At 61.6% G+C, this 57,671-nt stretch carries 44 protein-coding genes and 6 tRNA genes (1 of these 50 running past the window's edge); 29 read left to right on the top strand and 21 right to left on the bottom strand.

Features of this window, described 5'->3' with window-relative positions:
- Positions 1-4,120, bottom strand: the 5' portion of a protein-coding gene (locus Q0K06_RS04660; RefSeq protein ID WP_294549164.1) for a hypothetical protein. 1,112 nt of this gene lie to the left of the window's left edge; only the first 4,120 of its 5,232 coding nucleotides appear in the window; its start codon is at positions 4,118-4,120; the stop codon falls past the left edge of the window.
- Between the two features lie 267 nt (positions 4,121-4,387).
- On the opposite strand from Q0K06_RS04660, the gene guaA reads away from it, so the two are divergent.
- Positions 4,388-5,929 carry a glutamine-hydrolyzing GMP synthase gene (gene guaA, locus Q0K06_RS04655; RefSeq protein ID WP_294549161.1) on the top strand — a complete coding sequence of 514 codons (1,542 nt, stop codon included), beginning with the start codon at positions 4,388-4,390 and terminating at the stop codon, positions 5,927-5,929.
- A gap of 400 nt (positions 5,930-6,329) precedes the next feature.
- Here the strand turns inward: guaA and Q0K06_RS04650 are convergent, their stop codons facing one another.
- From Q0K06_RS04650 to Q0K06_RS04640, 3 genes are all read right to left on the bottom strand, one after another.
- Complete coding sequence (locus Q0K06_RS04650) at positions 6,330-14,312, bottom strand: S8 family serine peptidase (protein ID WP_294549157.1); 7,983 nt, start codon at positions 14,310-14,312, stop codon at positions 6,330-6,332.
- 11 nt (positions 14,313-14,323) lie between these two features.
- Positions 14,324-15,496: an S-layer homology domain-containing protein gene (locus tag Q0K06_RS04645; RefSeq protein ID WP_294549155.1), complete on the bottom strand. Its 1,173-nt coding sequence runs from the start codon at positions 15,494-15,496 to the stop codon at positions 14,324-14,326.
- Positions 15,497-15,899: 403 nt separating this feature from the next.
- Complete coding sequence (locus Q0K06_RS04640) at positions 15,900-16,970, bottom strand: winged helix-turn-helix domain-containing protein (protein WP_294549153.1); 1,071 nt, start codon at positions 16,968-16,970, stop codon at positions 15,900-15,902.
- Between the two features lie 235 nt (positions 16,971-17,205).
- Between Q0K06_RS04640 and Q0K06_RS04635 the strand changes: the two genes are divergently transcribed.
- Positions 17,206-17,502 (top strand): Rieske 2Fe-2S domain-containing protein, encoded by a 297-nt coding sequence (locus Q0K06_RS04635; RefSeq protein ID WP_365924666.1) that lies wholly within the window; start codon positions 17,206-17,208, stop codon positions 17,500-17,502.
- A 6-nt stretch (positions 17,503-17,508) separates the two neighbouring features.
- Here the strand turns inward: Q0K06_RS04635 and Q0K06_RS04630 are convergent, their stop codons facing one another.
- The gene (locus Q0K06_RS04630; RefSeq protein WP_294549212.1) at positions 17,509-18,186 is read right to left on the bottom strand and encodes a Crp/Fnr family transcriptional regulator; all 678 of its coding nucleotides are present in this window, start codon (positions 18,184-18,186) and stop codon (positions 17,509-17,511) included.
- A 126-nt stretch (positions 18,187-18,312) separates the two neighbouring features.
- On the opposite strand from Q0K06_RS04630, the gene hcp reads away from it, so the two are divergent.
- Positions 18,313-19,953, top strand: coding sequence for a hydroxylamine reductase (hcp, locus tag Q0K06_RS04625; RefSeq protein WP_294549209.1), 1,641 nt, complete (start codon positions 18,313-18,315; stop codon positions 19,951-19,953).
- Between the two features lie 323 nt (positions 19,954-20,276).
- On the opposite strand, the gene Q0K06_RS04620 is transcribed toward hcp, so the two are convergent.
- A complete protein-coding gene (locus Q0K06_RS04620; protein ID WP_294549151.1) occupies positions 20,277-22,094 on the bottom strand; it encodes a family 10 glycosylhydrolase in 1,818 nt (605 codons plus the stop codon).
- Between the two features lie 283 nt (positions 22,095-22,377).
- Here Q0K06_RS04620 and Q0K06_RS04615 point away from each other — a divergent pair, with 283 nt between their 5' ends.
- The 17 genes from Q0K06_RS04615 (at position 22,378) to Q0K06_RS04535 (ending at position 33,807) form a co-directional block, all read left to right on the top strand.
- Positions 22,378-23,130: a DeoR/GlpR family DNA-binding transcription regulator gene (locus tag Q0K06_RS04615; protein WP_294549148.1), complete on the top strand. Its 753-nt coding sequence runs from the start codon at positions 22,378-22,380 to the stop codon at positions 23,128-23,130.
- Positions 23,127-24,035 carry a 1-phosphofructokinase gene (gene pfkB / locus Q0K06_RS04610; protein WP_294549145.1) on the top strand — a complete coding sequence of 303 codons (909 nt, stop codon included), beginning with the start codon at positions 23,127-23,129 and terminating at the stop codon, positions 24,033-24,035. Before Q0K06_RS04615 ends, pfkB begins: the two co-directional genes overlap by 4 nt.
- A gap of 72 nt (positions 24,036-24,107) precedes the next feature.
- On the top strand, positions 24,108-24,566 hold the full coding sequence (locus tag Q0K06_RS04605; RefSeq protein WP_294549143.1) for a PTS sugar transporter subunit IIA: 459 nt from the start codon (positions 24,108-24,110) through the stop codon (positions 24,564-24,566).
- Between the two features lie 41 nt (positions 24,567-24,607).
- Positions 24,608-26,554: a fructose-specific PTS transporter subunit EIIC gene (locus Q0K06_RS04600; protein ID WP_294549141.1), complete on the top strand. Its 1,947-nt coding sequence runs from the start codon at positions 24,608-24,610 to the stop codon at positions 26,552-26,554.
- 25 nt (positions 26,555-26,579) lie between these two features.
- Complete coding sequence (locus tag Q0K06_RS04595) at positions 26,580-26,846, top strand: HPr family phosphocarrier protein (protein WP_294549139.1); 267 nt, start codon at positions 26,580-26,582, stop codon at positions 26,844-26,846.
- Between the two features lie 55 nt (positions 26,847-26,901).
- Positions 26,902-28,608 (top strand): phosphoenolpyruvate--protein phosphotransferase, encoded by a 1,707-nt coding sequence (ptsP, locus tag Q0K06_RS04590; RefSeq protein ID WP_294549137.1) that lies wholly within the window; start codon positions 26,902-26,904, stop codon positions 28,606-28,608.
- 30 nt (positions 28,609-28,638) lie between these two features.
- A complete protein-coding gene (locus Q0K06_RS04585) occupies positions 28,639-28,989 on the top strand; it encodes an arsenate reductase family protein (protein ID WP_294549134.1) in 351 nt (116 codons plus the stop codon).
- 113 nt (positions 28,990-29,102) lie between these two features.
- Positions 29,103-29,660 (top strand): sigma-70 family RNA polymerase sigma factor, encoded by a 558-nt coding sequence (locus Q0K06_RS04580; RefSeq protein ID WP_294549132.1) that lies wholly within the window; start codon positions 29,103-29,105, stop codon positions 29,658-29,660.
- A complete protein-coding gene (locus Q0K06_RS04575; RefSeq protein WP_294549129.1) occupies positions 29,657-31,033 on the top strand; it encodes a hypothetical protein in 1,377 nt (458 codons plus the stop codon). Before Q0K06_RS04580 ends, Q0K06_RS04575 begins: the two co-directional genes overlap by 4 nt.
- Positions 31,034-31,068: 35 nt before the next feature.
- Positions 31,069-31,701, top strand: a complete 633-nt coding sequence (locus Q0K06_RS04570; RefSeq protein WP_294549126.1) for a hypothetical protein — start codon at positions 31,069-31,071, stop codon at positions 31,699-31,701.
- Between the two features lie 148 nt (positions 31,702-31,849).
- Positions 31,850-31,923 (top strand) — tRNA-Gly (locus Q0K06_RS04565).
- Positions 31,924-31,926: 3 nt separating this feature from the next.
- A tRNA-Arg gene (locus tag Q0K06_RS04560) sits at positions 31,927-32,003 on the top strand.
- Between the two features lie 16 nt (positions 32,004-32,019).
- Positions 32,020-32,095 (top strand) — tRNA-His (locus tag Q0K06_RS04555).
- A gap of 65 nt (positions 32,096-32,160) precedes the next feature.
- A tRNA-Gln gene (locus tag Q0K06_RS04550) sits at positions 32,161-32,235 on the top strand.
- Between the two features lie 9 nt (positions 32,236-32,244).
- Positions 32,245-32,320 (top strand) — tRNA-Lys (locus tag Q0K06_RS04545).
- Positions 32,321-32,501: 181 nt separating this feature from the next.
- The gene (locus Q0K06_RS04540; protein WP_294549123.1) at positions 32,502-33,029 is read left to right on the top strand and encodes a GNAT family protein; all 528 of its coding nucleotides are present in this window, start codon (positions 32,502-32,504) and stop codon (positions 33,027-33,029) included.
- Positions 33,030-33,171: 142 nt separating this feature from the next.
- Positions 33,172-33,807 (top strand): DJ-1/PfpI family protein, encoded by a 636-nt coding sequence (locus Q0K06_RS04535; RefSeq protein ID WP_294549119.1) that lies wholly within the window; start codon positions 33,172-33,174, stop codon positions 33,805-33,807.
- 89 nt (positions 33,808-33,896) lie between these two features.
- Here Q0K06_RS04535 and Q0K06_RS04530 read toward each other — a convergent pair whose 3' ends face one another.
- The 3 genes from Q0K06_RS04530 to Q0K06_RS04520 form a co-directional block, all read right to left on the bottom strand.
- On the bottom strand, positions 33,897-34,724 hold the full coding sequence (locus tag Q0K06_RS04530; RefSeq protein ID WP_294549116.1) for an HAD family hydrolase: 828 nt from the start codon (positions 34,722-34,724) through the stop codon (positions 33,897-33,899).
- Between the two features lie 120 nt (positions 34,725-34,844).
- The gene (locus Q0K06_RS04525; RefSeq protein WP_294549114.1) at positions 34,845-35,795 is read right to left on the bottom strand and encodes a transketolase family protein; all 951 of its coding nucleotides are present in this window, start codon (positions 35,793-35,795) and stop codon (positions 34,845-34,847) included.
- Between the two features lies 1 nt (position 35,796).
- Positions 35,797-36,648 (bottom strand): transketolase, encoded by an 852-nt coding sequence (locus tag Q0K06_RS04520; RefSeq protein WP_294549112.1) that lies wholly within the window; start codon positions 36,646-36,648, stop codon positions 35,797-35,799.
- Positions 36,649-36,877: 229 nt separating this feature from the next.
- Between Q0K06_RS04520 and Q0K06_RS04515 the strand changes: the two genes are divergently transcribed.
- The gene (locus Q0K06_RS04515) at positions 36,878-37,156 is read left to right on the top strand and encodes a hypothetical protein (protein ID WP_294549110.1); all 279 of its coding nucleotides are present in this window, start codon (positions 36,878-36,880) and stop codon (positions 37,154-37,156) included.
- A 48-nt stretch (positions 37,157-37,204) separates the two neighbouring features.
- Here Q0K06_RS04515 and argS read toward each other — a convergent pair whose 3' ends face one another.
- From argS to murI, 3 genes are all read right to left on the bottom strand, one after another.
- On the bottom strand, positions 37,205-38,953 hold the full coding sequence (gene argS, locus Q0K06_RS04510; RefSeq protein ID WP_294549109.1) for an arginine--tRNA ligase: 1,749 nt from the start codon (positions 38,951-38,953) through the stop codon (positions 37,205-37,207).
- Between the two features lie 53 nt (positions 38,954-39,006).
- Positions 39,007-39,450, bottom strand: coding sequence for a DUF1934 domain-containing protein (locus tag Q0K06_RS04505; protein ID WP_294549108.1), 444 nt, complete (start codon positions 39,448-39,450; stop codon positions 39,007-39,009).
- An 84-nt stretch (positions 39,451-39,534) separates the two neighbouring features.
- The gene (gene murI, locus Q0K06_RS04500; RefSeq protein WP_294549106.1) at positions 39,535-40,350 is read right to left on the bottom strand and encodes a glutamate racemase; all 816 of its coding nucleotides are present in this window, start codon (positions 40,348-40,350) and stop codon (positions 39,535-39,537) included.
- Between the two features lie 221 nt (positions 40,351-40,571).
- Between murI and Q0K06_RS04495 the strand changes: the two genes are divergently transcribed.
- Positions 40,572-40,988: a hypothetical protein gene (locus tag Q0K06_RS04495; RefSeq protein WP_294516860.1), complete on the top strand. Its 417-nt coding sequence runs from the start codon at positions 40,572-40,574 to the stop codon at positions 40,986-40,988.
- Between the two features lie 83 nt (positions 40,989-41,071).
- On the top strand, positions 41,072-41,560 hold the full coding sequence (locus Q0K06_RS04490; RefSeq protein ID WP_294549104.1) for a phosphatase PAP2 family protein: 489 nt from the start codon (positions 41,072-41,074) through the stop codon (positions 41,558-41,560).
- A 56-nt stretch (positions 41,561-41,616) separates the two neighbouring features.
- On the opposite strand, the gene Q0K06_RS04485 is transcribed toward Q0K06_RS04490, so the two are convergent.
- Positions 41,617-43,425, bottom strand: a complete 1,809-nt coding sequence (locus Q0K06_RS04485) for a stalk domain-containing protein (protein ID WP_294549102.1) — start codon at positions 43,423-43,425, stop codon at positions 41,617-41,619.
- A gap of 122 nt (positions 43,426-43,547) precedes the next feature.
- On the opposite strand from Q0K06_RS04485, the gene Q0K06_RS04480 reads away from it, so the two are divergent.
- The 5 genes from Q0K06_RS04480 (at position 43,548) to Q0K06_RS04460 (ending at position 47,991) form a co-directional block, all read left to right on the top strand.
- Positions 43,548-43,823: a helix-turn-helix transcriptional regulator gene (locus Q0K06_RS04480; RefSeq protein WP_294549099.1), complete on the top strand. Its 276-nt coding sequence runs from the start codon at positions 43,548-43,550 to the stop codon at positions 43,821-43,823.
- Positions 43,824-44,104: 281 nt separating this feature from the next.
- A complete protein-coding gene (selA, locus tag Q0K06_RS04475; protein WP_294549097.1) occupies positions 44,105-45,499 on the top strand; it encodes an L-seryl-tRNA(Sec) selenium transferase in 1,395 nt (464 codons plus the stop codon).
- Entirely contained in the window at positions 45,496-47,385 is a 1,890-nt protein-coding gene (selB, locus tag Q0K06_RS04470) for a selenocysteine-specific translation elongation factor (protein WP_294549094.1), read from the top strand. The genes selA and selB overlap by 4 nt, the downstream gene beginning before the upstream one ends.
- A gap of 25 nt (positions 47,386-47,410) precedes the next feature.
- Positions 47,411-47,506 (top strand) — tRNA-Sec (locus Q0K06_RS04465).
- Positions 47,507-47,625: 119 nt separating this feature from the next.
- Positions 47,626-47,991, top strand: a complete 366-nt coding sequence (locus Q0K06_RS04460) for a hypothetical protein (protein WP_294549092.1) — start codon at positions 47,626-47,628, stop codon at positions 47,989-47,991.
- A gap of 66 nt (positions 47,992-48,057) precedes the next feature.
- Here the strand turns inward: Q0K06_RS04460 and Q0K06_RS04455 are convergent, their stop codons facing one another.
- From Q0K06_RS04455 to Q0K06_RS04425, 7 genes are all read right to left on the bottom strand, one after another.
- Positions 48,058-49,416 (bottom strand): MATE family efflux transporter, encoded by a 1,359-nt coding sequence (locus Q0K06_RS04455; protein ID WP_294549089.1) that lies wholly within the window; start codon positions 49,414-49,416, stop codon positions 48,058-48,060.
- A 112-nt stretch (positions 49,417-49,528) separates the two neighbouring features.
- Positions 49,529-49,942: a hypothetical protein gene (locus Q0K06_RS04450; RefSeq protein ID WP_294549087.1), complete on the bottom strand. Its 414-nt coding sequence runs from the start codon at positions 49,940-49,942 to the stop codon at positions 49,529-49,531.
- Between the two features lie 375 nt (positions 49,943-50,317).
- Positions 50,318-51,652: a glucose-6-phosphate isomerase gene (locus Q0K06_RS04445; protein WP_294549085.1), complete on the bottom strand. Its 1,335-nt coding sequence runs from the start codon at positions 51,650-51,652 to the stop codon at positions 50,318-50,320.
- Between the two features lie 356 nt (positions 51,653-52,008).
- Positions 52,009-53,367: a PFL family protein gene (locus Q0K06_RS04440; protein ID WP_294549083.1), complete on the bottom strand. Its 1,359-nt coding sequence runs from the start codon at positions 53,365-53,367 to the stop codon at positions 52,009-52,011.
- Between the two features lie 10 nt (positions 53,368-53,377).
- On the bottom strand, positions 53,378-53,647 hold the full coding sequence (locus tag Q0K06_RS04435) for an ACT domain-containing protein (protein ID WP_294549206.1): 270 nt from the start codon (positions 53,645-53,647) through the stop codon (positions 53,378-53,380).
- Positions 53,648-53,668: 21 nt separating this feature from the next.
- Complete coding sequence (gene yfbR / locus Q0K06_RS04430; protein ID WP_294549081.1) at positions 53,669-54,247, bottom strand: 5'-deoxynucleotidase; 579 nt, start codon at positions 54,245-54,247, stop codon at positions 53,669-53,671.
- Positions 54,248-54,365: 118 nt separating this feature from the next.
- Positions 54,366-54,611, bottom strand: a complete 246-nt coding sequence (locus Q0K06_RS04425; RefSeq protein WP_294549079.1) for an HPr family phosphocarrier protein — start codon at positions 54,609-54,611, stop codon at positions 54,366-54,368.
- 207 nt (positions 54,612-54,818) lie between these two features.
- On the opposite strand from Q0K06_RS04425, the gene mtaB reads away from it, so the two are divergent.
- Complete coding sequence (gene mtaB, locus Q0K06_RS04420; protein WP_294549077.1) at positions 54,819-56,123, top strand: tRNA (N(6)-L-threonylcarbamoyladenosine(37)-C(2))-methylthiotransferase MtaB; 1,305 nt, start codon at positions 54,819-54,821, stop codon at positions 56,121-56,123.
- Positions 56,124-56,258: 135 nt separating this feature from the next.
- On the opposite strand, the gene Q0K06_RS04415 is transcribed toward mtaB, so the two are convergent.
- Positions 56,259-57,671 (bottom strand): tyrosine-protein phosphatase (locus tag Q0K06_RS04415; protein WP_294549075.1); only part of this gene is annotated, 1,413 nt, incomplete at its 5' end.

The following is a 57,671-nucleotide window of genomic DNA, read 5'->3' as shown; positions in this document are numbered from 1 at the left end:
TCTTGTCGCAGATCCGGTCCAGCTCATCGTTTCTGCCATAGAACATGCTGACATCGTGCATGGGGCTGCCGATGTTCTTTGTATAGGGGTTGGCCAGCTTGCGGAACTGCTCGGTCCGCACCACGCAGGTCAGCTCCGTCTCCTGGGGCTCGCTCTTGGTGAAGTCCTTGGCTGTGCGGTTATAGCGGTAGCTGTACCGCAGATTGAGCGTAAAGCTGCCCATCTGCCGGGCCTGCTCCGTGAGGCGCACCAGCAGGATGACCTCGGTGTGGGTGTCCCCCCGCAGGCCGTTGATGCTGCCCCGGTCGTCCTCAGGGCGGCAGGAGACAATGTCCTCGCCTTCCCCCTCGTACTCGATGGTGTCGGCTGTCTGGTGGTTGCGCTGGTTGGACACGGTCAGGTACACCCGTACCTCGCCGCTGCTGTCATAGTGGGGCGGCGTGGACAGCTCCCAGGTGAGCTGGGGCGGCAGCATCTCATACATGTTGGTCTGCTGCTCGGTGAGCTGGCTCCGAATATCCTCCAGCGCAGGAACATACACGTCAAAGGACAGGCGGGTCGGCGTCTCCCGGATAGCGGCGTTGAGCTGGTCGATACGCTGAATGGTGTCCTTCAGGCACTCAGCCCGGTGCTCAAAGTCCATGCCCTTGTGGTAGTCGCACTCCCGGCGCAGGATGTCGCAGAACTCCTGGAGCCGGGCGTAGTCGGTGGCATCCAGCCAGTTGGCCCAGTCGGGAGACTGAAGCTCGTGGAAGCTGCGTTCCTCCTCCAGGCTGCCCATCACGTGGCGGGCGCACTCCTCCATATACCGCTCCAGCTCCTCTTCCCGCTTGCGGAGCCGGTCGCCCGCACGGACAAGAAGATTGCTGAAGTCGGCCATGTCCTCCCGCATGGTTACCGGCGTCTCCAAGACCCGGCCCAGCTGGCGCAGCAGGCCCTCCCGAAGGTGCTTGGCGTCATACAGTCCCTGCTTGAAGTCCAGCCGGCGGCCCCTCAGCTCCCGCATCAGGCGCAGTACTCCCACCAGGAACTCGGGGTACAGGGCGTCAGCCAGGCTCCGCTCAGAGAGGAAGCGGAACTCCAGCGTGTCGTGTCCGCTTCCGGCGGCCTGCTGAGAGATAAAGGCAGACAGCTCCCGCTGGCCCATGGTGTAGGAACGGAGGAAACAGTTCACCGAATCCCGGAAGCAGCGGTTCTTGGGCCCCAGATTGGGCAGGCAGGACAGATAAGCAAAGCGGGCGGTGTCCAGTTGGTTGGCGTTGTCCACCATGTAGTCGCCCCAGGCGGCAATGGCTCTGGAGGCGCAGAGTTTCTCGTTCTGAAGGGTGAGCTCCTTCTTCCACAGAGGCCCCAGCCGGTTCTCCGGCTCGTACCGGTCCAGCATCTCGTCAATAATTCGGGCTGCGGCAAAGAGCTTGTCGCTGCGGGTCTTGGCCGATCCGCCCCGGGCGCTGGACTGCTGGCGGATCTCCTGCGCCGCCTCTGCGGGCGTGCCCACATAGCGTCCGTCGGAGATGTGGCTCTTGACCACCGCAGCCAGATCCAGGTTCCGGATGCGGGAGAGCACATAGCCGTTGAGCAGGCCGTCGGTGGGGTCCTCGTCGGCGTCCTCGTCATAGCTCAGATCGTTGAATTCATCCTGGTTGTAGGTGCCCACACCCAGCGTGTGGTCCAGAATGCCGTTGGCGATGGGGTCGGCCGGATAGAGGCGCAGCACCTCCTTGGCCAGGCGCTCAGCTTCTGTAAACTCGCCCTGGTGGTAGTAGCAGGTGGCCTCTCCCTTCTTCACCGACAGCTCGGCCTTGGCCAGGCGGTCACCCTCCGGCGTGCTGCGGTACTGGCTGTACAGGTCCCGCCACCTGCGGTAGGTCTCCAGGGCCTCGCTGTACCGCCCCAGGCGGATATAGGTCTGGGCCTTCTGGATCATGTGGTGGGACTTTCGGCTGCCCCTGGTGGCTGCCCGGATGGCCTGCTCCAGCACTGTGCACAGGTGCTCCAGGGCCTCGGTGGTCTTGCCCTTCTGGTAGATCTGGATCTCCAGGTTCAGGGCCTTCTCCTTGGTGAGATAGTCCCGGTAGTGATTGAACAGGTCCACCGCGTCCTGCCACCTGTCGGGCAGTCGGTTGTACAGGCCGATAAGGTCCGCCACGGTGGACTCCAGCTTCTCCTCCCGCTCCAGGGCCAGCTTGTAGTAGTGCAGCGCCTTCTCCAGGCTGCCCCGGATCAGCAGCTGATGGGCCTGGTCGTAGTTGGGACAGGGATCACCCATCTTCCAGGCCGTGGCCTTCCGCAGCGGCTCGGACTCCGCCTTGGGCTCCGGTCTGGGCGCCGGGACGGGAGCACTCTGGCGGGGCTCCTCAGCCTGCTGCCCGCCGTCCCCGTTCTGCCTCTCCTCCGGCGCAGACTGCACGCGCTTGCTCAGCGGCTCCTTGTCCTTTTTTTCGCCGGACTGCTCCGTTTCAGGCTCCAGCGGCTCATAGGGGTAGTCCTCATAGGGATCATGCTCATTCTGCTCGGGCGGCGCGTTCAGGGCCGCAGTAAAGGCCGCCCACTGCTCCAGCCGCTCGGCCGACGGCTTCAGCTGGTGATAGCTGATCTCCGTCTCGTCAAAAGGCCGCTCCCGCATCATCTGCCCCACGACCTGCTTGCCGTCTTTCAGCGTCTCCAGACGGAAGAGCACATCCTGCTCACTGAAGAAAAAAGTCGTATGACAGTACTCCTCCAGCCAGGGGTCCACCAGGGCGTTGTCCTTGAAGGACCACTTGTTGCCCTGGAGATCCACCACCTTGCCCCAGGTTTTCTCCTTCTGGTAGAACAGAATGGTACCCCGCTGGAACTGATCCCGCCCCACCTGGCCCAGGCGCCTGGCCGCCTCCCGCCGGCCGGCCTCGGTCAGGCAGATGTTGGAGGCCGCCAGAGCCCCCAGGTGATTGATGCCCCGCTCGTAGGACACTTCCAGGCCGTTGAAATTTCCCTTGGCCAGCAGCTGCCGCAGGGCCAGATCCTGGTCGGTCACCTGGGTAATGTAGAAAAAGATGTTGTCAGGCTCAACCCGCAGGAAGCCAAACCGTTTTTCCGGGAAGAAATTCTGGATGGTGGTGGTCAGCACCGGCTTTTCCGCAGGCTCTGCCTCTTCCTTCTGCCGCTCCAGCTCTGCCTGGGCCAGCTGCTCCTCCCGGTCCCGCACCTCCTGGCTTAGCTCCTTCCAGGAGGCGGGCAGGGCGTAGAACAGGGCGTCCAGCTGCTCGCCCGGCGTAGAGGAGGCGTCCCCCTCCAGCTCTATATTTTCCCGTTCCGCCGCGACAGCGGCGGCCAGCAGCAGGCGGTGGAGGGTTTCTTCGTCCTCCGTCTGCTCCTTGCCCCGGATGATGGGCGAGAGATTTCGCGCCTTCCGACACCCCTCGCCCAGAACGCGGCAGCCTTCATACTGGAGGCAGCGGCCGCTGAGGGCCGCCTGCACCAGGAGAGGCAGAGCCTCTTCCGGCTTCCTGGCCTGGATTAGGCACTCTGCGGCCAGTTCCGGCCACTCCGCCTCGGTAAAGCAGCGGGCCGCCGTCTCATACTCCTCCGCGCCCATCTCAAGCACGCCCATCAGGGCCGCCAGCAGCGCTTTGGCCGATGCCGTCTCCGCATTCTGCTCAATCCGGTTGGTCCGGGCCTTCAGGTCGTGGAGCTTCTCCCGGAGGGTATGGTTGGTGACCGCATTCTCCAGGCTGTCCAGCACGCCGCTGGCTGTCTCCCGGACGCTTTTGGGCGCCTCCTTCAGAGCCTGGCGCAGCAGCTTGGCCACTGTTCTCACGTCCAGCGGTTTTTCTTTTTGCCTGAGCTCTGCCCGCAGATCCGCCAGCACATGTCCGGCAGGTGCGGTCTGGACAACCGGTGCGGCCTTCTGTTCTCCCCCGCTATTGCCCTCTTCCTCCTCAGGCGGCAGTATGTCAAAGGAGATAATCTGGTTCAGCAGAATTCTGGGTTCACTCTTCTCGCTTTTCAGGTGAATCAGCACTTCATTGATGCGCAGCACGGTGCCTGTGGCTGTCTGAGAACCCTGCTGGCCGTAGCAGAGCTGAACCCGGTCTCCAGTGTGTATTTCACTGAGGATGATATCTTGGAAGGTTGCCATTCGTCTCTTCACCCCGCTCAAAAATACCTGATATACCATTGTAGCACAGTATTTTCCACTTTGACATACTCTCGGTTAATTTTTGTCGTTTTCTTTTGCTGCCCGCCCCGCCCTGTGAGAGATGACGGCAAACTGAACGGGGACAGGCCCCGGTTTGTAGGGCTCGTTGCTTGCGTCCAGGGCGGAAATATGGTATCCTAAGCTATAAAATTCCGTTTTCTCTCCCCTCTGTGGAGCGGCGGAAAATCATAGAAAGAAGGTCGGATGATGTCCCATCAGCTTGTCGTTGTCCTGGACTTCGGCGGTCAGTACAATCAGCTCATCGCGCGCCGCGTGCGCGAGTGCGGCGTCTACTGCGAGGTCAAGCCCTACACTACCCCTCTGGAGCAGATCAAGGCCATGGCGCCCATCGGTATTATCTTTACCGGCGGCCCCAACAGCGTTTACGATGAGAAGGCTCCCCACGTTGACCCCGAAATTTTCAATCTGGGCATCCCCGTGCTGGGCATCTGCTATGGCTGCCAGCTCATGGCACACACCCTGGGCGGCCGCGTAACCGCCGCTCAGAACGACTCCGCCCGGGAGTACGGCAAGACGGAGACCTATTACAATACTGACTGCAAGCTCTTTAAGGGCCTGCCCGCCCAGGGTATCTCCTGGATGAGCCACGGCGACTACATGGCCAAGGTGCCCGAGGGCTTTGACCTGGTGGCCCACTCCGACGCCTGTCCCAACGTGGCGATTGCCGACGAGAAATGGGGCTTCTACGGCGTGCAGTACCACCCCGAAGTCAACCACACGGAGAACGGCGTGGCCATGATCCGCAACTTCCTCTATGAGGTCTGCGGAGCCGCCGGCGACTGGTCCATGGGGGACTACAAGAACACTGCCATCCGGGAGATTCGGGAGAAGGTAGGCGGCGGCAAGGTGCTGCTGGCTCTCAGCGGCGGTGTGGACTCCTCTGTGGTGGCTGCTCTGCTGGCTGAGGCGGTGGGAAATCAGCTCACCTGCGTGTTTGTGGATCACGGACTCATGCGCAAGGACGAGGGCGACGAGGTGGAGCGCGCCTTTGCCCGCTGGGACATCAATTTTGTCCGCGTGGACGCTGAGCGGCGCTTTCTGGACAAGCTGGCCGGCGTAACCGAGCCGGAGCGCAAGCGCAAGATCATCGGCGAGGAGTTCATCCGTGTCTTTGAGGAGGAGGCCAAAAAGATCGGCGCCGTGGACTTCCTGGCTCAGGGCACCATCTACCCCGACGTCATTGAGTCCGGCGCCGGCGACGCCGCCGTCATCAAGTCCCACCACAATGTGGGTGGCCTGCCCGACTATGTGGACTTCAAGGAGATTATCGAGCCTCTGCGTCTCCTGTTCAAGGACGAGGTTCGCCAGCTGGGCCGGGAGCTGGGCCTGCCTGAGTACCTGGTCTCCCGCCAGCCCTTCCCCGGCCCCGGCCTGGCCATCCGCATCATCGGCGACATTACCAAGGAGAAGGCCGATACGCTCCGGGAGGCCGACTTCATCTTCCGTGACGAGATCGCCAAGGCCGGCCTGGACGGCGGCATCAACCAGTACTTTGCCGTCCTGACCAATACCCGCTCTGTGGGTGTCATGGGCGACGGGCGTACCTACGACTATACCCTGGCCCTCCGTGCTGTTACTACCGACGACTTCATGACCGCCGACTGGGCCCGCATCCCCTACGACGTGCTGGACCGGGTGTCCGTACGTATCGTCAACGAGGTCAAAGGCATCAACCGTATCTGCTACGACATCACCTCCAAGCCCCCCGCCACGGTGGAGTGGGAATAAAATACCTCATCATATATCGCCCACAGGACACAATACCCTGTGGCAAACATATTCACGGTACAAAATTTGCTCAATCGGGAGTTGTATGCGGACACTCCCAACGGCAAATGGGTAACATCTCTTACATCCACACCAAGCAGGGTGCACTTTGCCTGTCTGTACTCTGCCTGTCCATGATACGAGACCTCTAGAACAACAGCATTGCGGCCTGCAAGACCGGAACACAGCAGACAGTCAGCCTTCGTTCTGGACACCATTCGTCCGGCTGTGAAGCGGGAGAAAAAGAGGGTCGCTAAAGCAATGCCGGGAGGGCCCGGTCCCATGATGGGACCGGGCCCTCCCGGTTCTTATGCCGCGTGCCGCGGCAGGCGCACATTGGATGCGCCGTCTGGTTTTTGCATCAGTCCGCCGTATCCTCGCCGAGCTCTTCGACGATTACCGGCTCAGAAGGCGTCAGGCTGGAGCTCTCCGCCTCTGCCTTTTCGTCGCCGGAGCTCTCCGTCTCCACCTTTTCGTCAGTGCCCGCCTGGGTCAGCTCATAAGCAGCACTCCACTGCTGCAGCTGCTCTGCCGTGGGGCTCTCGGCGATGGTCAGGCCGGTGATATCCAGGCCGCTGCCCACGCTGCCGATGACCCGGGCCGCGTCTTCATCCTGCTCCTCACGCATCATATAGAGGTCCTCCGCAGTAAAGGCGTACAGCTCGCTTCTGGCGCTGGTGGCGTAGTAGGTGCCCGAGGCGGGATCATAGGCAAACTCGGTGCTGGAGGGAACAATGTTCAGCCCGTCGATAAAGCCCAGGAACGTGCATTCGCCGGTGTTGAAGTTGTCGATCTGGTACAGGTAATTCTCACCCCAGTTGTTGCACAGGGCAATCACCCTGCCGTCGGCAACGGTCACGCCGTACACGCTGCCCTCGGAGACCATGTCCTCCTCATAGGGCATGACAGCGCCAGAGGGCTGGTTGTCCCCGGACGTGCTCAGGTTGGGCACATAGTACTGGAATACGTACAAGCCGCTGGCCAGATAGACCGTCTGAGTTTCGGAATCATAGGCCATATCGCAGAAGGAGGTGACGTAGGCGCCAAGCGCACCCAGGAAGTTCTCCTGTCCGCCGTTCAGCGAGCGGCGGTACAGCATCGCGGAGCCGCCCTCATTGCGGACATAGTAGATAACTTTATTTTCCACATCTACGTCCATGCCAACCACGTTGCCGGGGCTGTTGATGTCCATGACGGTCGTATAGGTACTGGGCGCTTCGGGGTTGAAGATGACCAGGCCCTCGTCGGTGATGGCGTAGGCGTCGGTATCCTCGACGGACTCCACCACCGTGAGCGTGCAGCTGTCCGTGTAGCTTCTGCCCGTGTTGTCGGCGGCGGTGACGGTGATGGTGGCCGTGCCGGCGCCGACGGCGGTGACAACGCCCTCGTCCACCGTGGCAACTTCCGGTTTGTCCGAGCTCCAGCTCAGCGTATGGGCAGCGCCGCTGGGCTGGACCTGAGCGGTCAGGGTCATGCACTGGCCGGAAAGCATCTGAGCGGCATGGGTGTTCAGCAGCACGCCGGTGATATACCCGCTCTCCGGCAGATCAGCCGCGTCGGGGATGGCGCACAGCAGACCCAGATAGGCGTCCGCCACAGTGCTGGCGCCGTTGATGAACAGACCGATCTTGCCCAGGGATGCGGTGGAATCCACCTCCCCGTTCTCGTCCAGCTGGATCATGAACAGGCCGTCATCTGTGGACCCATCCCAGTTCTGCTCGCCGGCCGCCTTCAGATAGAGGCGGTTGGTGGCAAAGTCATAGGTCATCTGGGGTCCGTAGCCGCTGGTCACCTTGCCGTACTGATACGCGCGGACGGAAGCGGCCACCGTTCCGACGCTCTCGCAGTGGGCGGCGTCGCCGCTCACCGTCAGCTTATAGACATTCGCCAGGCTCTCAGCCCCCTCAGACCCGACGGCATATATGGTGCCCTCGCCGTCGATGGCCAGGGTGTTGACCATGGCATCCACCGTGGCCACCTTGGTCAGTTCGCCGGTCTGGAGGTTCACGGTCATCAGGTCGCTGTACTTGGGCGTACCAGAGTAGCCGTTGGTAGAATCATAGAAGGTCTCCACGCTGGAGGTCAGCGCGTACATGGTGCCGGTCTTGTAGTCAAAGGCCATATCCACCACCTTGTCGCCGAGCAGCGGCAGGTTCCAGCTGCCCAGGACGGTGTAGTCCATGGGGGCGCTGGCGGACACCCGGATGAAGGTGCCGTCATACTCATAGGCGTAGAAATAGCCGTCATAGTATTCGCCGGCGCGGATGTTGTAGAGGTCCGCCACACGGGTGCCGACCACGGTCTGCGCGGGGGCGTAGTCGGGAATGGTGACCCAGAAGTCCCGGTACCCGGTGGCCGAATCATAGGCCAGCAGGGCGGTCAGATTGCCGCCGGAGGCCAGGACGGTCACGTCCACAGTATCGCTGTACTGCCTTCTGTCCCTGTCGGTCAGGGTGACGGTGATGGTGGTTTCACCCTCGCGCAGGCAGGTGACCTTGCCGAAATTGTCCACACTGGCCACCGTGGGATCGCTGGACGTCCAGGTCTTGGCCTGAACGGTGGGCCGCGCGGGATTTGTTTCGGCGGTCAGCTGGATGAAGCCGCCCACCAGAGCCGTGCGGGTGTCCCCGCCGGTGAGCCACATGTCCTCCACAGGGATAAAGTTGGTCTCAGGCTCCTTGCCCTCCTCGGGGATGGTAAACATCACGGTCTGTTCCACGCCGCCGGAGCTGGCCACGTCGCCGATGTCGTAGATATTGGCTCTCACCTGATCAAGGCCGTACTCCAGGCCCGTGAGCACCACCAGGTACAGGGGGTTGTTGGTGCCGCCGGCAGAGGGGTTCCAGTAGATGTTGCCGGTGTTGTAGTCGTAGAGCATGGAGCCGTAGAACCAGAACTCCGCCCCGGCGGTGCCCACATTGGTGCACACCATGGTATCGGGGTTGACAATGTACAGGTTGCCGTTCATGCTGGCAGTCAGGATAATGGCGTCCCCGTCCTGGCAGATGACGCACATGGCGGTCATGACAGACTCGGAGGAGGAGGTGGAGGACTCGAACTGGAATTCACCCAGGGAGTCGATCGCGCCGGTATCCATGTCGATGACGCACAGGCCGCCATGGGTCAGGTCGACGCCGTACATCCGGCCGGTGGTGTAGTCAAAGCTGATGTTGCCCACCTCGATGCCGTCGGTGAAGCTGAACTCCTCCGGAGCGCCGATGCCGGTGACCACGCCGTTTTCGTCCAGCGTCACCTCGGAGCGGTAGACCGCGGTGCCCTGATAGATCACGTCGTCAATGGTGCGGCTCTCATACTGAACGGTGTACAGCACGCCGTTGCAGTAGGTGCCGCCCTGCCACATGGCCTTGGTCTCCACGCCGTCCACGGTTACGATGGAGTCACCCAGATGGGTGATGCTTCTGGGGCTGGTATCGCTGTAAGTGATCCACTTGAGCTGGTTGCTGGCGTTGGTCTCATCTGTGACCACATAGCCGTACATATGCTCCTGGGACGGAACCACGGTGATGGAGCAAGTCTGAGTAACCTCATACCACTCTGTAACATACTCCCAGTTTGTGCTCTCATCGCTGTGGGAGCCGTACACCTGCGCTGTGGCCGTGATGCTCGCCGTGCCGGGGACCACCGCAGTAATGCGGCCTCTGCTGTTCACCGTGACCACATCGGGATTGCTGCTCTCCCAGGTGATCTCCTGGGCTTTGGCGTTCCAGGGATTCCAGGCCACGTCGAGATACGCGCTCTTGCCCTCCAGGAGGTAGGTCTCATAGGGGCTGACGGTGAAGTTGGAGGGATCAACGTCCAGCTCGAACAGGTCGGACTCCAGCTCCGTGGGCACAAACAGGGCGGAGGCGCCGGAGTGGCCCATGCTGCCGATGACCTCCGCCGGGCAGTCCGGCTGGCTGGGATCGATCGTCAGCACTTCGCACAGGTGGCTGTAGGCGTAGCCGTTGGAGCTCTGGCTGTGGGCCGCCCAGTAGATCACGTCCTCCTCGTGGTCATAGCACATGGACTGAACCACATTAACCCCTGCGTAGCCCGCCAGGCCGGTGAACTCGGTAATCTCCCGGATGCGCGTGCACGCGCCGGTATTGGGATCAATGGTCCGCAGCACGCCCTCGGTGTCGATGCCGTAGAAGATACCGTCGTCGCTGATGGCCAGCGTGACTATCTCGTCGCCTTCCTCCAGGCCGGTGATGGGCGTCTTCAGGAGATCAATGTAGCCATTCTCATAGAACTTGAGCTCGTACAGGTTGGCAGAGCCGCTGTACTGGCCGGCGGGAGTGGTGTTCCCATCGTAGGTCCAGCCCACGGCGAACAGCCGGTCGGGGCCGTCGGCGTCGTACAGGAGGGCCATGTCGTACAGAGTGTTGAAGCCGGCCTGTCCCTCTGCCTCAGCGGAGCTCTCCAGGAGCATCTGGGACTCCCAGTAGGTGCCGTAGGGAGTGAGCAGCACGATGTCGCCGTCATTGCGCTGAGCGATAATCCGGCCGTTGACATACTCGCCGGAGAAATAGGTGGCGGTGCTGAAGGTCTCGTTGCGGGCATCGCTCAGATCGTCTTTTTCCACGCTGAACCAGCCCTGCTCCACCGAGGAGATGTCGATATTCTCGCTGCCGTACAGGCGGCCGCTGTCAAGGGGCTGCACCTTGGGATTGGTCAGGCCGGTCTCGCTCTCCAGGGAGACTTCCAGCTCGGTCTCGTTGCAGGCATAGTCGCCCACAATGATGGTAAAGTCGGTGCCAAAGCCGGTGATGTTGAACGCCTGCTCATAGGGCTCGCCGGGCGTATAGTCCGCACCAGGCTCGAACTTGCCCATGATCTCGCCCTCGCGGGAGATGAAGATGACGGCTGCGATATTCTGGCTGTCGTACAGATCCAGGGTCAGCGTCACAATGCCGTTGGCCTCGTCCACCTTCAGGGCGCTATCCAGATCTTCAGCGTTCTGGATCTTGGGAGCCTGAGTGTCCAGGGTCGCCTCGAAGGACCAGGTGTCGTCCACCTCGTTGTCGCCGTCATCCAGATAGGCATCCACCGTGTATCTCACGCGGGTGCCGTCAGTCAGCATGTCGCCGTCCTGGTCAAGGCCGGTCCAGACAACCTGCTCGTCGGCGGTGGCGTTATAGATGTAGAAGGGCACCACCATGCCGTAGTTATCGCTATAATAGGTCTTGACATTGTAGTCGGAGTCAAACTGGAAGTACTCCTCGCCGGTCTCCACATCCGTGACGGTGAAGCGCAGCAGCTTTGCGTTGCGCAGCAGGCCGAAGTCGATCTCGTTGAGGGGGTTGACATAGGAGAAGGCGTTGTAGGCGTCGCCGCTGCGCTGGCTGGCCCGGATATAGGGGTTGGTGCCCAGCTGGCTCAGGTAGGTGTATACCGCGCTGTCATACAGGCTGGTCGTGCCGTCCACGCCGTCAAACACAGGGGCGGCGGACCAGTCGCCGTAGAAGCCCAGGATGGGCATGGTCAGGTTCTGCGCGGCGTCGCCCGTGGTGCTCTCCGCATACAGGTAGCCCTCCACGAACATACCGTTGGGGAACTGGGCCAGATACTCCTTGTCGCTGTCCGTCAGGGTGATTTCAGCAAGGAGCATAACGGACTCGCGGGGTTCCACGGTGACAGTGCCCATCGGCTGGCCGCTGATGGTGTCCAGCATGTTCATGTCCACATCGCGATCGGCGCAGTAGCGGACCATGATGTTGACGTCGTCCATGTCAACCTGGCCGTCCCCATTCACGTCCCGGTACAGATACCGCTTGTCCGTCTCGGGGATGGCATCCTCATCGCCCTGGATGGAGAGCATCAGCAGGCGGGCGTCCGCCGTGGTAATGAGGTTGTCATCGTTGAAGTCATACTTGAAGTCGCCCGGGGCCAGCACCTTCGCCTCGGCCTCCAGCCCGTAAGGCCGGTTGCCGATAAGGCCGTTGTCATAGGTCTCGGTGATCAGGGAGGAGTCGAACGTATAGGTCTTGGCCTCGTCAGAGATATTGGTGATTATGAAGTTAAACACATATGTACCGTTGGAGCTGTCGCCCACCTCGGCCTTGGGCCGGCCATAGGCCGCGTCGGGGTTGGACAGGTACGCGCCGGCTTCCGTCGCGCCCACCAGATCCACCAGGCCCGCGCCCTGCTGGCGGGGGGAGTACTCCAGGTCCTCGCTGTACATGATGGGGTTGGCGGTGCTCATCAGCAGGTTGGTGGCCAGCTTCCAGGTAGATTCACCCTTCTCATAGCCCAGCTGACGCAGGTACTGGTTCAGCACAGCCATGGCGCCCGCCACCTGGGGAGAGGCCATGGAGGTACCGCTCATGTAGCCGTAGTTATCGCCGGCATAGTCGGGATCACGGGTGGAGTAGATATTGCCGCCAACGCCGGTGATCTCAGGCTTCAGCTTCAGGTTGGAGGTAGAGCCCCAGGAGGAGAAGTCGCTCATGGCGGTGGCAGTGATGAACTTTTTGGGGCCCTCCGCGCTCACAGTGAGGGTGGTGTTCCCCTGTTCCGCCTGCGCCTTCAGGTAAAGCCCGTCCGACTGGGTGATGGACACGCAGGGGATGTTGGTCGAGCCGGTGTTGATCTGCATGTTGATCACGCCGGTGGTGTTGTTGTACACCACGCAGGCCACAGCGCCCCGCTCCTGGGCATTGGTCTGCTTGTCCGGGAAGGCCACGCCGCCGCCGCGGGACACCACGACCACCTTGCCCTCAACGTCAATCGTGCTGCCGTTTTCGTCCACATAGCTCGCCTCGTCGCCGTAGCCGGAGAGGACCACAAATTCAAGCTCCTTGCCGCTGAGGCTTTCGTACAGGCCGTTGCCGGAACCGGCGCCGGTGTCGTTATAGCCGATGTCCTTTCCGTTCACGGTGAAGTAGTACTGGGTGACCGCGTTGTTGTTGGCGGAGGCCACGCTCAGCGCGGCATAGTAGGTGCTGGGGGTGCCGACCAGGCCCACGTCAGGGTTGCTGGCCAGAGAGTATCCGCCAAAGTTGTTGTTGTAGGCGTTATTGGTGTCATTGCCAGCGGCAATGACCACCTGGACGCCGGCGTCCAGCAGTTTCTTGAGGATTCCGTTCATATTGGCGTCATCGTCGCAGTAGCCGGCTGCAGAACCCAGAGAGAGGTTGGCCACGTCGGCGCCCAGCCGCACGCAGTCCTCCATGGCGGCCATCACGACGTTCCAGTCGGCGCCGTTTCCGGAGAACACCTGCATGACCAGCAGCTGGGCCTCGGGGGCCACGCCCACCACGTCGGTGCTGTCCAGCTTGTTGGCTGCGGCGATGCCGGCCACATGGGTGCCGTGGTCGCTGCCCGCGCCGTCGTGGGACACGTCGGTGTTCTTGAGGGCATAGTTATAGATGTAAGGGACTTTGGTGCTGTAATAGATGTTGCCCGGCACCACGGTAGAGCCTTCGCACGCGTTCAGCTCGCCCTCGTCCCAGATCTTAATGACCTCATCCTTGGTCATGGAGTCCTCGGTGAGCTGATCGTCAGCCAGAGGGCCGAAGCTGGGATTGGTCAGCATCAGGCCGGTGTCGATGATGGCGATCCGCATGCCCTTGCCGGTATAGCCCGTCTCATTGAGCTGATCCGCGCCGATCATCACAGTGGCGTTGCTGGTCTGGGGATAGAGCTGGTCGTCCGTCTCGGGAATATGGAACTTGGGCGAGACATAGATCCGCTTTACGCCGGGAATCTCCGCAATCTTCGCCTTATTCTCATAGGTGGTAGTCACAGACAGGCCGGTGCTGGCCACCGTATAGGTGTAGCCGAATTCCACGGGAGCGCTGTCACCCACCGTCTCAAGGATCTGCGCCTTCAGTTCCTCCAGAGCAGTCTTCTGCTCTTCCTCGTAGGAGCGCACGGCGCTGGTGTCGTCGGCAATCTCGTCGGCGGAGTAGCCCGCGTCCAGCAGGGAGCTCTGCTCCAGCTCGACCACAAAGGTCACCTGGTCGTCTGTTGCAGGCTCGTTTGCGGCTTCAGTGCCGGAAGTGCGCTCTCCGCTCTCCTCCAGGCCATCCTCCGTAACCGTCCCGGTGTCCTCGTTGAGCGTACCGGTGATGGCGATCCCGTCCGAGGGCTGGCTGTCGTCGTTCATGGGGACGGCGTCATCGTCGCTGACAATGGTATCGCCCTCTGTTGCCGCGAGCGTCAGGCCGCCTCCGGAGCTGTCGGAGCCGCCGGCAAACCTTTCGCCGGCGCTGCTGACCTGAGAGACAATCCCGCTGCCTGTCTCTTCAGCCGTCCCTGCGGCAAACGCTGTCGGCACAAACGTCAGCACCATGGACAGCGCAAGCAGCACAGACAATACTCGTTTCTTCATACGCTTCATAATCGTCGCCCTCACTCCTTCTCAGCTGTCTCAAAGCGGTAGATCATAGTGGCGATCTGCGCGCGGGTTGCCGTCTCCTGGGGCAGAAGCACGGAATTGGAGCCGCCCTGGATAATTCCCTCAGCGACCGCCCAGGACATGGCCTCGCTGGCAAAATCGCTGAGCTGGTCCGCGTCTCCAAACGCAGTCAGGTCCGCCCGCGCTGTGGTGTCCCGGCCGGTGAACTGGGCGTAGCGGTACAGGAAGGTGGCCAGCTGCTCCCGGTCGATCTGTACGTCAGGGGCAAAAGAGGTCTCGCTGACGCCATTGGTGATGTCGTTGCTGGAAGCCCACAGCACCGCATTGTAGTAGAATGTGCCCGCTACAATGTCGGTGAAGGGCGCGGAAGCGCTCACCGCCGGAGAGCCGGCCATGCGGTACAGGATGGTCACCAGCATGCTCCGGGTGGTCCCGGCATCGGGGGAGAAGGTGGTGGAGCCGGTGCCCAGCATCAGGCCGTTTGCCACCACATAGTCCACGCCCTCATGATACCAGAGGTTGGTATTCACATCGGAGAACACCGCGCTCGGGCACTCGCCGCCGGCATGGGGCAGGTCGCCGGTGGGCGTATCGTCATCGGGGATGTCGGTATCGCCGCTGGGCTGGTTCGGATCGATGGGCGGGGGAATCACAGGCGGGTCGGACGGCTCAACCGGCGCTCCGCCCTCCACTATAATGCTGGCAGAGGCATCGGGGAAGGGGGATACACCGGTCAGATAGCTGCCCCGCAGACGGATCGTTGTGCTGCCGCCCTGCAGGGTGCGGAAGTTCAGGGTGAAAATGGTCCCCTCCCCCGCGTTGACATTCGCGGCAAAGGCCAGTACCACCCGTCCGGACGTATCCGGGTTGACTTCGTACTCCAGTGTTGTGTCTTCGGTCCAGGCCTCGCCCTTCTCCGCGCCGACATACTCCAGGGCGTTGCCGTCATAGAGGATGACCAGTCTGCCGTCGGTAATGTCAGAATCCGCATCTGCAACATTAATGTCCAGCGCGATTGTATCTCCGACCTGGGCGCTTTCCACCGTGTCAAACACGATAGCGTCCGAATCGGCCGCTGCGGCATACGTGCCGGGAAGAGAGCATACCAGCAGCGCTATCACCAGGCATGCCAGTCCCCATTTTCTCAACTGTCGTCTTTTCTTCATGGCTCCTCCTTAAAAAATTTCTTCTTTGATGCCGTGCCTCTCCATTCCCATTCGTTCCTCAGAATTCTCATTTCCCCTTCCTGTTGACCGCGTAACCGCGATGTACTTTCTCCTCTCCCTTCCATCGCTTCCGGAACGCTCCGCCCTCTGGACGGGCGCCCGGCTCCAAACCACATTCGCTCCGGGAAGGAATCAAATGGCTGTGTCGGCATTTTTGCCGACACAGCCATTTTAGCATATTAATTACACTTATGCAATTCTTTTTTACTTTACTGTGATAGTTTTTATAGACCAGATTCCTGTATCATACTTAAATTACTTTATCTTTCTTATATTCCTGAATAAGTAAAATTAAAAATCCCTGGACGGCATGCAAGCCCGGTCCAGGGATTTTTTCTTCTGTCTATATTGATTTGAGCATCTCCAGGTAGGCAATCAGCGCCTCCACCGTCTCAGTACAGATGGAATATCTGCGCCGGTCCTCCCCCTCTCTCGTCACCAGAACCCCTGCGTCACACAGATTCCGCACGTCGCGGCTCACCGTGCCCAGGTCCATCTGGAGTTCCCGCGCGATCTCACGGGTGGACATGGGCTTGTCCCGCAGGGCGAAGAGAATCTGCGCTCGGGCGGCGTTGCCCAGCAGTCTCAGCGCCCGGAGCTCCCAGGACGCGACGCCGTTCCGGCTGTCGTCTTCAGGCAGACAGCCCACGCCGATATGGAGATAAACGCTCTTCTGCCCGGCATCATACTGCGACACCCGATACTGACAGTCCAGATAGCGGAGGGTAAAATAGAGGTTCTCCGCCTCGTGGGCCACCTCCTTGGGCCAGTGCCTGGCGATTTTTGCAAGAGACTCCGGCTGCGTAAACTGTTCTTCCCATCGCTTCAGCAGCGGCTGCGCCCGTTCTATCCAGGGCGCCAGACGCCGTTCCATATACTCCGCCGCCGGAAGGAGCAGCTTTTGCAGCCGCTCGGTATAGGTCTGAAAGTCTGTCAGAGCATTCAGCAGCTCCCGCTGGTATTCGGCCGGAACAAGCAGCCGGCGGATCTTCTGCTCCAGCGAGCTGGTCCGCTTATCATCGCACTTATCGCAGTCCAGATTGTATTTTCCAATGTGCACCGGGTATTCGCAGCCGCGCTGCATCTCGCGCCACTTGTCCTGCAGAGAAAGCATGGCACTGGTTACGTCCGTGCAGGCAAAGTCCATTTTCAGATAGGCGATGCTGCGGGCAAGGCATGTCGTGTCTTCGCTTCCGTCCTTGATTTTGATTTTCTGGAAAAATAGCTTCAGATCCGGATTCTGCAGATCCATCTCTCTCTCGAGCCCATCTATCATATGCTGCATCTCTTCCACCGGGAGCTCATAGGAACCGCCCGATGTCAGCTTCTGTGCCGGCACGCGGTTGACCACGGCATACAGCAGCTCCACAGCTTCCAACAGCATATACGGTCCCGGGAAAGCGCGTATCAGCATTGTTCTATCCCCCCAATACAAAATTTCTTATCCTAACTATTTTATCATGTTTTTCTTTCATTTGGTTGATACGCAAAATTTTTTGCAATTTTTGTGTGAAATGACGAACCTTCACCTTTGCCCGCGGCTTAACGCTTCGGAACCGCTGTTATAATGTATCCTCCAGGCGGCAGGGTATATTTTCCCAGCATTCTCCCCGCGCTGCGTACAGCCCACCGGCTTCAGCAAGTGGGGCATGACCTCCTCCATGGTCTCCGCCATGATTTTGAGCGACCTTGTCCAGGGGAAGAAAAATCCTTATGCGGATGTGTTTTCCCCTTCCCGCTCCATTCTCCGCCCTCACCTGGCTGTCAACGGTCTGGAGGCCATGGTCAGCCTGCTGACCCCCACTGCCAAACGCTGTCCTCACCTGGGCTGTGCGCTGAAGTGGAACCCTCAGGCGCGCACCTGGGACTGCCCCTGCCACGGCCCCCGCTTCACCGAAGAGGGCAAGCTCATCGATAACCCGGCAACGGGAAATCTGGAGCTGTAATCCCCTCTAAAATTCCATCTGCTGGCGGGCGCCCAGCAATTCAAACTGATTTCTGTCCACCTTCAGCAGCCCCTCTTTCTGCATCTTGCTCAGCTCGTTTGACAGGGCGCTGCGGTCCACATTGAGGTAATCGGCCAGCTGCTGGCGGTTAAAGGGGATGGCAAAGCTGCGGCTCCCGCTGCGCACGGCCTGATAGGACAGATAGGACAGCAGCCGCCCGCGGATAGACTTGGGTGCAGTGTGAAAAATTTTCCGGGAGAGGTTCAGGTTCTTTTGGGCGGAGATGGAGAGCAGATTGCGGATCAGCTTGCTGTGGTGATCGCAGGCATGGGAGCACACCCGGAGCACCCGGTCCACATTCAAAAACAGCACCTCTGTGGGCTCAGCGGCCACCACGTTGACCATCAGCGGCTCACCGGAGGCACAGGCGTAGGTCTCGGCAAAGATCTGCCCCGGCCCAACGCTGTCCAGCACGGTGGTGCTGCCCCACAGGTCGTCGTTTTCAATCAGCACGCTGCCGGACAGGACCACGCCCAGGGCGGTCACCACGTCTCCCGTGCGGCAGAGCATCTCGCCCTTTGAAAACTGCCGCGCCTGCGCGCCCAGACAGGAGAGCATGGCCTCCACCTCCCGGGGCGTGGCGCCGCGAAACAGTGCTGTCTTGGACAGGCCAATAAAATCCATCATAAAAAGCTCCTTTTGTTGTTTTGACAACATACAGATTGTTCTGAATATAGTATACTCCGCTCAGAAAGTCAAGGGCGGCCTGCCCCACGAAACCACCCACGGGTTTATGAGGAGAAAATCATGATGGAAAATAAGATGTTTTGTTATCAGTGTCAGGAGACCGCCGGATGCAAGGGATGCATCATGTCGGGCGTCTGCGGCAAGAAGCCGGATGTGGCGGCCATGCAGGATCTGCTGGTGTATGTGACCAAGGGTCTGTCGGCCGTGACCACCCGGCTGCGCGCCGAGGGGAAGGATGTGCCCCACGAGGTCAACCATCTGATCACCCTGAACCTGTTCACCACCATTACCAATGCCAATTTTGACAAGGAATCCATTGTGGCGCGCATCCATGCCACGCTGGACACCAAGGAAACGCTGCTGTCCCAGGTGGAGCACAGGGACGCGCTGCCCCAGGCCGCGGTCTGGACGGCGGACGAGTCCGCCTTTGAGGCCAAGGCCGCCCTGGTGGGCGTCCTGTCCACCAAGGACGAGGACATCCGCTCCCTGCGGGAGCTCATTACCTACGGTCTCAAGGGCCTGTCCGCCTACTCCAAGCACGCCAACGCCCTGCTGCAGGAGGATGCCGAGGTGGATGCCTTCCTCCAGCGGGCCCTGGCCGCCACGCTGGACGACAGCCTGACCGTGGACGAGCTGGTAGCCCTGACCCTGGAGACCGGCAAGTTCGGCGTATCCGGCATGGCGCTGCTGGACAAGGCCAACACCACCGCCTATGGCAATCCCGAGATCACAAAGGTCAAGCTGGGCGTGGGCAAGAACCCCGGCATCCTGGTCTCCGGCCACGACCTGCGGGATCTGGAGATGCTGCTTGAGCAGACCCAGGGCACCGGCGTGGATGTGTACACCCACTCCGAGATGCTGCCCGCCCACTACTACCCCGCCTTCAAGAAGTATCCCAACTTCGTGGGCAACTACGGCAACGCCTGGTGGAAGCAGAAGGAGGAGTTTGAGTCCTTCAACGGCCCCATTCTCATGACCACCAACTGCATCGTCCCCCCCAAGGACAGCTACAAGGACCGCATGTACACCACCGGCGCGGCGGGCTACCCCGGCTGCAAGCATGTCCCCGGAGACATCGGTGAGAAGAAGGACTTCACCGCGCTCATTGAGCACGCAAAGAAGTGCGCGCCCCCCACCGAGCTTGAGAACGGCGAGATTGTAGGCGGCTTCGCCCATGCCCAGGTGCTCGCCCTGGCGGACAAGGTGGTGGAGGCCGTCAAGAGCGGCGCCATCAAGAAGTTCGTGGTTATGGCCGGCTGTGACGGCCGGGCCAAGATCCGGGACTATTACACCGAGTTTGCCAAGGCCCTGCCCAAGGACACTGTGATTCTCACCGCCGGATGTGCCAAGTACAAGTACAACAAGCTGAACCTGGGCGACATCGGCGGCATCCCCCGCGTGCTGGACGCCGGTCAGTGCAACGACTCCTACTCCCTGGCGGTCATCGCCCTGAAGCTGAAGGAGGTCTTTGGCCTCAGCGACATCAACGACCTGCCCATTGTCTACAATATCGCCTGGTATGAGCAGAAGGCCGTTATTGTTCTGCTGGCCCTGCTGTACCTGGGCGTCAAGAACATCCACCTGGGCCCCACCCTGCCCGCCTTCCTCAGCCCCAACGTGGCCAAGGTGCTGGTGGAGAACTTCGGCATCGCCGGAATCGGCACCGTGGAGGACGACCTGAAGCTGTTCTTCCCCGAGGCATAAGCGCTACCGCGCTTTTTCATACAGAAAGGCAGATAATTTTGTACCCCCCGGACCCCTTGTCTTACAGAGGTCCGGGGGGTACTTACATTAGCTGCGGCGGGATACAGGGTGCATCTACCGCAGCAAACCGGCCGCATTCCACGAGGAGAACAAGATGAGCAAACCACATATCCACTTTTACAGTCATGCGCGCCTCCAGTAAAAGACTGGAGAGGCGCCGCTGGCGCGGCGCCTCTCCAATAAACCTCTCTATTTCCTGGCAGGACTCTTTTTGTTCTGCCTGCACAATCTGAGGCAGTTCATGCCGCTGACGTACCGCCTTTTTATGCCTTTTGGGCATCCATGGCCCGGAGAAGCATGGCCGCTGCGCTGCCCCGGTCCACACCCTCGCCGGGGGCAAAGGTGCCGTCCGGCTTGCCGGTGATGATGCCCAGCTCGGTGGCCTTGGCAATGTAGTAGAAATCCTCTGTCACATCGGGATAAGCAGTTCCGTCAACGGTGCCGTCATCCTCATACCCCAATGCCCGGACCAGGAGCTTGACCACTTCCGCCCGGGGCATGGGGTCAGCAGGAAAAAAACCGTTCGGATAGTCCTCCTGCTCCAGATACCCCTGGCTGTGCAGCACGGCGATATACCCCTCGGCCCAGGTGCCAGCCGTGCCCACAAGGGGGCTGTCCACGCCGCCGGCGGGCAGGACCTTGCCGTTGAGATAAGGCATGGCGCCCCACACCAGTTTGCTCATGGAGGCCCGGTCCACCTGCTCGTCTGGAGAGAAGGTTCCGTCCGGCTTGCCGGTGACCACCCCCATGGCCCCCAGCACGCCGTAGTATTGAGCCGCCCAGTGAGTCTGCTCCTCCCGGGGCAGGCGGGATAAAAATGCCGCCGTCTCTGCCGCCAGGGGGTCGTCCATGGACTGGCTGTACCAGGTCTCATAGAGCTTCTTCATGTTGGAATTGACCGCCAGAAACTTGTAGCGGAAGTGGACCTCGCCGGACACCTTCAGCTCCCGGTTCAGGGTCAGCTGCGCGGTAATGGCTTCCAGCCCGTTCCAGGGGGAGCCCTCGGTGCCGTCGTCGGCCAGATAGTCCGCCATGCCGATATACAGCTTGACGCCGGTGCCCGCCACCGTGTCGCTCCACCAGCGGGCAATGGTCTCATAGTCCATGGTGGGGTGGCCAATATACCAGTAGATCTGGGGACATATGTAGTCTACCCAGCCCTCCTGCACCCACTTGCGGCTGTCGGCATAGGCGGCATAGTAGCTCTCATAGTTGCCGGTGGTGGCGGAGCCGGCGCTCTGGTGGGTGCTGTCCGCCCACACGCCGGAGGGGGACACGCCGAAGGACAGCTCCGGGTCCAGGGCGTGGAGCCGCTGGTCCAGCCCCTGAATCAGCCGGTTAACATTGTCCCGCCGCCAGTCGCCGATGTCGTCAAAGGCTCCGCCATACTGCTGAAAGGTTTCCTCGTCGTTGAAGCTGCGGCTGGGGTAGAAATAGTCGTCCAAATGGACGCCGTCCACGTCGTAATTGCGGACCAGTTCTTCCGCCCCCTGGATGACCAGCTCCCGGACCTCGGGCAGCCCGGGATTCAGATAGTAGTTTCCCTCGCACTCCACCACCCACTCGGGGTGCTGCACGGCGGGGGACTTGGCGTCCAGGGCGGCCAGCTCGGCCTCGCCGCCTTTGGTGACGCGGAAGGGGTTGATCCAGGCGTGGAGCTCCAGCCCCAGGGCGTGGGCCCGCTCCACCCAGTAGGCCAGAGGATCAAAATTGTCCTCAGGAGCCAGGCCGGAGGTGCCGGTCAGGTACTTGCTCCAGGGAAACAGTTCAGAGGGATAGAGGGCGTCTCCCGAAGGGCGGACCTGGAGAATCACCGCGTTCATGCCCATATCCACGCAGTTCTCCAGAATCTCGTCCGCCTGAGCTCTGAGAGCTCCGGCGTCGGTGGTGGCCGCGTTGGGGTAGTCCAGATTGTATACCGTGGCCACCCATACAGCCCTGAAGTCATCCCGGGCGGCGCTGGGAACGTTTGCCTCCTGGCTCTCCCGCTCGCCTCCGACAGTAACACTGCAGCTCACCGGCAGGGTCAGCAGCAGCGCCGCGGCAGCCAACAGCGCCGCTATGCTCCGTTTCCAATTCATTGGGGTTCTCTCCCTTTTCTGTTAGATTTCTCTCCCGTGCCGCTGTGGCCGGGGCGCTGTTCGGTCCCCATTATACCATATCAGGCCCAAAATAGTAGACATAATTTCCTGGAAAATGACAACCTTTTTCCCCCTTTTCGTTTTTTCCAATCAGGACCGCGCTTTTGTTTGATTATTTGTTGAAAAATTCTGATTTTATTTGATTGAAACTGCTTGACACTTTTTAGAAGTGGTGCTATATTCTCCTCAGAAATCACAAAAAAGCGTGAAAAGGAGCCATAACATGCTGACACAGGAGCGATATCAGCAGATTCTTCAAATGCTTGCCCGGAAGCGGACCGTGACCGTGGCCGAACTTACCCGCACCCTTGGCGCCTCGGAGGCCACCATCCGCCGGGATTTGAATGCGCTCCATGAAATGGGCCGGCTCAACAAGGTCCATGGCGGCGCCACCGCCCTGTCCTCCCCCTTCGCCACACTGGAGGCCGACGTGCGCACCAAGGCCAGCCTCAACGCGGAGGAGAAGGCCCTCATCGGGCGGTATGCCGCCACGCTGATTGAGGACGATGACTTTGTCTACATTGACGCAGGCAGCACCACGGAAAAGCTGGTGGAGGCCATCGGCGAGAGCCGGGCCACCTTTGTCACCAACGGCATTGCCCACGCCCAGCATCTGGCCCGAAAGGGCCTGAAGTCTTACATCCTGGGCGGCGAACTCAAACCGGCCACCGAGGCGGTAGTGGGCGCGGTGGCTGCCCGGAACCTTCAGAAATATAATTTTACCAAATGCTTTATGGGGGCAAACGGCATCTCTGCCAAGGCCGGCTTCACCACGCCGGACGCCGAGGAGGGCATGCTCAAGAGCGAGGCTTTTAACCGGTCCTACATGGCCTATGTACTGGCCGACCACGCCAAGTTTGACTGGGTCTCCCCTGTCAGCTTCGCCCCCATTGACAAGGCTTGCATTATTACCGATCGCCTGCCCGATGAAAGCTACCGCTCCTTTACCATTATAGAGGAGGTCCCCCATGTATGATTTATACTGTTACCTTTAATCCTGCCCTGGATTATGCAGTCTATCTGGATACCCTGGAGATGGGGACCCTCAACCGCACCAAACGCGAAGCGCTTCGCTGCGGCGGCAAGGGCATCAATGTCTCCATCGTGCTGCGTAATCTGGGCATGGACACCAAAGCCCTCGGCTTTCTGGCCGGCTTTACCGGCCAGTGTATCGCCCTCTGGTTGGATCAGATGTCTGTGCCCAATGACTTCATCATGCTCCCATCCGGCATAAGCCGCATCAATATCAAGCTGAAAACCGGCGTGGAGACCGAGATCAACGGGCAGGGACCTGATATCCCGCCCCAGGCCCTGGAACAGCTCTTTTCCAGGCTGGACTCCATCAAGAAGGGGGACACTCTGGTCCTTGCGGGCAGCATTCCCGCCTCTCTCCCCGCCGATATTTACGAGCATATTCTCTCCCGGATATCCGGGCGGGGCATCCGCTGCGTGGTGGACGCCTCGGGTCCCCTGCTGCTCAACGTGCTCCGGTACCACCCCTTTCTGATTAAGCCCAATCAGGAGGAGCTCTCTGAACTGTGCGGCGTGTCCCTCTCCTCCGGCGATCCAGCCGGCATCAAGGCCTGTGCCGCTCAGCTTCAGGAACAGGGCGCCCGCAACGTGCTGGTCTCTCTGGGGCCCAACGGCGCCCTTCTTCTCACCGAGGACGGCAAGTTCCTCCGGCAGGAGGCCGCCGCCGGCACGGTGCGCAATTCTGTTGGGGCCGGCGATTCCATGGTGGCCGGCTTCCTCACCGGCCTGCATCTGACGGGCAGCTACCGGGAGGCCCTGCTGATGGGCGCCGCGGCCGGCGCCGCCACCGCCTTCTCTGACCATCTGGCCACCCGGCAAGAGGTGGAACAGCTTCTTAACATCCTGTAACCCCAGGTTATCACCCTGTTCTCTATCATATAACGTTCCAAGGCAATTTTTATTTATGAAAGGATGGTTATCATGCGTATCACTGATCTGCTTACTGAGGACGGTATCCTCATCGGCGCAGCCGCCACCACCAAGGAGGAGGCCATCAACATGCTGGTCTCCGGTCCCGACCGCTTCGGCTGCGTCACCGACCCCGCCGTGTGCCGGGCCGACGTTCTGGCCCGCGAGAGCCTGGGCACCACCGCTCTGTCCCACGGCGTGGCTGTGCCCCACGCCAAGAGCCGCGGCGTAAAGGAGCGGGGCATTACGGTTATGACTGTGCCCAACGGCATCGACTTCGGCGCCGTGGACGGCCCTTCCCGCCTGATCTTCCTGCTGGTGGGCCCCGAGAACGACCCTGGCGCCTACCTGGAGATGCTCTCCAGCCTGCTCCAGGTGCTGATGAAGAACCCCGGTCTGTCCGAGAAGCTGGCCGACTGCAAGTCCTCCGCCGAGTTCCTCCAGCTTCTGCGGGACGCCGAGTCCAAGTAAGCTGAAATTTTCTCCACATCTGGACGGAAAGGATGAGAGCAATGCGTATCACTGACCTTCTTCAGGCCCGGGGGATTCTGCTGGACGCGGCGCCGGCGGACAAGGCTGCCGCTGTGGAACTGCTGGTCTCTCTTCAATCCGTCCAGGGCAACCTCTCCGACCCAGCCCAGTTCCGGAAGGCCCTGCTGGAGCGGGAGGCTCAGAGCTCCACTGCCATCGGCTCAGGCATTGCCGTGCCTCATGCCAGAAGTTCCGGCGTTCTCCGCCCCGGTCTCTCTGCCATAACAGTCCCCGGCGGAGTGGACTGGGGCGCGCCGGACGGCAGCCTCTCCCATCTCATTTTCCTCATCGCCGCCCCCGAGGGGGAGGATGGACTTCACCTGGAACTCCTCTCCCGGCTGATGCGGCTGCTGATGGGGGAACAGTTCCGCGCACAGCTTATGGCGGCGGCCACTCCCGCCGCCTTTCGCTCTGTCATCGACCAGGCCGAACGGGCGGAATTTCCCGATGATTTCCCCGCCGCCGCCCCCGATTCCCTGCCCCGGGTGCTGGCCGTCACCGCCTGCCCCACCGGCATCGCCCACACCTATATGGCCGCTGAGGCTCTGGAGCAGGCCGCCAGTTCCTTGGGCTGCTCCATTCAGGTTGAGACCAACGGTGCGGCCGGTACTAACCGAGTGCTCACGGCGGAAGAGATTGCCGCCTGCGCCGGCATCATTGTGGCTGCCGATCGTGAGGTTGATATGGCCCGGTTTGACGGCCGCCCCGTGCTCCGGGTGCCTGTGGCCGCCGGCATCAGCCGTCCGGCTGAGCTGATTCAGGAGATTCTGGACGGTAAGGCGCCGGTATATCACCACCGGGATGCCAGCTCTTCTCAGCCCGCCTCCGGCCGCAGCCAGGAGGGACTTTGCCGCACCCTCTACAAGCAGCTGATGAGCGGCGTGAGCCACATGCTCCCTTTTGTCATCGCAGGCGGCATTTTTATCGCCCTCTCCTTCCTGCTGGACGACCCCGCCCTGGGGTATGAGACCTTCGGAAAAAACACTCCGCTGGCCGCCTGGTTCAGCACCGTAGGCAACGCCGCCTTCTACTTTATGCTGCCGGTGCTGTCCGCCTACATCGCCGTATCCATCGCGGACCGGCCCGGTCTGATGGTGGGTTTTGTGGGCGGCGCCCTGGCCGTCTCCGGCTATACCTTCCCCTTTTTCGCCGCCGAGGCTGTCTCCGCCGGTTTCCTGGGCGCTGTGGTGGCCGGCTTTGCCGCGGGATACCTGATGCGCCTGCTTCAGCGGCCGCTGTCAGCGCTGCCCGCCCCGTTGGACGGGCTCAAGTCCGCTCTGCTCTATCCCCTGTCCGGCCTACTGGTTATCGGTCTCTTTATGTGCGCCGTCAACCCCTTTGTGGGCATGCTCAACACCGCCCTGGACAGCACTCTGAACGGCATGGGGGAGGGCAGCAGAATTGCGGTGGGCGTGGTGGTCGCCGCCCTGATGGCTGTGGACATGGGCGGTCCCTTCAACAAGGCCGCCTATGTGTTCGCCACCTCCACGCTGGCCTCCGCCGACTCCGCTTCCGGCTCCGGCATTATGGCCTGCGCCATGGTGGGCGGTATGGTGCCCCCTTTGGCCATTGCCCTGTGCTGCACCTTCTTCCCCAACCGCTTCCGCCCAGCCGAGCGCAGATCCGGCCTGGTCAATTATATTATGGGCCTGTGTTTTATCACTGAGGGCGCCATCCCCTTTGCCGCATCCGACCCCGTGCGGGTTATTCCCGCCTGTGTCGTCGGCTCTGCCCTGGCGGGCGGTCTGTCCGCCTTCTTCAACTGCGCTCTTCCCGCCCCCCACGGCGGCATTTTCGTCTTTCCTGTCATCCGGAATATACCGGGCTACCTCATTGCCCTGGCCGCCGGTTCTCTTGCCGGCATGCTGATGCTGGCCCTGCTTCGGAAAAAGACGGTCCTGTCCCCGTGTGAGGCCGTAATGGAATAAATTTTACTTTTTGGAGGTTTTTCCTATGGTCAGCGAGCAGCTTACTGTTGTCAACAAGGCCGGGTTCCACATGCGTCCCGCCAACCTCTTTGTCCAGACCATGCTCAAGTTCCAGTCCAACATCACCATTGTCTTCAATGGCCGTGAAATCGACGGCAAGAGCATTATGAATGTAATGGCCGCCTGCATGAAACAGGGCGCCGAGATTGAGATCCGCTGCGAAGGGCCCGACGAAGTGGAGATGCTCCGCACTGCGGTTGATCTGGTTCGCTCCGGCCTGGGCGAGGAGTAATCCCTCAATTCGTCCCTGATTCTGCCGCCCGGCGGCACTTTGGAGGTTCATATCTATGAAATGTGAGGGAATCCCCGCCTCAGGCGGCATCGGCATTGGCGCTGCCGTGCTGGTGGCTGAGCCCGACCTGGGGTACGGGAATGTAGTGTTCTCCGGCGTGGCGGCGGAAAAGGCCCGGCTCGCCGGCGCTGTGGCCGCCTTTACCGCAGAGACCACCGCTATGGCGGAGGAACTGCGATCCCAGGTGGGGGACACACAGGCGGAGATTCTGTCCGGACAGGTAATGATGGTCTCCGATCCCTATATGACCAGCCAGATGAACGCCGCCATAGAGAACGGCGTGTGCGCCGAAGCGGCGGTGGACAGCGTGTGCGGTATGTATGTGGAGCTGTTTTCCTCTATGGAGGACGAGCTGATGCGCCAGCGTGCGCTGGACGTGGAGGACATGCGGCGGCGCCTGCTGTCCATTCTGCTGGGCCGGCCCCGGGCGGAACTAAAGCGTATTCCCCCGGGCTCCGTACTGGTGGCCCGGGATTTTACCCCCTCCATGACCGTGGGCCTGCGGCGGGAAAACGTGGCCGCCATTGTGACAGAGAGCGGGGGCATCACCTCCCACTCCGCCATTCTGGCCCGTACCATGTCTCTGCCCGCTGTGCTCTCTGTCCCCAACATTATGGACCTTCTCTCCGGCGGAGAAACCCTGGTGGTGGACGGAAGCAGCGGCAGCGTTCTTATCAATCCGGATGATGAGACCCTCCGGAATTACCGCGCCCTCCAGGGTGAAGCGCTGGCCCGTCAGGCCGACCTGCTCCGCTTCCGTACGCGCCCTACCCACACCGCCGACGGCGAGACCGTATCCCTGTGCTGCAACATCACAAGCCCCAGGGACGTTCCCAATGTGCTGGAGCACACCGGCGAGGGCGTTGGCCTGTTCCGCACGGAATTTCTCTTTATGAACCGTTCCACACCTCCCAGCGAGGAGGAGCAGTTTCGCATCTATCAGGATGCCGCCCGGCAGCTGGAAGGCCGTGAGATTATTATCCGCACCCTGGATATCGGCGGCGACAAGGACATCGCCTGCCTGGACACAGAGCCTGAGGAGAACCCCTTCCTGGGCTTCCGGGCCATCCGGTACTGTCTGAGCCGCCCCGATCTCTTCAAAACCCAGCTGTCCGCCATTCTCCGCGCCTCCGCTTACGGGAGCATCCGCATTCTCCTTCCCTTTGTCTCCTGTCTGGACGAAGTGCGCTCCGCACGGGTGATGCTGGAGGAGACCAAATGCCGCCTGGCTGATGAAGGCGTGGCCTTTAACCGGGATATCCCACTGGGCGTCATGGTGGAAACCCCTGCCGCTGTCTTTCTGGCGGACAAGCTGGCCCGTGAGGTTGATTTCTTCTCCATCGGCACCAACGACCTGACCCAGTATACCCTGGCCGCGGATCGGGGCAACAGCAAGGTCTCCTACCTGTGCTCCTACTTCCAGCCCGCCCTGCTGCGGGCAATCCACATGGCCGCCTCTCAGGCCAAGCGGGCCGGCATTCTGGTGGGGATGTGCGGCGAGGCCGCCGGTGATCCGCTCATGACCCCGCTGCTGCTGGCCTTTGGCCTGGATGAGTTCTCCGTCTCCCCCACCGCCGTACTGCCCATCCGTCAGGCCATCTCCCGCTGGACCAGAGAGGAGGCCCGGGCCCTGGCCGACCAGGTTATGGGCCTGTCTACCGCCGACGAGGTACGAACCTGCCTCAAGGCCAACGTCCGCTGACCCACACCGCTGATATAGGAGGTCTCTCCCATGCTTTTTGTCTGCTACCCCAAGTGCTCCACCTGCCGCAGGGCTCAGGCCTGGCTGGACAGCCACGGCCTTACCTACACCCTCCGGGACATCAAGGAGGAAAACCCCGCCCGAAATGAGCTGGCCGAGTGGCACGGCCGCAGCGGCCTGCCCCTGCGCAAATTCTTTAACACCAGCGGACAGCTCTACAAATCCCTGGGCCTGAAGGACCGCCTGCCCGGTATGAGCGAGGATGAGCAGCTGGATCTGCTCGCCTCCGACGGCATGCTGGTCAAACGCCCCATCCTGGTGACTGAAATGGCCGTCCTGGTGGGTTTCCGTGAGGCCGACTGGGCCGCCGCCCTGCTCTGATATTTCTCCGCCTGCTGGAAAATTTCCGGCAGGCGGATTTTTTGTGTAACCATCTTCACGCTGCCGGCGACTATATGGGTGAAAGGATATTTCAGCCGGAAGGAGGCGCTGTTATGGAGGACAGCCGGATTGTGGCGCTGTACTGGGAGAGAAATGAGGACGCCATTGCAGAGACCGACCGGAAATACGGCGGCTACTGCCGCGCCATCGCCATGAATATTCTCTCCGACCGCGGGGATGCGGAGGAGTGCGTGAACGACACCTGGCTCCAGACCTGGAACGCCATTCCGCCCCACCGGCCCGCTGTCCTCTCCGCCTTTCTGGGGGCCGTCACCCGGCGGACCAGCCTGGACCGCTGGCGCAGGAACACGCGGAAAAAACGGGGCGGCGGCCAGGTTCCCCTGGCCCTGGAGGAGCTGTCCCAGTGCGTCCCCGCCTCCGGCGGGCCGGAAGAGGCCGTCCGGCTGTCCGAGCTGACCCACGCCCTGGAGGGCTTTCTAAAGGGCCTGTCCAGCCGGGACCGGGATCTGTTTCTCTGCCGGTACTGGTACCTGGCCTCCATCCGGGAGACTGCACAGGCCTTCCGGCTCCCGGAGAACCGGGTCAAGGTCATCCTCTTCCGCACACGAAACAAGCTGAAAATCTATCTGGAACAGGAGGGATTTCTTTGACGCCTGATATGCTCTTGGACGCCCTGGGCGGCGTGGACCCCGCCCTGCTCTCCGGCGCCCGGGCCCGGCTCATGCCGGGCGAACCCGTGCCCGTAAAACGGCGGGGCGGGCTGCGCCTTCGCCTTCTGGCTGCGGCTGCCGCTGCTGCGGTGCTGCTGGGAGCTCTGGCGGCCGCCATGGCAGGCAATGCGGAATTTCGCACCGCTGTCTTTTCCTTTCTCCATCTCTCCGCCCCCGAGCAGGTTCCACCGGCGGGGGAGGCCCCCTCCGGCACACAGCTGGGGGAGGCCGTCCAGGTCCAGTACCTGTCCCTGTCTCTGGAGGGCTGGCGGACCGGCGGACCAGCGCTGTGGCAGGCGGAGCGGGACCAGGACGGCACGGTGGCTTCCGTCCGCTTTGCCGCCCTGGAGGACGGCACGCTCCAGCATGTCCCAGCAGAAGTCACCTCTTTCCGCTTTGCCGGCAGCGGCGGGACTCTGACCGGCCGGGTCTTCTGGTGCGTGAGAAACGGCGGACTGACCGCAGTGGGCGATGGCTCCCTGCCCGACGGCGGGGGACGCTGGGAGGCCCAGACTATCCCCGGACGGAGCGACGCCGTGGTGCTTCTGTTGCGGGGCGGTCTGCTGCGGAGCTTTGACTTCCAGGCTGTGCTGCTGGACCTGAACAGCGGAAAAACCCGCCTGCTGGCCGGCCCGCAGGCGCTGGACGGCCTCACCGGCGTCACAGAATTTGCCCTCACCTCCGACCTGCGCCACGCCCTGCTGACAGGGCGTATACAGGGCGAGACCGGGCGGCGCCTCTTTCTGCTGGACCTGGAGTCCGGGTTGTTGACCTCGCTGGAGGAGGCGCTTGGCGCCTCTCCGGACCGGGCGGTCTTTCTGGACAGCGGCACCCTGCTGCTCACCGGCGGAGAAGATACCTGCTCCGCCTGGGTGTGGGACCTGTCCTCCGGAGCGGTGGAGCAGACCGCCACTTCTCTTCCCCGCTATGACAGCGCAGGCAGCCAGGGTGTGCTGGACCTGGGCGGCCGGTACGCCCTGGAGATGGACAGCAACGGCCAGACAGCTGTCCTGGACTGGAAAACCGGGACCCAATCCGCTCCTGTCAAAGGCTTCACCTTTGTGCCCGGCGCCCGGTTCCTCCTCTCCCCCAGCGGAGACCGCGCCTGCTGCTTCCTGTCGGGACAAAAAGACAGCAGTCTGGATGTAACCCAGCTGGGGGTTCTGGACTTTGCCGCCGGCCGGCTCGTTCTCTTTGACCGAGTGGGGACGGAGCAAAATCAGGAGAGCTCCCTGGGTTGGCTGGATGACAGCCGGGTGTTCATCTCCGCCCAAGGGGCTGATTCCGGCCTGTTTCTCTATACGCTCCGTTGATTTTTTATCTTAAATTACAAAAAGGAGGGCTTTCTATGCGGTTTTCCCGTATTGCTTCCCTGCTGGTGACAGTTCTGCTGGCTCTGACTCTGGCCTCCTGTGCCGCCCCTTCGGTTCCTTCGCCCACGCCCTCTGCGGACAGCGGCATGCTGGAGCGGGCGGGGGCCTGGCTGGCTGACACCTATGGCGAGGATTGCGTGCTCTTCCAGAGCACTGCCTACGGGGAACAGCCAGTCCTGCTGGCCGGCAACCGGAATCCTGGCACCGAGGCCTTTGGCTCCCTGGAGGTCTTTGTCCTGGAGGAGGCGGCGGACGGCTTTACGCTGCTGGCCTCCAAGGTGGGAGACATGGGTATCTCAGCCGGATTCTCCGCTGCGGTTCTGTCCACTGACAGCATGACCGTCCTCTTCGGTGACCTGACCGACAGCATCTTTGACTTTGTCAACGCTCAGCGTCTCCCCGCCGATTTTACCCAGGTCACCATTGTGCTCCGGGACGGCACCGAGCTGGTGCAGGCACTCACCAGCTCGGAGAACTATGTCTTTGCCCTGGAACCCGGACTGGACATCGCTGACGTGATCTTTGGGGGCGGAGCGCTCACCGTGCGCTACTCCGACTTTTTCGACCAGGACCTGATGGAGGATTCTGCTCCGGACTCCATCGCCTGATTGCCTGATCTCCACTCCTCCGCGCTCCCTCTCAAATGGCGGGCTGGGGTGCGGAGGAAAATTTTTTGTTTTTTTCGAGAAAGGCATTGACAGGCAGGGTTGTCCGTGGTATTATATCAAGGATGACATTTGGTATGTCGCTTCCCATGCGGGTGTAGTTCAATGGTAGAATCCCAGCCTTCCAAGCTGGTCGCGTGGGTTCGATTCCCATCACCCGCTCCATACGCGCCTGTAGCTCAGGTGGATAGAGCAACTGCCTTCTAAGCAGTGGGTCAGGGGTTCGAGTCCCTTCAGGCGTGCCAGTTTTCCTTCCGTATGGTGGGTGTAGTTCAGTTGGTAGAGCATCGGATTGTGGTTCCGAGTGTCGCGGGTTCGAGTCCCGTCACCCACCCCATATAGTCTCAAGGCGGAAGGCCCGGAGCGTCCGCTCCGGGCCTTTCCTTTTTGAACCTGCGATACTGGGGTGTAGCCAAGTGGTAAGGCACGGGACTTTGACTCCCGCACTCGCTGGTTCGAGTCCAGCCATCCCAGCCAATTTTATCTGACCTAGTAGCTCAGTTGGTAGAGCAACGCCCTTTTAAGGCGAAGGTCCGGGGTTCGAGTCCCCGCTGGGTCACCACGTCGCCGCGGACGCCATATCGTTCGCGGCGACTTTTTTACAAAAGTCACCGCTGCGCTGGGCTCTGGTCTGGCTTAAGGTATAGACGGACGTATGTTCTCTAAACTGTTTGATTCACACGCAAAACGCGCCCTTCCCCGCTTCCCTGCACTCCCGGAGAATTTGCAACGGAGGAACGATGATGGACCCAATTCGATATGAAAACCTAACCGTCCGCCAGGCCGAAGCCGCCGATGCAAAGCAGCTTGCAGCCTGGTGGAACGACGGCGCCGTGATGGCGCATGCAGGTTTTCCCAATGGCTTGGGGACCAGCGAGGAGGAAGTCGCCAAAGGACTTGGCAAGGGCGCTCTCGTCATTCAGGAAAACGACCGTCTGATTGGTGAGTGCAATTATCGCAATGCAGGTATGGGCGTGGCCGAAATCGGCATCAAAATCTGTGAAACCGATTGCCAGAATCGCGGCATCGGCAGAAAAGTCCTGAGTCTGCTGATTGGCTGGCTGTTCAAAAACGGCTATTCCAAAATCATTCTCGACACGAATCTGAAAAACGCCCGTGCCCAGCACGTCTATGAATCCCTTGGGTTCCGCAGGGTGAGAACCAACGTGGACGCCTGGAAGGATCAGCTCGGCCGGCTTCAGACTTCCATCGACTACGAGTTGGTGGAGAAGGATTTTATAAGCTGCGTAAGTGACGCCTTTCAGGCCTGAGCCCTCCTCCGCTTACACCATACATTCCATATATGTTTCAAAGAGAGACGTGCTGAAAAGCCCGTCTCTCTTTTGCTCTGTTGTAAATGTCAGGCGTCCATGCTAGAATAAATTTACAGATTATATTTGTAGAGGTGCGCCCATGAGAAAATTTGCCGTGATGCTATATCCCAACTTTTCCCTGCAGGAGATTACCTGCCTGACCTCTGCCCTGACGGTCTGGTTCGGTGAGGACATTGATTTTATTGCAAGTGAAAACAAGGAATACCGCAGTGAAGAAGGATTGCGTGTCCTCCCCACCAAAACAACAGCGGACGCAGCTATCACGGATTACGACTGCGTTATTCTCCCCGGGACCGTCAATCCCTTGCCCGCTCTGTTTGATGAAACGCTGATTGATTTCCTCAGGAGCGGCGTCAATACCCCCGTTGTCTTTGCGGCCATCTCTTCGTCGCCTGCTCTGCTGTCAAAGGCAGGTATTTTAAATGGCAAAAAATTCACCGCAGGGTATTTTATGCAGTTTGCAGATACCTTCTCCTTTATCCAGAAAGAAAACTTTGTACACAAGCCCATCGTGGAAGACGGCAGCGTTATCACCGGAATCGGAATGTTTTTCCGTGAATTTGCAGAAGCTGTGCTGAAAAGGTTTGATTACGATATCGGCGGCAGCTTTATGCGGGACGCCCCGGCGGCGTACACAGAAAAGGACCTGACCTTTTATTGGTCTGAGGATGACTATCAGGAATTTCTGAATGAACTGAAGGAATACCCCATGTAGCGGCATCTGTGCCGCCTGCATACGCAGGACTTATACACAAGAACAGCCATCTCCTCAGGGGGATGGCTGTTCTTGTCTCGCTCCATAATTCAGTTCTGCTGTCCCAGCGTATACCGCTCCACGCTCTGGGCCACGCCGGAGTCGGAGTTGAGGCCGGTGACGTACTTGGCAGCGGCCTTGGCCTTGTCCGTGCCGTTGCCCATGGCGAAAGACCAGCCTGCCCAGGAGAGCATGCCCAGGTCGTTGTCCGCGTCGCCGAAGGCCATGACCTCGGAGGCGTCAATCCCCAGCCGCCGGCAGAGGACGGAGAGGGCCCGGCCCTTATCCGCATCAGGCGAGGTAATCTCCATGTTGGCGGCATAGGCGCAGGCCGACTCAAAGGGTCCCACCGCCTGAAGCGCCTTTGTCAGTATCTCCCGCTCCTCCGGCTCCACATGGAACACATGAATTTTCTCCACTGTCCGCCCGGCAATCGCAGGGGCCAGATCGTCCACCAGGGTCATCCGTTCCCGGAAGAGCTGCCCGTAGGCAGGCGAGAGCACATACTGCATGGCACGCTCCTGATATTTCCGCTCCATGTAGGCAGTACCTTCGCAGAACAGCTCAAAGGGCGTATCATGGTCATCCAGAACCCGAATAAACTCCAGCACCTGCTGCTCCGGCATGCCTACCTGGAGCACCCATTCCCCGGTCTCCAGGTCCAGGATTGCCGCGCCGTTGGAGATGAGCACATAGCGCACCACACCTATATTTCGGGCGATATACTCCAGCAGGCTCCAGGTGCGCCCGCTGGCAATCACCACCTCAATCCCTCGTTCTGCCGCCGCATGGAGGGCGTCCAGATTGCGCTGGGAGATGGTGGCGTGGTCATCGTTGAGCAGCGTTCCGTCCATATCCATTGCAATGAGTTTAATCACAGTATTCTCTCCCTTCCCTTGAAGAACTCAAGCAAAAGCGGCAGGCCGCCAACCGCGGCCTGCCGCAGAATGCTCTGTACAGTATTCCCTCTTCGTGCGCTGTATCCGCTGGAGTCCCGTTCAGCTCTTCTTGAGGGTCAGCGCGTACCGAACCTTATCAGCCAGCACCTCGGCGGTGAGGCCATAGGCAGCCAGCACCTTCTTGGCCGCGCCGGAACGGCCGAAGCAGTCCTCCACGCCGTGGCGCACCACGGGGACGGGGCACCGCAGGGACAGGCACTCACACACGGCGGCACCCAGGCCGCCGATGACATTGTGCTCCTCGCTGGTGACAATGACGCCGGTCTCCTGAGCGGCCTTGACCACCAGCTCCTCATCCAGAGGCTTGATGGTGTGCATATCAATAACCCGGGCGGAGATACCCTCGGCGGCCAGCATGCCGGCTGCCTTGAGGGCCTCCTGGACCATCAGCCCGCAGGCGATGATGGTGGCGTCGCCGCCGTCCCGCATTGTAAAGCCCTTGCCCAGTTCAAACTTGTATCCGGGGATCTCGTCGGTCACATTATCCACCGCCATGCGGCACAGCCGCAGGTAGGAGGGCGCGTTCAGGTTCAGCAGGGCCTCGGTGGCATAACGGGTCTCGTTGCCGTCGCAGGGCACCACCACGGTCATGCCGGGGATAACCCGCATGTTGTTCAGATCCTCGGTGCACTGGTGGGTGGCGCCGTCCTCACCCACAGACAGGCCGCCGTGAGAGCCCACCACGGTGACGGGCAGGCCGGGGTAGGCAATGGAGTTTCGCACCTGCTCCCAGGCACGGCCAGTGGCAAAAATAGCAAAGGTGTTGGTAAAGGGGTGCTTGCCGCAGGTGGCCAGGCCGGCGGCGATGCCGGTCATGTTGCACTCGGCAATGCCCATGTCAAAGTGCCGGTCGGGATACTTCTCGGCGAACTTGCAGGTGGTAACCGCCTGGGCCAGATCCGCGTCCAGGACCACCAGCTCCGGGTGCGTCTCAGCCAGCTCAATCAGAGCCGCACCGTACGCGGCGCGCGTTGCAATGCTTCCTGCCATCTTATTTCCCCTCCTCTTCCAGCTGCTTGAGGTGCGCTTCCAGCTCGCCCTTGGCCTGGGCGTACTGCTCGTCGTTGGGCGCCTTGCCATGCCAGGTGAACACCCGCTCCATAAAGGACACGCCCTTGCCCTTGATGGTGTGGGCCAGGATAACCGTGGGCTTGCCCTTTGCTGCCTTGGCCTGGTCCAGCGCATCGGCCAGGGCGGCGTAGTCGTGTCCGTCCACCTCGATGACGTTCCAGCCGAAGGCGGCCCACTTGGCGTGCAGGTCGCCCAGGGGCATCACGTCGTCGGTAATGCCGTCGATCTGCATCTTGTTATAGTCCACCACGGCGCACAGGTTGTCCACCTTGTACTTAGCGCCCGCCATAGCGGCCTCCCAGATCTGGCCCTCGTCCAGCTCGCCATCGCCCAGGACGGCATAAACCCGGTAGTTCTTGCTGTCCATCTTGCCCGCCAGCGCCATGCCCACAGCGGCGGAGAGCCCCTGGCCCAGAGAGCCGGTGGACATATCCACGCCCTTCACATGGACCATGTCGGGGTGCCCGGAGTAGTGGCCGTCAATGCTGCGGAAGAGCTGCATGTCCTCCACAGGGAAGAAGCCCCGCAGAGCCAGCACCGCATACAGCGCGGGACTGCAATGCCCCTTGCTCAAAACCAAGCGGTCCCGGTCAGGGTCCCTGGGCTGCTCGGGATTCACCTTCATCTCATGGAAATAAAGGACAGTCAGAATATCCATTACGGACAGGGAACCGCCAGTATGGCCGGAGGCGGCGCGGTGGATGGCCGACAGGCCCAAAAGCCGTCCCTTGGTGGCGGTAATCGCCAGCTTCTGGATCTCTTTGGGTTCCATGGAATCCTTCCTTTCTTTGTTCCCCCTTTTTGAACATGCAGGGAGAGTAAAATACAGACATCCGTGACAGTAACACTGCGCCAACCACCGGCGCAATGTGCCAATTCACATTCATTTCAGATTATATCATGGTGCAGAGCACCGGTCAAACAGAATATGCGCCCTTTCTCACATGCCCGCCGGCAGGCTGCATATACTGGTGATACAGGCGCGGAAGGAGGCGGCGGTGATGGAGCGGAAGGAAAACAAGGGGGACACGGCGGTGCGTCTGGCGTGCTGCGCGGTCATTGCCCTGATCCTCTGCTACGGCGCGGAGAAGCTGGGAGAGGGGCTCAAGCTCCCTCTGTGGGAAGAGCACGGCCATCTGCTGAAGGAGAACAAGGTACAGGCGACAGCAATTCTGGCGGTGCTGCTCTTTGGGGCGTCCCTGGCACTCTTCCCGCCCCAGGGTGAGGAGGGTCCTGCGGTCTGCGGCACAGAGGATTATACCCAGGTGGAATGCGAGTAAAAAAGCAGGCCCCCGCTCGGGTGAGCGGGGGCCTGCTGCAATCCCTGATTACATCTTCTCGGGAGCGGTGACGCCGATGAGGGCCATGCCGTTGGCCAGCACAGACCGAACGGTGTCCGCCAGCTTGAGCCGGGCGGACAGAACGTGCTCCTCCTCGCCCTTAATGCGGCAGGAATTGTAGAACCGGTGGAAATCGCCGGCCAGGGTGAGCAGGTAGCGGTTGATATGAGAGGGGTCGTAGTCCCGGCTGGCCAGACGGATCTCCTCGGGGAACAGGGAGAGAGTCTTGACCAGGGCCAGCTCCTCTGGAGTGGCGAACACAGAGGCGTCGATATCGGCGGCGGCGGGCACGCAGGCCCCCTCCTCCTTCATCCGCGCCACCAGGGAGCAGATACGGGCGTGAGCGTACTGAACATAGTACACCGGGTTGTCGGAATCCTCCTTGACAGCCAGATCCAGGTCGAAGTCCAGGGGGCTGGTAAAAGAGCGGGAGTTGAAGAAGTAGCGGCAGGCGTCCACGCTCACCTCGTCCAGCAAGTCGTGGAGGGCGATGGCCTTGCCGGAGCGCTTGCTCATCCGGACAGGCTTGCCGTCCTGGAGCAGGTTTACCAGCTGCATAAGCACCACCACCAGCCGGTGAGAGCCGTCCAGGCCCAGGCCGTCCAGCGCCGCCTGGAGCCGGGCCACGTGGCCGTGGTGGTCGGCGCCCCAGATGTTGATGGCGGTCTGGAAGCCCCGCTTCTCCAGCTTGTTTCTGTGGTAGGCGATGTCGGCGGCAAAGTAGGTGTAGAACCCGTTGGCCCGGCGGAGCACGTCGTCCTTCAGGTCCAGCTTGTCCACCTGCTCCCGGGTCTTGCCCTCCCTCATGTACTTCTCCTTGAGCAGTTCAGTGGTGTTGAGCCACAGGGCGCCGTCCTTCTCATAGGTCCAGCCCTTGTCAGTGAGCATGCCCACAGTCTCGGCCACATAGCCGCTCTTGTGGAGGGAGGACTCCAGGAACCACTCGTCGTACTCAATCTTGTACCGGCGCAGATCCTCCTGCATCTTGGGGATGTTGCGCTTGAGGCCAAAGTCGGCCATGGCCTCCTGGCGCTCCTCCTCGCCCTTGTCCACCCAGCTGTCGCCGTGCTCGGCGCGGAAGGCGGCGGCCAGCTCGCGGATGTCGTCGCCCTGATAGCCGTCCTCGGGGAAGGGCACGTTCTCCTCCCCCAGAATGAGCTGACGGTACCGGGCGTCGATAGACATGGCGAACTTGTGGATCTGGTTGCCGGCGTCGTTGACATAGAACTCCCGCCATACATGATAGCCGGCACGCTGCAGCACGCTGGCCAGGCTGTCGCCCAGCACGCCGCCCCGGGCGTTGCCGATATGCATGGGCCCTGTGGGATTGGCGGAGACAAACTCCACCATGACCTTCTCGCCATGGCCCTCATCCACGGCGCCATAGGCGGCGCCCTCCCGCTCGATGTCCGCGATGACCTCGCCGTACCAGCGGCTGCCCAGGCGGAAATTCAGAAAGCCGGGGCCGGCGATCTCGGCGCTCTGGAAGTAGGTCCCCTCCAGCTCCAGGTGGTCCAGGATAATCTGGGCGATGGCTCTGGGGGCCATGTGGAGGGCCTTGGCCCCCGCCATGGCAAAGGAGGACGCGTAGTCCCCATGGGCTACGTCCTTGGGAATCTCAATGGTGGCCTTTACCTGGACCCCGGCGGGCAGGAGGCCCTCGGCGGCGGCCTTTTCATAGGCCGCCTGGGTCAGGGACGCCACCTGGTCCTTGGCGGACTGGATCATGTTGGACATCTCAAATCACCTCATCAATCTCTGGTAAAAGGCGGCCTCTGCCGCCCATGAACTTACTGCATCAGCACCGGGGGCTTCTCCCGGACCTGAATCTGGAACAGATTCTGCCCCGCCACGGCGTGCTCAATCTCAATGGCGTAGTTGATCTCAATGCTGCCGCCGTGGTCGTCCATGCGGCAGTCCATGCTGTGGGTCTTGATGCCCACAGCCAGGGCGCCGTAGGGGGTATTGTACATGGACAGGTGGCGGCGGCCCTCCTCAAACACCATCTGGGAGTTGACCTCCCCGTGGCGCATGAGGGTGACGCGGCCGTCCTCAATCTGGAACGTGGTCAGGGTTCCCTCCAGGCCGGTGAGCTCGCTCTCCTGATAGCTGAGGGTATAGGCCCCCTCGCCCTCTTTGGCCAGCAGGCCTTCCGTGACCAGTTCGATGGTCTCATCTTCCACGTTTTCGTAAGACTGCTTGCCTTTAATGGAAATAATAACGCTTTTATCCATGCTCTTGACCTCTGATGTGTACCGAAATGCAAGGTATTATATCCCAAATCCGGGGAAAAGTAAAGGACTGCCTCCAGCTTCTCCTCAATATTTTGTAATGTCAATCTGCTCCACCGCGCCGGTGATATCCCGTCCCAGGAAGATGGAGGCCAGGGAGGCAAAGTCGTCGGCGCTGTCGCTGGCAAAGTACCGTCGGATACCCACATGGCCGGGACTGTTGAGGCCATCCCGCTTCTCCAGCATGGACGCCACCTGACGGGCACAGGCCGCGCCGGTGTTGATGAGCTTCACATCGGGGCCCATAAAATTGCCGATGACCTGGGACAGGAGGGGGTAATGGGTGCAGCCCAGCACCAGGGTATCCACACCGGCCTCCTTCAGGGGCGTGAGGTACTCTTCGGTCACCATCTCGGCGACCTTGTCGCCGGGGCGGAAGCGGCCGTTTTCCACCAGGGGGACAAAGAGGGGGCAGGCCTGGGCGGTTACCTGGGCGTCGGGCAGCAGTTTGGCTATATAGCGCTCATAGGCCCCGGTGCGGATGGTGGCCTGGGTGCCGATGAGACCGATTTTCCTGCTGCGGGTGGCCGCCACCGCCTCTGCCACTGCGGGGCGCACCACACCCAGCACCGGGATGGGGTTCTCCTGTTCCAATACCTCCAGCGCCGTGGTGGAAACGGTACCGCAGGCAATGACCACAGCCTTCAGATCAAAGGTGCTGAGAAAGGCCACATCCTGCCGGGCGTACTTGATAATGGTGTCCCGGGAGCGGCTGCCGTAAGGCACCCGGCCGGTGTCGCCGAAGTAGACAATGTCCTCTTCCGGCATCAGATGAATCAGCTCCCGGACGGCGGTCAGGCCGCCCATGCCCGAGTCAAACACGCCGATTGGCCGACAGTCCACAGCAATAACCTCCAGACAAAACAATTGCGGGGCGGAATTGCTCCGCCTGCCGCCTATCTTATATAATATATGCGAAACGCCGCCGGAACACAAGGGGAAATTTCACCGGATTTCTCCTCCGGCCGGGTTTGACTTTTCCCTATCTTGTTAAGTATAATATGTGCAAGCGGAGCGGCCCAGCCCATGCTCCGCCATGTCACGACAGCGAGGAGGTTTCGCGCATGAAGCTGGAACTGACAAAAAAGCAGTACCGCCGGCTGCTTGATATGGTCTACATCGGGAACTGGATTCTCAATTCCACCCGGGGCGACGATCGCTTCGCCGATTACGACGAGGTGGAGAGCCTGCTCTTTTCCAAGGCGGCGGAGGAAGGGATGCCCAGTCTGGCCGAGCTGTGGCAGGGCGAGGTGGTGCCCTCCCGGGCCTTTGTGGACGGCGGCATACATGAGGCCATTATGGAGTACGAAAACAATGTGTTTTTTGAGATTCTCGCCGAGGACCTGGCCCGGCGGGACATGGACGATCCCCCCATCGACGAGACTAATTACGATGAGCTCAACCGCCGCATCGACGGCTATATGGCCGAGTTTGAGGAGCACGGCACGGACAACATCCTCATCGACGCCGACCTGCCCTGATATCCCCCGGCGCCCTTTCCGCACCCGCCCGGCGGGCGGGTGCGGTTTCATAGCCATTCCATCCATTCACTCTGGAGGTTTCCATGACGGCATCTCTCTACGCCCGCCTTTCCGCACCCTTCCGCCCTTACGCCGGGGTGGTCCGCAGGGTAAACAGGCTGCTCACCCTGTCGGTCTATATCGCCTACCCCGCCCTGCTGCTCTTCCTGCTCCTCACCCGGGACCACCGGCTGCTGCGGGCTGTGATTGCGCCGGGGGTGTCCTTCGCGGCCCTGACCCTGTTCCGCAAGCGGTGCAACGCCCCCCGGCCCTATGAGGTGCTGGACATCACGCCCCTTATCCCCAAGGACACCAAGGGCAACTCCTTCCCCAGCCGCCATGTGTTCTCGGTCTTTGTCATTGACATGGCCTTCTGGTGGGTGTGTCCCCCGCTGGGTGGAGTGTTCCTGGCCGTAGGCGTGCTCATCGCCCTTATCCGGGTCATCGGCGGCGTCCACTTCCCCCGGGACGTGCTGGCAGGCGCCATTATGGGCGCGGCCTGCGGCGCGGTGGGCTTCTGGCTCATTCCCTGAGCACACGACACATAAAAAATCCACCTTCCTGGCCGGGAAGGTGGATTTTTTGTGTGTTACCGGATGGCACTCATCAGTCCCCAGGCGGCGTCCGTCAGGTATTCCCCGCCATAATCCAGATACTCGTCCTGGGTGTGGACCACCGCCCCCTCCGGAGGCGTGGTGACAGGCGTGCCGCTGGTCTTTTCCACGGAAGCCTCCGCCTTCAGCTCCAGCTTCCCGCCATAGGCGGCCTTGGCGGTCAGGGTACACTCCGCCTTGGTGCTGTTCCCGCTGAGGGCAAAGGTAATATCCACAGGCATACTGGCCGTAACAGAGGCGGGCAGCTTCACCGTGAAGCGCACATCCATGTCCACCAGCTTGTTGTCCCGCACCTTGATGGTACCGCTGCAATCCACCTTCAGGTCGCCCTTCAGATAGTCCAGCAGCAGGGACAGCTCGTCCGTCCCGTCCTCCTCTGTCAAGGCAGACAGCTTGTCAGCCAATCCAAGGGTATTCACCTTCAGGGTGTAGGTGGTGGTACTGCCGGAGGTGGAGACGGTGAAGCAGTCGTCGCCCAGGAAGAGGGCCAGCTTCTCCGCCTTGTCCAGCACCTGGGTACAGGGAGGCGCCCAATACCATCCTGTGCCGTTCTCCCGCGGCCCGGCAGCGAGCAGGCCGCCCACGGTGAGGGGCTCCGACTGTGCCGCCTCCAGCGCCTCCACCAGAGCGGCCACGTCAATGGACTGACCCAGGTCCAGGGCCAGCCACTCGCCGCTGCCCACGGTGCTGCCGGGGATATCCCCCAGCTTGTTTCCGGTCATGTAGAGGGTGCCCTGGCCCAGATCGCCCCGGACCTCCATCTCAAAGTTCGACAGCAGGTCCAGCGCCGCCGCATCCTCCTCCAGCATGCTGGCGGTGACCAGTTCCTTCAGCTCTCCCAGGTCCAGATCCAGCTTCATGTCCAGATCCGCCTGACCGCCCCGGACCAGGCCGTCCACAGCCAGGGACATGGCGGCGGTGCCGTTCTCCGCCTCCGTCTCACCGTAGAGGGTCATGGAACCGGACACCATCTCCTTCACCCGGTAAGTCTGCTCCGGGTCCCACCGGTCCCCGTCCAGAGCCAGAATGGTGTTGAGGATGGAGAAGTTTTCATCGATTTGAGCCGCAATGCTGTCCCAGTCGGTGAAATAGGCCGCCTGATAGTAGTCGTCCCACTCCACCGTCATGCCCACCGCCTCGCCGGCAAAGCGGGCGGGGATGTAGGTCCGGTTGTCCAAGACCACCATGGGCACGTCCATCTCGATTTTGTCAATCTTGTCCCCGGACACTCTGGTGAGGGTGGTGCTCCCCAGGGTCAGCTCCAGGGTATCCCCGTTGGCCAGCTTGGCGGTAACTACGGTTCCGGCATAGTCCACCGTGGCGCCCAGTGCCTCCAGGAAGGGACGCACCGGCACCATGGTGCGGCCGTCCATGGCCCAGGGCTGTACGCCGTCCAGAGTCAGCCATTCCCCGTTGACCGACACGTTGATGCCGTCGGGGTAGGGCATGCCCAGCAGCGCCTTCTCCTCCCCCAGGTAGTCGTTCCAGTCTCCCCAGTCCTCCTCGGGCATGGGCCCGTAGAAGGCCTCATTCCAGGCGTCCAGGTCCGCGTAGTACTGTTCGTCGTCGGCGTATACCTGGATAAAATAGGCGTCCCAGTAGTCGATCCAGAATTCCTCGCTCCAGTCCGCCACCGCACTGTCCTTCTGCTCCTGGGTCCAGGTGTACCAGGGGCCGTACTGCTGATAGGCCTCCACTCCGGTGAGCGCCGTCTCCTCCGCCGCCGCGGCGGGCACGCAGGAGAGAAGCAGAAGCACTGCCAATAGAGTTGCCAGTTTCTTCATGGGTGTTCCTCCTTTTTTCCCAGGTTTTGGGGTACTCCAAATTTAGTTTACTGCATTTTCACTCAATTGTCCACTTTTTTTATTTTCAACTTTAGTCATTTTTGATATATTGGAGGATAACAATGAAGCTGTACCGATACCGAGGAAAGGCCAACCTCTGCGGCCGTCAGGTCCGCCGGCTGCGGGTGGAGCTGGGCCTGTCCCAGGAGCAGCTGGCCGCCCGGCTCCAGATAGCCGGTCTCGCCCTGGAGCAGAAGGCGGTGAGCCGGATTGAGACCGGCAGCCGGGTGGTGGCCGATTTTGAGCTTCTGGCCCTGGCCGCCGCCCTGAACACCTCCCCCCTCGTCCTGCTGGACGAGGACAAATTCTGGCCCGCCGGAGATGCATCTGTGCTATAATAATGCGTACGGAACAAAGCCGAAAGCCTTGAAACCAAAGTTTTCAAGGCCACTTAGCTTTGTTCCGGTGCAAAGATTTTGGATAAAATTATCCAAAACCCTTGCACCAGCGGAAATACGCATTGCAACAATGGCTGAATTTCATAAAAGCGGCTCCTTTGCGCCGTTTTTATGGAATTGCGCGGCTTCCGCCGCGGGAATAAACCGATTTACGGTTTATTCCGCAGCCATTATAATATAGAAATCCAAGCTGTAAAAATCACCTGCCGGAGGTGCTGTCCATGTGTGAAAATCCGCTCCGCGCCCTGCCCAAAATGGACGTGCTGCTGTCCCACCCCATTCTGCTTGCTGCGCGGGAGCGCGTCCCCTACGCCCTCGTCCGTCAGGCCGCCCGGGACAAGCTGGAGGAAGTCCGCCGGGCTGTCCTGGCCGGGGCAGCGGTGCCGTCCGTGGACGCCCTGGCCGGGGACATCGCCGCGGCGGCCCAGACTATGAGCCGCCCGGGGCTGAAACGGGTCATCAACGCCACCGGCGTGGTGCTCCATACCAACCTGGGCCGGGCACCTCTGGCTCCTCAGGCGGCGGAAGCGGTCATGGCGGTTGCGGAGGGTTACTCCAATCTGGAGTACGACCTGGACAACGCCTGCCGGGGCAGCCGCCACAGCCATGTGGAGTCCCTGCTCTGCTCTCTCACCGGGGCGGAGGCGGCCATGGCGGTGAACAACAATGCCGCCGCCGTGTTCCTCATGCTCTCCGCTCTGGCGGCGGGCAAAGGAGTGGCGGTATCCCGGGGCGAGCTGGTGGAGATTGGCGGCGCCTTCCGGGTGCCCGAAATTATGGCGGCAAGCGGAGCCGTCCTCCGGGAGGTGGGCACCACCAACAAGACCCGGCTGTCCGACTATGAGCGGGCCGTCCTCTCTGGTGAGGCTCTGGCCCTGCTGAAGGTTCACACCAGCAATTACCAGATTGTGGGTTTTACTGAGGACACCCCCCTGTCCCAGCTCTCCGGGCTGGCGGCGGCCCACGGCCTGCCCCTACTTTGCGACCTGGGCAGCTGTGTCCTCTCCCCCGCCTTCCTGCCCAGCCTGCCCGCCCCCAGCGCGGCGGTGGCTCTGGCCGACGGGGCAGACGTGGTGTGCTTCTCCGGCGACAAGCTGCTGGGCGGCCCCCAGGCTGGCATCGTGCTGGGGAAAAAGCGGTACATCGACGCCATGAAGCGCCACCCGCTGGCCCGGGTGGTGCGCATCGACAAGCTGTCCCTGGCCGCCCTGGAGGCCACTCTGCTCCTTCTCCGGGACCCGGAGAGCGCCCGGGAGGCCCTGCCCGCGCTGTCCATGCTGAATGCCCGGCCCGAGGACCTGCGCGCTCGCGCCGGGGATCTGGCTGCCGGACTGGGAGAGGCCCTGGGGGAGGACTATACCGTGTCTGTCCTCCCCTGCACCGGGCAGGTGGGGGGCGGGTCCATGCCCAACGAGGCGCTGCCCGGCTTCTGCGCCGCCGTTACCGCCGGCCCCGGCGTACCTCAGGGGCTGGAGGCCGCCTTCCGGCGCCATGAGGTGCCCATTCTCTGCCGCATCCACCACGGCGCCCTTCTCCTGGACGTGCGTACCCTGTCGGCGGAGGATGAGAGAGAAATTCTCCGGGCGGCGGAGTCGGTGCGGAGGTCAGAGCGGTGAGCCGCCTGATTCTGGCGGTGGCGGGCCATGTGGACCACGGAAAGACCGCTCTGGTAAAGGCCCTCACCGGCACGGACACCGACACCCTTGCCGAGGAGAAGCGCCGGGGATTGACCATCGAGCCGGGCTATGCGGTGCTCCCTCTTCCGGGGGGCGGGACAGCCGACCTGGTGGACGTGCCCGGCCATGAGAAGTTCATCCGCAACATGCTTGCCGGAGCGGCCGGGGCCGACGGGGTGCTTCTCGCTGTGGCTGCCGACGAGGGGATCATGCCCCAGACCAGGGAGCATCTGGCCCTGTGCGATCTGCTGGGCATGGAGCGGGGCATGGTAGCCATCACCAAGGCGGATTTGGCGGACGAAAACCGCTTGGCCCAGGTAAAAGCGGACTGCGCCGCCCTGACGGCGGGCACCTTTCTGGCGGGCGCGCCCATCCTCACTGTGTCGGCCAGAACCGGCCTGGGGCTGGATGCGCTGCGGGCAGCTATCGCCGCCCTGCCCCCCCGCAGGCGGCGGACAGGCCTCCCCTTCCGGCTGGAGGTGGACCGGCTCTTTCCCCTCCGTGGGCGGGGGACGGTGGCGGCGGGCACTGTGTCCGCCGGCCAGGTATCCACCGGCGATGTGCTGGCGCTGTACCCCGGACCTGGGTCGGTGCGGGTGCGGGAACTCCAGTGCCACGGCGCGGACGCTGAAATTTTGGAGGCGGGCAGCCGGGCCGCCCTGCTGCTGACCGGGGACGCCGGCGCTATCCGGAAGGGGGCCACCCTGGCCGCCCCCGGCTCCATGTGTCTCACCGACCGGGTGGATGTGCAGCTGACTCTGCTGGCGGATTCCCCTTTTTCGGTAAAGCACGGCGCCCGGCTCCACCTCCACCACGGCGCCGCCGCCCTGCTCTGCCGGTGCGTGTTCTTTGACCGGGCAGAGCTGCTGCCCGGCCAGACCTGTTTTGCCCAACTGAGGCTGGACGCCCCCATGGCCGCCCGGGCGGGGGACCGGTTCGTGGTCCGCTTCTTCTCCCCGGTGACCACCGTGGGGGGCGGCCTGCTGCTGGACCTGTCCCCCCGCCACAGGAAAAAGGACCCCGGCCTGGCGGATCGGCTGTCCGCTCTGGCCTCCCCCGACCCTCTCCGCCGCATGGCGGCGGCGCTGGAGGGCCGCGCCTTCCCACAGTCTTTGGAGGAGCTGGCCATGGCCGCAGGGCTCTCCCAGACCGAGGGACAGACGGTGCTGCGCCGCCTGGAGCAGGCGGGGAAAGCCCTGCCCCTGGGAGCGTTCTGGCTGTCCGCCGCCGCTATGGAGGCGCTGGAGCGCCGGGCCGCAGCCCTGCTGGACAGCTGGCACGCCGCCCGGCCCCTGGATCCCGGCATGGCGGAGCAGGCCCTGTGTACCCGGCTGCTCCCCGACCACAGCGGGCTGTCTGAAGCTCTGTCTGCTGAGTTGGAGAAATTGGGCACGCTCCGCCGGCGGGATGGCATGGTGTTCCGCCCCGGGTTCCGGCCCAGATATACCCCTGAGCTGGCCAAAATCCGGGACAGGCTGGAGGTCCTGTACCGCCGGGCCGGACTGGAGGCCCCGGAGGACGCCGCTGTGGAGGACGCTTTTGGCCCAGACGCCTCCGCCTGCCGTCAGGTCATGGCCGCCATGACCCGTCAGGGAATTCTGGTGCCTCTGGGGGCGGGCCGCCGTATCCACCGCTGCCCCCTAAGCCGGGCCCGTGCCCTGCTGCTGGAGCTGTTTCAGGACGCCCCAACCCTCACTCTGGCCCGGTTTCGGGACAGGGCGGGCGTCGGCCGGAAATACGCCCTGCTCCTGCTGGAGCACTGGGATCAGGAGGGGCTCACCCGCCGGGCGGGAAATTACAGGGTTCTCCGGAGGGACAATCTGTGATATAATTTATATTTGGCGGCACCATGGGGGCAGAAGGGTATCTGGTGAGCCCCGCGGTCTTCAAAACCGCTGGGGGCGGCGGTCCCGCCCCGGTGAGTTCGATCCTCACCTGTCCCCGCCACCGCTTTCCCTGCAAGTGGGCAAATGTTTTATAGAAAGCGCCAGATTTTTATGTTATACTGTTTGGTGTAATGGTGATTCTGCCGGGGCCGCTGCCCCGATGAAAGGAGCAATGGAACGATGACCCATAGTGAAAATGTGGCTTCCAACAAGTTCTTCTCCACCATCTCCGCTCTGACCAAGGACGGCGCCCTCTCCTGGAGCCGGCTCACCCCGGAGAGCTACCGCTGGTTCGAGGATGTCGACGCCGAAAAGTCCTTCCAGGCCGACTACAAGGGAGGCACCATTTTCCTCCTGTTGGACGAAGAGACCGAGGACGTAGTCTGCCAGATCATCCCCGGCTCCGGGCTGTCCCCCGTTCCTTTCGGCGAGCCCGGCGACTCCAACATGACCCGCCTCTATGAGCAGATCCGCGCCGCTATGCCTACCCCGCTGGAGGCCTACATTGACGCCGTCATCAACGATAACCGCCGTTCTGCCTTCTGATCTCCGCCTTATCTGTATCTGTAAAAAGACCCGGTCCTGTATCTGGACCGGGCTTTTTCTATTCTGTCAGGCTGCCGTCATCTGTTTCATCTCTGCCAGCCGCCTTTTCTCTCTAAACAGGTAGAACACAAGCCCTATCCCGTCAGCCAGCACCCAGCCGATGGGGATGGCCCACCAGATACCGGGCAGGCCGATGGCGGGGATGGGGGCCAGCAGGTAGGCCAGAGCCACCCGGGTCCCCAGAGAGACCACCGTGAGCACCACCGACATGCCGGGGCGTCCCAGTGCCCGGTAGAGGCCGTAGAGCAGGAAGAGACAGCCGATGCCGCAGTAGCAGGCCCCTTCAATACGCAGGTACTCCGCGCCGATAGCGATGATACCGGTCTCCTCCGGCGCCACAAAGATGGTCATCAGGGGTGCGGCAAAGGCAAACACCAGCACGGAAATGACCACACAGAAGGCCAGCGCGGTTCGGACGGCGGAGCGGATGCCCGCCCGGATGCGCTCCGCCTTACCCGCGCCGTAGTTCTGGGCGATAAAGGTGGAAAAGGCGTTTCCAAAGTCCTGAACCGGCATGTAGGCAAAAGAGTCAATCTTTACCGCCGCGGCAAAGGCGGCCATCACATCCACACCAAAGCTGTTAACCAGGCCCTGAATCATCAGGATGCCAAAATTCATCACCGACTGCTGGACACAGGTGAGAAAGGAGTAGGAGAAAATCTTGCCCACGGTCTGCCGCCGCAGCCTCATTTCAGCCCGACGGGGGCAGAGTTGAGGAGCCTTGCGGAAGGCGTACAGGGCGATACAGGCTGCCGAGACAGCCTGGGAGATCACTGTGGCCTCCGCCGCTCCGGCCACTCCCCGGTCCAGCACCAGCACAAACACCAGGTCCAGCACAATGTTCAGCACTGCGCTCACCCCAAGAAATACCAGCGGCACCACGGAATTGCCGATGGCCCGAAGCAGGGTGGCAAAGTAATTGTAGAGAAAGGTAAAGGGGATACCCAAAAAGATCACCCGCACATAGGCCCGGGTCATGCTGTATATCTGCGCCTGAATTTGCAGCGCGTGGAGAATGGGATCTGTCAGAGACATTACTGCCACGTTGAGCAGGGCAGCGGCGGCAGCGATAACCACAAAGGACACAAAAATACTCTCCCGCAGCTTCTCCTCCTCGCGGCTGCCGAAGAGAATGGAGAAATATACGCCGCTGCCCATGCACAGCCCCAGCAAAATGGAGGTGAGAAAGGTCATCAGGGAGTAAGAGGACCCTACCGCCGCCAGGGCGTCCGGTCCCAGACAGCGGCCTACAATCAGAGTGTCCGCTACGTTATAGAGCTGTTGGAGCAAATTGCCCAGGATCATGGGCAGTGCAAAGGGCAGCATGGACCGGGTTACCGGCCCGCAGGTCAGATCACGCTGCACACTCCGCGCCTTCTTTCCTCTTCATAATGCCACCGCCGTGTCCGAACCGGTCCACGGCCGCGGAAAAGCCCCCGGAGGGGATTCCCCTCCGGGGGCTTGCGCCTGCGTACGCTTAGAAGTATTTCTTCACGCCCTCGGTCGCCAGGCTGGCGTCGGCACTGATGGTGACGGTGAACTTGATGTTGTTCTTCTCCCCGAAGGTGTTGAGCCAGTCCAGGAAGTCCTCCACAGCGGCGTCGCCGGGCTCGGAGGGAACGATCTTGGTCAGGCTGTCGATGAAGATGTGGGTAATATCGTAGTCGCCGGCATAGAGGCCGCTGATGAATCCCTTCATGAACTCAAAGGACTTCATCTCGTAGTGGGACGCCTCCACCAGGCGGATCTTATAGTGAATATCGTAGGTCAGCTTGGGGCCGCGCTCAATGCAGACCACGTTTCCGTTCTCGCTATGCACGGCAGAGTTAATGAGCTCGATCATCTGCTTGGTCTTGCCGGTGCCCTTGACACCCATGATCACTCTCACCATATTAATCACTCCTTACATTATACGCCGGAACACCTCCGGCCTTGTGTCTCTATGTTACCATTTATCCGCTCAGATTGCAACTGCTTTGCACAAGTTCACTAAAATTTCATGTTTCCAGGGGGCCCCATTGGCATGCTTAACCAATACTGCCCGGACGGAGCAAAATCCGTCCGGGCAGTATCATTTTGGACACAATTCTTTCCTTTTAACCCTTATTCAGGCGGGCCTCCAGCTCGGCCCCGCGGAATCCCCGATTCCGCGGGGACCCCGTTTCCTCCATCTGCGGGGCGGAGTGAATCCGCCCTCGCATCAAGGTTTTGCCCCGCAAAACGCTTGGGACGCCGCATCCGCGGCGCTCGCAAGGCCGAATGCGGCTCAGCCGTTCAGACGGGCCTCCAGCTCGGCCTTGCGGTCCTCATAGCCGGGCTTGCCCAGCAGGGCGAACATATTCTTCTTGTAGGCCTCCACGCCGGGCTGGTTGAAGGGGTTGACCTTCAGCAGATGGCCGGACAGGCCGCAGGCGTACTCGAAGAAGTAGATCAGCTGGCCCACAGCCCGGGGGGTGCGCTTGGGCACAGTGACGGACAGGTTGGGCACGCCGCCGTCCACATGAGCCAGCACCACGCCCTGGAAGGCCTTCTCGGCCACAAAGGACAGGGGCTTGCCGGAGAGGAAGTTCAGGCCGTCCACGTTATCGGGATCGTTGGGGATGGTGATCTCACCGTCGCACTCAGCAAAGCGGACTACGGTCTCAAACAGGTGGCGCTCGCCCTCCTGGATATACTGGCCCATGGAGTGCAGATCAGCGGTGAACTCCACGCTGGCGGGGAAGATACCCTTGCCCTCCTTGCCCTCGCTCTCACCGTAGAGCTGCTTCCACCACTCGGCAAAGAAGCGGAAGGAGGGCTCATAGCAGGCCAGCAGCTCAATCTTCTTGCCGCCGGCATACAGGCTGTTGCGGGCGGCGGCGTACTGCCAGGCGGGATTGTCCAGGCCGGGCTTGGCCATGACCTCCATGGCCTTGTGCGCGCCGCCCATCATGGCGTCGATATCGATACCGGCCACAGCAATGGGCAGCAGGCCCACGGCAGTGAGAACGGAGTAACGGCCGCCTACGTTGTCGGGCACCACAAACTCTTCATAGCCCTCGGCGTCGGCCAGGCCCTTCAGGGCGCCCTTGTGGGCGTCAGTAGTGGCGTAAATGCGGCCCTTGGCGCCCTCCTTACCGTACTTCTCCTCCAGCAGAGCCTTGAAGATGCGGAAAGCCACGGCGGGCTCGGTGGTGGTGCCGGACTTGGAGATGACGTTGATGGACCAGTCCTTGCCCTTGAGCTGCTCCATCACTTCCAGCATGGCGTCGGTGGACAGGCCGTTGCCCACGAAGTAGATTTCGGGGCCGTCCTTCTTGCACAGGTTATAGTTGGGAGAGGCCAGCAGCTCGATGACGGCGCGGGCGCCCAGATAGGAACCGCCGATGCCGATGACCACCAGGGCCTGGGAGTCGGAGCGGATCTTGGCCGCGGCGGCCTTGATGCGGGCGTACTCCTCCTTGTCGTAGTTCTCGGGCAGGTGGACCCAGCCCAGGAAATCGGAGCCGGGGCCACGGCCCTCCTGGAGCATGGCATGGGCCTCGGCCAGAGCGGCCTCCCGGCCAGTCAGCCAGTTTTCGGGCAGGAAACTCAGCGCGTTGGATGCGTCAACCTTGGGCATATCAAACAGCCTCCTCATCAGTATCACATGGGATTTCCCAGTGGCAAAAGTATACACCAAACCGGCTCATTTTCCTAGAGGAAAATGAGCTGAAAATAGCACTCCGGCGCGGAGCATTTTCAGCGCCGCGCCGGAGTGCATCCCGTTAGAGCGGGTTGTTTCTTCAGTTCTTCAGGCTCTGCATGGGGGCCGGGATACGGCCATCCCTGCCGGGCTTGCCCGGCCGGGAACCCTGAATTCATTTCACATGCTCGGCGGAAGTGAATTCCGCCTGCGCCAAGGTTTTCCCCTCCGGGGAAAACGCTTGTACGGCGCAAGCACCGCCCCATCCTTGATGGGGCCCCGCGGCGGCCGTCTCAGTTCTTCAGGCTCTGCATGGGAGCCGGAATCCGGCCGCCGCGCTGGACGAACTTCTCCGAGCCGAAGGGGTGCACCGGCATCACCGGCGCGGAGCCCAGCAGACCGCCGAACTCCACAGTGTCGCCCACCTTGGTGTCGGGGCCGGGGATGATGCGCACAGCGGTGGTCTTGGAATTGACCATGCCGATGGCGGCCTCGTCGGCGATGATGGCGGAGATGGTCTCGGCGCTGGTGTCGCCGGGGACGGCGATCATGTCCAGGCCCACGGAACAGACACAGGTCATAGCCTCCAGCTTGTCCAGGTGGAGGGCGCCGGAGGCGGCGGCGGCGATCATGCCCTCATCCTCGCTGACGGGGATAAAGGCGCCGCTCAGGCCGCCCACATGGGAGGAGGCCATAACGCCGCCCTTCTTGACGGCGTCGTTGAGGAGCGCCAGGGCGGCGGTGGTGCCGTGGGTGCCGCAGACCTCCAGGCCCATCTCCTCCAGGATGCGGGCCACAGAGTCGCCGATGGCGGGGGTGGGGGCCAGGGACAGGTCCACGATGCCGAAGGGCACGTCCAGCCGGCGGCTGGCCTCCTGGGCCACCAGCTGGCCCATACGGGTGATGCGGAAGGCGGTCTTCTTGATGGTCTCGGCCACCACATCGAAGGGCTGGCCCTTCACGTCCTGGAGGGCGTGGTAGACCACGCCGGGGCCGGACACGCCCACGTTGATGACGCAGTCACCCTCGCCCACGCCGTGGAAGGCGCCGGCCATGAAGGGGTTGTCCTCCACCGCGTTGCAGAACACCACCAGCTTGGCGCAGCCGAAGCCGCCCCGGTCGGCGGTACGCTCCGCCGTAGCCTTGATGATGCGGCCCATCTCGGCCACCGCGTCCATATTGATGCCCGCCTTGGTGGAGCCCACGTTGACGGAAGAGCAGACGAAGTCGGTGGTGGCCAGGGCCTCGGGGATGGAGGCGATGAGCCGCCGGTCGCCCGAGGTGGCGCCCTTCTGCACCAGGGCAGAGAAGCCGCCGATGAAGTTGACGCCCACCGCCTTGGCCGCGTCGTCCATGGCCTTGGCGAAGGGGACGAAGTCCTCGGTCTCGGAGGCGCCCGCCACCAGGGCCATGGGGGTCACCGAGATGCGCTTGTTGACGATGGGAATGCCGAACTCCCGCTCGATGTCCTCGCCGGTGGACACCAGCTTCTCCGCCCGGCGGGTGATCTTGTCATAAATCTTCCGGCAGGCGGCCCTGGGGTCGGGGTCGGCACAGTCCAGCAGGGAGATACCCATGGTGATGGTACGGATATCCAGGTGCTGCTGGTTGATCATGTTGATGGTGGACAGAATGTCGTGTTGATTCAGCATGGCGGGCACCTCAAATGGTATGCATGGCGTTGAAGATCTCTTCCCGCTGGGCGTGGATGACCACACCCTTCTCCTTGCCGGCCTGCTCCAGGTTCGTGACCAGCTGGGCGAAGGGGACAGTGGTCTGGGAGGCGTCCACCAGCATGATCATGGTGAAGTACCCCTGGAGAATGGTCTGGCTGATGTCCAGAACATTGACGTTGTGCTCGGAGAGCAGAGCGCAGACCGAGGCGATGATACCCACCTGGTCCTTGCCGATGACGGTGACGATGGCTCGCATTTGCTTCACAACCTCTCTCAATTATTGCAGTTCATCCAGTGTAAGCCCGAACGCGGGCAGGAAATGCTCAATAAAATAGTCCACCTCCGGCAAGCCCATGGCCTCCACGGCCTCCAGTGTCTGCCCGGCGGCCTGGCGGAACTCATTGTTGCCTGCCTTGACCTCTTCCACGCACTTGATGTGGGCGGAGAGCTTATCCGCCGCCTTTACCAGCCCATGGAGGGACGGGTCGTAGTCCTCCCTCAGCCAGGGGGCGTAGGCGGGGCGCAGCTCAGGCGGCAACATGGACAGCAGCTTGTCCGCCGACACCGCCTCCACTGCTTTATAGGCGTCCCGGATCTCGGGGTTGTAGTACTTCACAGGGGTGGGAAGGTCTCCGGTAAAAATCTCAGGCGCGTCGTGGTACAGGGCCGCCACGGCGGCAGCGCCCGGATCGCAGTCCACGCCCAGCACGTCCCGGCGGATGACCGCTAGCGTATGGGCGAGCACCGCCACCATGTGGGAGTGCTCCTGGATGTTCTCCTGCACCGCATTGCGCATGAGCCCCCACCGGCTGATATATTTCATCCGGGCGATATAGGCGAAAAAGTTGTAGGCCATTCCTCCGCCTCCTCTGTTATTGTTATCAAAAAGCGGAGTCCCCATGTTGGGGGCTCCGCCCGGTCGGCTCCGGCATCCCTGCGGAAGCAGAGCGCGGAGCGGCTCCGGAGGCTGGGGATTACTCCCCGTCCTCCGCGATGAGTGCGGCGATGTCCTTGCGGAAGGCCTCGCTCCCGGCGTCAGTGCCGTGGAACTCCACCTTCACGGGCTTGGCCAGATCCAGGGAGAACAGGCCCATGATGGACTTGGCGTTGATCACATAGCGGCCGGACAGCACGTCAATCTCAGCGGCGCAGCGGGTAGCCGCGTCCACGAACTTCTTTACATCAGAGATGGAAGTGAGCGAAACAAAAAAGGTCTGCATGGTATTTTTGCCTCCTGTGCTTTTGGTCTGTACAATCCGCCGCCGGACTGATAAAATAGTCTGAACGGCAGATTCTGCTTACGGAATCCGCTACCATTATAGCACCACCCCCGAAAATTACAAACATAAATTCCGTTTCTCCGATATTTTCGCCGTTTGCACCAGAGTTAGAAAGGCCGGAGAGCCGGAATCTTGAGAGGGATAACCATGCGATATGCAATTTACACCCTTGGCTGCAAGGTCAACCAGTACGAGACCCAGGCTCTGGAGGCTGAGCTGCTCCGCCGGGGCCACACTCTGGTCTCCTTCGAGGACGAGGCCGACGCCTACATCATCAATACCTGTACCGTCACCGCGGTGAGCGACCGGAAGTCCCGCAACGCCATCCGCCGGGCCAAAAAGCGCAATCCGGCGGCGGTGGTGGCGGTCTGCGGGTGCTACGCCCAGACCGCGCCCGACGACGTGGCCGCTCTGGGGGTGGATCTGGTCTCCGGCACCGGCGACCGGCTGGGCTTTCTCAACGAGGTGGAGCGGCTCTCCGGCCTGGTCAGGGCAGAGGCGGAGCTGGTCCCCGAGATGCTGGTGGACAACATCATGACCCACCGCAGCTTTGAGCAGCTGCCCGCCGGCGGCCTGGAGGGCCGCACCCGGGCCATGCTCAAGGTGGAGGACGGCTGCGTCAACTTCTGCACCTACTGTATCATCCCCTACGCCCGGGGACCGGTGCGTTCTCTGCCCCTCTCCGCCGCCGTGGAGCAGGCGGAGAAGCTGGCACGGGACGGCTATCGGGAGATTGTCCTCACCGGCATTGAGATCTCCTCCTGGGGCCATGACTTCAAGGACGGCACCAGCCTCATCGACCTGGTGGAGGGCATCTGCCGCGCTGTACCCGAGCTGCGGGTGCGGCTGGGCAGCCTGGAGCCCCGCACCATCACGGAGGATTTCTGCCGCCGCGCCGCCGCTCTGCCCAATCTGTGTCCCCATTTCCACCTGTCCATGCAGAGTGGCTGCGACACGGTTCTCAAGCGGATGAACCGGAAATACGATACCGCACGGTATTATCAGAGCGTTACATTACTCCGAGGATTCTTTGATCGCCCCGCCATCACCACGGATTTGATTGTGGGCTTCCCCGGTGAGACCGAGGAGGAATTCACATCCACCCTGGAATTTGTGGAAAAATGCGCCTTCTCCGCCATGCACATCTTCCCCTACTCCCGCCGCACCGGCACCCCGGCGGCCAGGATGGACGGCCAGGTATCCAATGCCGTCAAGGAGGATCGGGCCGCCCGGGCGGGCCAGTTGGCCGCCCGGCTTAAGGCCGCCTATCTGGAGCAGTGGGTGGGCGTCTCCCTCCCCGTCCTCTTTGAGGAGGAGAAGGACGGCCTCTGGCGCGGTCACGCCCCCAACTATGTGGAGGTTATGGCCCGGGGAGAGGCATTACATAATGTAATCCGAGATGTAAAAATTACAGCGCTCTATGGAGACGGCCTGTTGGGCCAGGTGCTCTGACCATCCGGGCGCGCCCCGCTCCGTCCCTCTCGGCTGTGCCGCTTTGGAAGCACCAGCAGCAAAATACCAGCCCCCGGAGAACCTGCAATGGTCTCCGGGGGCCGGTATTTTTTATGCAGCCGGGCCGGCGCAGGCTCAGCCGGCAATCGGGGTGGACAGCCGTGCGGTGAGGGCGGAGATCTGGTCGGCGGTAAGGCCGATGCCGGTCAGATAGCTCTCTGCGGCCTTCTGCAGATCTATCTCAGAGAGGTCGGCGTCCTTCTCCAGACCCGCCAGGTCGCGGAGCATGCCCACAGCCACCTGGGAGATAAGGCTGTACTGCTCGGAGCCCTTCTCCACATGGTAGTAGTTCTCATAGGAGACCATGTAGTCGGCCACAATCTCATCCTGAGAGGCGCCCATCAGGGCTTCCAGCAGGATGGCAGTGAAGCCTGCCCGATCCTTGCCCTCGTTGCAGTGGATGGCATAGGGCCCCTCGTGGGCGATGATGAACTCCAGGCCGGTCTTGAGCTTGCTCTGGAAATCCTGGGACTTGTAATCCACGCCCATGTTGAGGGCAATCACATTGCCCGCCTCATACAGGCTCTTGTAGTAAGGGGAGTCAAAGCCCTCGGCGGCAAAGTAGCCCTGGATGGCCTCGTCACTGTCGGCCAGATTGACAACGGTCTTGACGCCGGCCTTCTCAAGCAGATCGTCGGCATAGGAGGCGCGGCCGATCTCAGGGTTCACGGGGCTGCTGGTACGGTAGAGAACGCCCTCGGCGATGTTCCCCAAAACAATGGGGCGGAAGTTGGCAAACACCTCGTCAGAGGCGTAGTCGCTCCGCTCATTGGTGCGCTGGAGCTGATGGGCCTGGTACTGGCCCAGGTAGCCGGCCTTCTCGGCCAGCGTGAAGGAGACCACGTCGCCCTCCTCCACGCCGTAAGTGCCGGCGAAGTCGCCCATGTTGATGGCGATAACCAGGATGTCGCTCTCCTGGTTGTCCCGCACCACGTTTTCGCCGGTGTTGACGTCGCTGTACGCGGTGCAGAAGGGGATCTCCAGACTCACTCCGTTAACCGTCACATCCAGCACATCGCCCAGCTCCAGGCCGGCGGCATAGAGGGCTGCGGGTTTGATATCCAGGTCCAGGTTGCCGTACTTCTCAACGGCGGCCACGCTGCCCACCACGGGGGCCCGGCTGGTATCATAGTTTGTCACAAACTGCCGGCCGTTGACCACCCAGACATCGGAGAAGTCGGGCGCGCCGTCCTTGTTGGGGCAGATCAGGTAGTCGCCGTATCCGTGCTCGGAGGCGGGGTCGTTCACATGGAGCACATCGCCCCAGGCGGTGTTCACAGTGAGGCGCACATCAACCGGGACAAAGCAGGCGAAGTTGGTGTCCGGTTCGGCCTTGGTTTTCAGGTCGATGAAGGTATCCTTGCGGCTGGTGAAATCCTCTGCCGTGAGGGCAGTGCCGTCGGCCTTGGTGTAGGTCTCGATGACCTTGTCAATCTTGGTGACCCACTGCTCCCCCACGGTGCCCTTGAGCACCACGCTCTCGCCGTC

Source organism: uncultured Pseudoflavonifractor sp. (assembly GCF_944387805.1).
GTDB lineage: Bacteria > Bacillota > Clostridia > Oscillospirales > Oscillospiraceae > Pseudoflavonifractor.
Note: the sequence above shows the minus strand (reverse complement) of the source record. Positions and strands in the feature narration are given on the sequence as shown.

Coding starts and splice junctions, on each gene's coding strand:
- pfkB (WP_294549145.1), top strand. CDS start 23,127: ATGATTTATACTGTTACCTTTAATCCTGCCCTGGATTATGCAGTCTAT.
- Q0K06_RS04615 (WP_294549148.1), top strand. CDS start 22,378: ATGCTGACACAGGAGCGATATCAGCAGATTCTTCAAATGCTTGCCCGG.
- Q0K06_RS04535 (WP_294549119.1), top strand. CDS start 33,172: ATGAGAAAATTTGCCGTGATGCTATATCCCAACTTTTCCCTGCAGGAG.
- ptsP (WP_294549137.1), top strand. CDS start 26,902: ATGAAATGTGAGGGAATCCCCGCCTCAGGCGGCATCGGCATTGGCGCT.
- Q0K06_RS04425 (WP_294549079.1), bottom strand. CDS start 54,611: ATGCAGACCTTTTTTGTTTCGCTCACTTCCATCTCTGATGTAAAGAAG.
- Q0K06_RS04445 (WP_294549085.1), bottom strand. CDS start 51,652: ATGCCCAAGGTTGACGCATCCAACGCGCTGAGTTTCCTGCCCGAAAAC.
- yfbR (WP_294549081.1), bottom strand. CDS start 54,247: ATGGCCTACAACTTTTTCGCCTATATCGCCCGGATGAAATATATCAGC.
- Q0K06_RS04600 (WP_294549141.1), top strand. CDS start 24,608: ATGCGTATCACTGACCTTCTTCAGGCCCGGGGGATTCTGCTGGACGCG.
- argS (WP_294549109.1), bottom strand. CDS start 38,953: ATGTCCAACATGATCCAGTCCGCCAAGGACCAGGTGGCGTCCCTGACC.
- Q0K06_RS04520 (WP_294549112.1), bottom strand. CDS start 36,648: ATGGAACCCAAAGAGATCCAGAAGCTGGCGATTACCGCCACCAAGGGA.
- Q0K06_RS04450 (WP_294549087.1), bottom strand. CDS start 49,942: ATGGTGAGAGTGATCATGGGTGTCAAGGGCACCGGCAAGACCAAGCAG.
- Q0K06_RS04630 (WP_294549212.1), bottom strand. CDS start 18,186: ATGGATTTTATTGGCCTGTCCAAGACAGCACTGTTTCGCGGCGCCACG.
- Q0K06_RS04525 (WP_294549114.1), bottom strand. CDS start 35,795: ATGGCAGGAAGCATTGCAACGCGCGCCGCGTACGGTGCGGCTCTGATT.
- Q0K06_RS04540 (WP_294549123.1), top strand. CDS start 32,502: ATGGACCCAATTCGATATGAAAACCTAACCGTCCGCCAGGCCGAAGCC.
- hcp (WP_294549209.1), top strand. CDS start 18,313: ATGGAAAATAAGATGTTTTGTTATCAGTGTCAGGAGACCGCCGGATGC.
- Q0K06_RS04580 (WP_294549132.1), top strand. CDS start 29,103: ATGGAGGACAGCCGGATTGTGGCGCTGTACTGGGAGAGAAATGAGGAC.
- Q0K06_RS04650 (WP_294549157.1), bottom strand. CDS start 14,312: ATGAAGCGTATGAAGAAACGAGTATTGTCTGTGCTGCTTGCGCTGTCC.
- Q0K06_RS04435 (WP_294549206.1), bottom strand. CDS start 53,647: ATGCGAGCCATCGTCACCGTCATCGGCAAGGACCAGGTGGGTATCATC.
- Q0K06_RS04460 (WP_294549092.1), top strand. CDS start 47,626: ATGACCCATAGTGAAAATGTGGCTTCCAACAAGTTCTTCTCCACCATC.
- Q0K06_RS04620 (WP_294549151.1), bottom strand. CDS start 22,094: ATGAATTGGAAACGGAGCATAGCGGCGCTGTTGGCTGCCGCGGCGCTG.
- Q0K06_RS04605 (WP_294549143.1), top strand. CDS start 24,108: ATGCGTATCACTGATCTGCTTACTGAGGACGGTATCCTCATCGGCGCA.
- Q0K06_RS04515 (WP_294549110.1), top strand. CDS start 36,878: ATGGAGCGGAAGGAAAACAAGGGGGACACGGCGGTGCGTCTGGCGTGC.
- Q0K06_RS04635 (WP_365924666.1), top strand. CDS start 17,206: ATGACCTCCTCCATGGTCTCCGCCATGATTTTGAGCGACCTTGTCCAG.
- mtaB (WP_294549077.1), top strand. CDS start 54,819: ATGCGATATGCAATTTACACCCTTGGCTGCAAGGTCAACCAGTACGAG.
- Q0K06_RS04595 (WP_294549139.1), top strand. CDS start 26,580: ATGGTCAGCGAGCAGCTTACTGTTGTCAACAAGGCCGGGTTCCACATG.
- Q0K06_RS04485 (WP_294549102.1), bottom strand. CDS start 43,425: ATGAAGAAACTGGCAACTCTATTGGCAGTGCTTCTGCTTCTCTCCTGC.
- Q0K06_RS04495 (WP_294516860.1), top strand. CDS start 40,572: ATGAAGCTGGAACTGACAAAAAAGCAGTACCGCCGGCTGCTTGATATG.
- guaA (WP_294549161.1), top strand. CDS start 4,388: ATGTCCCATCAGCTTGTCGTTGTCCTGGACTTCGGCGGTCAGTACAAT.
- Q0K06_RS04570 (WP_294549126.1), top strand. CDS start 31,069: ATGCGGTTTTCCCGTATTGCTTCCCTGCTGGTGACAGTTCTGCTGGCT.
- Q0K06_RS04645 (WP_294549155.1), bottom strand. CDS start 15,496: ATGAAGAAAAGACGACAGTTGAGAAAATGGGGACTGGCATGCCTGGTG.
- Q0K06_RS04505 (WP_294549108.1), bottom strand. CDS start 39,450: ATGGATAAAAGCGTTATTATTTCCATTAAAGGCAAGCAGTCTTACGAA.
- Q0K06_RS04585 (WP_294549134.1), top strand. CDS start 28,639: ATGCTTTTTGTCTGCTACCCCAAGTGCTCCACCTGCCGCAGGGCTCAG.
- Q0K06_RS04480 (WP_294549099.1), top strand. CDS start 43,548: ATGAAGCTGTACCGATACCGAGGAAAGGCCAACCTCTGCGGCCGTCAG.
- Q0K06_RS04640 (WP_294549153.1), bottom strand. CDS start 16,970: ATGCTGATACGCGCTTTCCCGGGACCGTATATGCTGTTGGAAGCTGTG.
- selA (WP_294549097.1), top strand. CDS start 44,105: ATGTGTGAAAATCCGCTCCGCGCCCTGCCCAAAATGGACGTGCTGCTG.
- Q0K06_RS04440 (WP_294549083.1), bottom strand. CDS start 53,367: ATGCTGAATCAACACGACATTCTGTCCACCATCAACATGATCAACCAG.
- Q0K06_RS04490 (WP_294549104.1), top strand. CDS start 41,072: ATGACGGCATCTCTCTACGCCCGCCTTTCCGCACCCTTCCGCCCTTAC.